At 39.7% G+C, this 57,671-nt stretch carries 57 protein-coding genes (2 of these 57 running past the window's edge); 24 read left to right on the top strand and 33 right to left on the bottom strand.

What is annotated here, in order from left to right; translation table 11 throughout:
• The 5 genes in view from ND6B_RS09660 to ND6B_RS09680 are tightly spaced (at most 37 nt apart) and all read right to left on the bottom strand, a layout consistent with a single transcriptional unit that may run on beyond the window.
• Positions 1 to 403: the start of an acetyl/propionyl/methylcrotonyl-CoA carboxylase subunit alpha gene (locus ND6B_RS09660; protein ID WP_033103472.1), read on the bottom strand. The gene continues 1,589 nt to the left of window position 1, outside the view; only the first 403 of its 1,992 coding nucleotides appear in the window; it begins with the start codon at positions 401 to 403; its stop codon lies off the left edge, out of view.
• 8 nt (positions 404 to 411) lie between these two features.
• Positions 412 to 1,182 (bottom strand): enoyl-CoA hydratase/isomerase family protein, encoded by a 771-nt coding sequence (locus ND6B_RS09665; protein ID WP_016899945.1) that lies wholly within the window; start codon positions 1,180 to 1,182, stop codon positions 412 to 414.
• A 12-nt stretch (positions 1,183 to 1,194) separates the two neighbouring features.
• Positions 1,195 to 2,802, bottom strand: a complete 1,608-nt coding sequence (locus ND6B_RS09670; protein ID WP_033103471.1) for a carboxyl transferase domain-containing protein — start codon at positions 2,800 to 2,802, stop codon at positions 1,195 to 1,197.
• Between the two features lie 10 nt (positions 2,803 to 2,812).
• Positions 2,813 to 3,988 (bottom strand): isovaleryl-CoA dehydrogenase, encoded by a 1,176-nt coding sequence (locus ND6B_RS09675; protein WP_013464901.1) that lies wholly within the window; start codon positions 3,986 to 3,988, stop codon positions 2,813 to 2,815.
• Between the two features lie 37 nt (positions 3,989 to 4,025).
• Positions 4,026 to 4,460, bottom strand: coding sequence for a MerR family transcriptional regulator (locus tag ND6B_RS09680; protein ID WP_008114692.1), 435 nt, complete (start codon positions 4,458 to 4,460; stop codon positions 4,026 to 4,028).
• 330 nt (positions 4,461 to 4,790) lie between these two features.
• Between ND6B_RS09680 and ND6B_RS09685 the strand changes: the two genes are divergently transcribed.
• From ND6B_RS09685 to ND6B_RS09715, 7 genes are all read left to right on the top strand, one after another.
• Positions 4,791 to 5,972 (top strand): thiolase family protein, encoded by a 1,182-nt coding sequence (locus tag ND6B_RS09685; RefSeq protein WP_033103470.1) that lies wholly within the window; start codon positions 4,791 to 4,793, stop codon positions 5,970 to 5,972.
• 72 nt (positions 5,973 to 6,044) lie between these two features.
• Positions 6,045 to 7,535 (top strand): CoA-acylating methylmalonate-semialdehyde dehydrogenase, encoded by a 1,491-nt coding sequence (locus tag ND6B_RS09690; RefSeq protein WP_033103469.1) that lies wholly within the window; start codon positions 6,045 to 6,047, stop codon positions 7,533 to 7,535.
• 120 nt (positions 7,536 to 7,655) lie between these two features.
• Entirely contained in the window at positions 7,656 to 8,813 is a 1,158-nt protein-coding gene (locus ND6B_RS09695; RefSeq protein WP_033103468.1) for an acyl-CoA dehydrogenase family protein, read from the top strand.
• 10 nt (positions 8,814 to 8,823) lie between these two features.
• Positions 8,824 to 9,603: an enoyl-CoA hydratase gene (locus ND6B_RS09700; protein ID WP_013464905.1), complete on the top strand. Its 780-nt coding sequence runs from the start codon at positions 8,824 to 8,826 to the stop codon at positions 9,601 to 9,603.
• Positions 9,603 to 10,760, top strand: a complete 1,158-nt coding sequence (locus ND6B_RS09705; protein ID WP_033103467.1) for an enoyl-CoA hydratase/isomerase family protein — start codon at positions 9,603 to 9,605, stop codon at positions 10,758 to 10,760. Before ND6B_RS09700 ends, ND6B_RS09705 begins: the two co-directional genes overlap by 1 nt.
• A gap of 4 nt (positions 10,761 to 10,764) precedes the next feature.
• Positions 10,765 to 11,664, top strand: coding sequence for a 3-hydroxyisobutyrate dehydrogenase (gene mmsB / locus ND6B_RS09710; protein ID WP_033103466.1), 900 nt, complete (start codon positions 10,765 to 10,767; stop codon positions 11,662 to 11,664).
• A 9-nt stretch (positions 11,665 to 11,673) separates the two neighbouring features.
• The gene (locus tag ND6B_RS09715; protein ID WP_016899950.1) at positions 11,674 to 12,444 is read left to right on the top strand and encodes an SDR family oxidoreductase; all 771 of its coding nucleotides are present in this window, start codon (positions 11,674 to 11,676) and stop codon (positions 12,442 to 12,444) included.
• A gap of 73 nt (positions 12,445 to 12,517) precedes the next feature.
• Here the strand turns inward: ND6B_RS09715 and ND6B_RS09720 are convergent, their stop codons facing one another.
• Positions 12,518 to 13,480, bottom strand: a complete 963-nt coding sequence (locus tag ND6B_RS09720; protein WP_033103465.1) for an integron integrase — start codon at positions 13,478 to 13,480, stop codon at positions 12,518 to 12,520.
• Positions 13,481 to 13,731: 251 nt separating this feature from the next.
• Between ND6B_RS09720 and ND6B_RS09725 the strand changes: the two genes are divergently transcribed.
• From ND6B_RS09725 to ND6B_RS09760, 8 genes are all read left to right on the top strand, one after another.
• Positions 13,732 to 14,013: a hypothetical protein gene (locus ND6B_RS09725; protein ID WP_033103464.1), complete on the top strand. Its 282-nt coding sequence runs from the start codon at positions 13,732 to 13,734 to the stop codon at positions 14,011 to 14,013.
• 134 nt (positions 14,014 to 14,147) lie between these two features.
• Positions 14,148 to 14,711 (top strand): dihydrofolate reductase family protein, encoded by a 564-nt coding sequence (locus tag ND6B_RS09730; protein WP_033103463.1) that lies wholly within the window; start codon positions 14,148 to 14,150, stop codon positions 14,709 to 14,711.
• Positions 14,712 to 14,881: 170 nt separating this feature from the next.
• Positions 14,882 to 15,319 (top strand): hypothetical protein, encoded by a 438-nt coding sequence (locus ND6B_RS09735; RefSeq protein WP_033103462.1) that lies wholly within the window; start codon positions 14,882 to 14,884, stop codon positions 15,317 to 15,319.
• Positions 15,320 to 15,425: 106 nt separating this feature from the next.
• Positions 15,426 to 15,938: a DUF2199 domain-containing protein gene (locus ND6B_RS09740; RefSeq protein ID WP_033103461.1), complete on the top strand. Its 513-nt coding sequence runs from the start codon at positions 15,426 to 15,428 to the stop codon at positions 15,936 to 15,938.
• Between the two features lie 132 nt (positions 15,939 to 16,070).
• Positions 16,071 to 16,376, top strand: a complete 306-nt coding sequence (locus ND6B_RS09745; RefSeq protein ID WP_033103460.1) for a hypothetical protein — start codon at positions 16,071 to 16,073, stop codon at positions 16,374 to 16,376.
• Positions 16,377 to 16,518: 142 nt separating this feature from the next.
• The gene (locus tag ND6B_RS09750; protein WP_016899952.1) at positions 16,519 to 16,749 is read left to right on the top strand and encodes a hypothetical protein; all 231 of its coding nucleotides are present in this window, start codon (positions 16,519 to 16,521) and stop codon (positions 16,747 to 16,749) included.
• 132 nt (positions 16,750 to 16,881) lie between these two features.
• Complete coding sequence (locus ND6B_RS09755) at positions 16,882 to 18,204, top strand: hypothetical protein (protein WP_016900335.1); 1,323 nt, start codon at positions 16,882 to 16,884, stop codon at positions 18,202 to 18,204.
• A 446-nt stretch (positions 18,205 to 18,650) separates the two neighbouring features.
• Positions 18,651 to 19,202: a cytochrome b gene (locus ND6B_RS09760; RefSeq protein ID WP_033103459.1), complete on the top strand. Its 552-nt coding sequence runs from the start codon at positions 18,651 to 18,653 to the stop codon at positions 19,200 to 19,202.
• 49 nt (positions 19,203 to 19,251) lie between these two features.
• On the opposite strand, the gene ND6B_RS09765 is transcribed toward ND6B_RS09760, so the two are convergent.
• Complete coding sequence (locus tag ND6B_RS09765; RefSeq protein ID WP_033103458.1) at positions 19,252 to 20,799, bottom strand: methyl-accepting chemotaxis protein; 1,548 nt, start codon at positions 20,797 to 20,799, stop codon at positions 19,252 to 19,254.
• Between the two features lie 183 nt (positions 20,800 to 20,982).
• On the bottom strand, positions 20,983 to 22,500 hold the full coding sequence (locus tag ND6B_RS09770; protein ID WP_033103457.1) for a leucyl aminopeptidase: 1,518 nt from the start codon (positions 22,498 to 22,500) through the stop codon (positions 20,983 to 20,985).
• 241 nt (positions 22,501 to 22,741) lie between these two features.
• Here ND6B_RS09770 and ND6B_RS09775 point away from each other — a divergent pair, with 241 nt between their 5' ends.
• Together ND6B_RS09775 and ND6B_RS09780 are read left to right on the top strand one after the other, a co-directional pair.
• Positions 22,742 to 24,559, top strand: a complete 1,818-nt coding sequence (locus ND6B_RS09775; RefSeq protein WP_016900339.1) for a protein kinase domain-containing protein — start codon at positions 22,742 to 22,744, stop codon at positions 24,557 to 24,559.
• A gap of 58 nt (positions 24,560 to 24,617) precedes the next feature.
• Positions 24,618 to 25,049, top strand: a complete 432-nt coding sequence (locus ND6B_RS09780) for a DUF3859 domain-containing protein (RefSeq protein WP_013464918.1) — start codon at positions 24,618 to 24,620, stop codon at positions 25,047 to 25,049.
• A 63-nt stretch (positions 25,050 to 25,112) separates the two neighbouring features.
• Here ND6B_RS09780 and ND6B_RS09785 read toward each other — a convergent pair whose 3' ends face one another.
• From ND6B_RS09785 to acuR, 3 genes are all read right to left on the bottom strand, one after another.
• Positions 25,113 to 25,529 carry a VF530 family DNA-binding protein gene (locus tag ND6B_RS09785; protein WP_008114664.1) on the bottom strand — a complete coding sequence of 139 codons (417 nt, stop codon included), beginning with the start codon at positions 25,527 to 25,529 and terminating at the stop codon, positions 25,113 to 25,115.
• A gap of 72 nt (positions 25,530 to 25,601) precedes the next feature.
• Positions 25,602 to 26,594: an acrylyl-CoA reductase (NADPH) gene (gene acuI, locus ND6B_RS09790; protein WP_033103456.1), complete on the bottom strand. Its 993-nt coding sequence runs from the start codon at positions 26,592 to 26,594 to the stop codon at positions 25,602 to 25,604.
• 49 nt (positions 26,595 to 26,643) lie between these two features.
• On the bottom strand, positions 26,644 to 27,279 hold the full coding sequence (gene acuR / locus ND6B_RS09795; RefSeq protein WP_016900341.1) for an acrylate utilization transcriptional regulator AcuR: 636 nt from the start codon (positions 27,277 to 27,279) through the stop codon (positions 26,644 to 26,646).
• Between the two features lie 364 nt (positions 27,280 to 27,643).
• On the opposite strand from acuR, the gene rmf reads away from it, so the two are divergent.
• Complete coding sequence (gene rmf / locus ND6B_RS09800) at positions 27,644 to 27,814, top strand: ribosome modulation factor (RefSeq protein ID WP_008114656.1); 171 nt, start codon at positions 27,644 to 27,646, stop codon at positions 27,812 to 27,814.
• Between the two features lie 63 nt (positions 27,815 to 27,877).
• Here the strand turns inward: rmf and fabA are convergent, their stop codons facing one another.
• Complete coding sequence (fabA, locus tag ND6B_RS09805; protein ID WP_008114654.1) at positions 27,878 to 28,393, bottom strand: bifunctional 3-hydroxydecanoyl-ACP dehydratase/trans-2-decenoyl-ACP isomerase; 516 nt, start codon at positions 28,391 to 28,393, stop codon at positions 27,878 to 27,880.
• A gap of 195 nt (positions 28,394 to 28,588) precedes the next feature.
• On the opposite strand from fabA, the gene ND6B_RS09810 reads away from it, so the two are divergent.
• Genes ND6B_RS09810 through ND6B_RS09820 form a run of 3 tightly spaced genes read left to right on the top strand, consistent with a single transcriptional unit; the run spans position 28,589 to position 30,697 of the window.
• Positions 28,589 to 29,446, top strand: a complete 858-nt coding sequence (locus ND6B_RS09810) for a 6-carboxytetrahydropterin synthase (protein WP_028835252.1) — start codon at positions 28,589 to 28,591, stop codon at positions 29,444 to 29,446.
• Positions 29,439 to 30,257, top strand: a complete 819-nt coding sequence (locus ND6B_RS09815; RefSeq protein WP_033103455.1) for a M23 family metallopeptidase — start codon at positions 29,439 to 29,441, stop codon at positions 30,255 to 30,257. The genes ND6B_RS09810 and ND6B_RS09815 overlap by 8 nt, the downstream gene beginning before the upstream one ends.
• 5 nt (positions 30,258 to 30,262) lie before the next feature.
• A complete protein-coding gene (locus ND6B_RS09820; protein ID WP_008114650.1) occupies positions 30,263 to 30,697 on the top strand; it encodes an acyl-CoA thioesterase in 435 nt (144 codons plus the stop codon).
• Between the two features lie 184 nt (positions 30,698 to 30,881).
• On the opposite strand, the gene ND6B_RS09825 is transcribed toward ND6B_RS09820, so the two are convergent.
• The 11 genes from ND6B_RS09825 to ND6B_RS09875 form a co-directional block, all read right to left on the bottom strand.
• Positions 30,882 to 32,204, bottom strand: coding sequence for a Na+/H+ antiporter family protein (locus ND6B_RS09825; protein ID WP_028835250.1), 1,323 nt, complete (start codon positions 32,202 to 32,204; stop codon positions 30,882 to 30,884).
• The gene (locus ND6B_RS09830) at positions 32,201 to 34,174 is read right to left on the bottom strand and encodes a transglutaminase TgpA family protein (protein WP_033103498.1); all 1,974 of its coding nucleotides are present in this window, start codon (positions 34,172 to 34,174) and stop codon (positions 32,201 to 32,203) included. The genes ND6B_RS09825 and ND6B_RS09830 overlap by 4 nt, the downstream gene beginning before the upstream one ends.
• Entirely contained in the window at positions 34,167 to 35,156 is a 990-nt protein-coding gene (locus ND6B_RS09835) for a DUF58 domain-containing protein (protein WP_033103454.1), read from the bottom strand. The genes ND6B_RS09830 and ND6B_RS09835 overlap by 8 nt, the downstream gene beginning before the upstream one ends.
• Before the next feature lie 4 nt (positions 35,157 to 35,160).
• Positions 35,161 to 36,066 carry an AAA family ATPase gene (locus tag ND6B_RS09840; protein ID WP_033103453.1) on the bottom strand — a complete coding sequence of 302 codons (906 nt, stop codon included), beginning with the start codon at positions 36,064 to 36,066 and terminating at the stop codon, positions 35,161 to 35,163.
• Positions 36,067 to 36,074: 8 nt separating this feature from the next.
• Positions 36,075 to 36,458, bottom strand: coding sequence for a response regulator (locus tag ND6B_RS09845; protein WP_013464929.1), 384 nt, complete (start codon positions 36,456 to 36,458; stop codon positions 36,075 to 36,077).
• Positions 36,459 to 36,814: 356 nt separating this feature from the next.
• A complete protein-coding gene (locus ND6B_RS09850; protein ID WP_024602506.1) occupies positions 36,815 to 37,240 on the bottom strand; it encodes a DUF1090 domain-containing protein in 426 nt (141 codons plus the stop codon).
• Between the two features lie 27 nt (positions 37,241 to 37,267).
• Positions 37,268 to 38,236, bottom strand: a complete 969-nt coding sequence (locus ND6B_RS09855; protein ID WP_033103452.1) for an ATP-dependent 6-phosphofructokinase — start codon at positions 38,234 to 38,236, stop codon at positions 37,268 to 37,270.
• Positions 38,237 to 38,427: 191 nt separating this feature from the next.
• The gene (locus tag ND6B_RS09860) at positions 38,428 to 39,000 is read right to left on the bottom strand and encodes a tRNA-(ms[2]io[6]A)-hydroxylase (protein ID WP_013464932.1); all 573 of its coding nucleotides are present in this window, start codon (positions 38,998 to 39,000) and stop codon (positions 38,428 to 38,430) included.
• A gap of 74 nt (positions 39,001 to 39,074) precedes the next feature.
• Positions 39,075 to 39,707, bottom strand: a complete 633-nt coding sequence (locus tag ND6B_RS09865) for a sulfotransferase (RefSeq protein WP_033103451.1) — start codon at positions 39,705 to 39,707, stop codon at positions 39,075 to 39,077.
• Between the two features lie 6 nt (positions 39,708 to 39,713).
• Positions 39,714 to 40,613, bottom strand: coding sequence for a substrate-binding periplasmic protein (locus tag ND6B_RS09870; protein WP_033103450.1), 900 nt, complete (start codon positions 40,611 to 40,613; stop codon positions 39,714 to 39,716).
• Between the two features lie 6 nt (positions 40,614 to 40,619).
• On the bottom strand, positions 40,620 to 40,988 hold the full coding sequence (locus ND6B_RS09875) for an MAPEG family protein (protein WP_033103449.1): 369 nt from the start codon (positions 40,986 to 40,988) through the stop codon (positions 40,620 to 40,622).
• A gap of 120 nt (positions 40,989 to 41,108) precedes the next feature.
• Between ND6B_RS09875 and ND6B_RS09880 the strand changes: the two genes are divergently transcribed.
• Complete coding sequence (locus ND6B_RS09880; protein ID WP_033103448.1) at positions 41,109 to 42,470, top strand: DUF2254 domain-containing protein; 1,362 nt, start codon at positions 41,109 to 41,111, stop codon at positions 42,468 to 42,470.
• Positions 42,471 to 42,555: 85 nt separating this feature from the next.
• Here ND6B_RS09880 and ND6B_RS09885 read toward each other — a convergent pair whose 3' ends face one another.
• From ND6B_RS09885 to ggt, 3 genes are all read right to left on the bottom strand, one after another.
• A complete protein-coding gene (locus ND6B_RS09885; protein ID WP_033103447.1) occupies positions 42,556 to 43,266 on the bottom strand; it encodes an SIMPL domain-containing protein in 711 nt (236 codons plus the stop codon).
• A 112-nt stretch (positions 43,267 to 43,378) separates the two neighbouring features.
• Entirely contained in the window at positions 43,379 to 45,073 is a 1,695-nt protein-coding gene (locus ND6B_RS09890; protein WP_033103446.1) for an NAD-dependent malic enzyme, read from the bottom strand.
• Positions 45,074 to 45,441: 368 nt separating this feature from the next.
• Positions 45,442 to 47,220: a gamma-glutamyltransferase gene (gene ggt, locus ND6B_RS09895; protein WP_033103445.1), complete on the bottom strand. Its 1,779-nt coding sequence runs from the start codon at positions 47,218 to 47,220 to the stop codon at positions 45,442 to 45,444.
• A gap of 97 nt (positions 47,221 to 47,317) precedes the next feature.
• On the opposite strand from ggt, the gene rrtA reads away from it, so the two are divergent.
• On the top strand, positions 47,318 to 47,911 hold the full coding sequence (gene rrtA, locus ND6B_RS09900) for a rhombosortase (protein WP_033103444.1): 594 nt from the start codon (positions 47,318 to 47,320) through the stop codon (positions 47,909 to 47,911).
• Positions 47,912 to 47,948: 37 nt separating this feature from the next.
• On the opposite strand, the gene ND6B_RS09905 is transcribed toward rrtA, so the two are convergent.
• The 7 genes from ND6B_RS09905 to ND6B_RS09935 form a co-directional block, all read right to left on the bottom strand.
• Entirely contained in the window at positions 47,949 to 50,450 is a 2,502-nt protein-coding gene (locus tag ND6B_RS09905; RefSeq protein ID WP_033103443.1) for a S9 family peptidase, read from the bottom strand.
• Between the two features lie 105 nt (positions 50,451 to 50,555).
• Complete coding sequence (locus ND6B_RS09910) at positions 50,556 to 51,725, bottom strand: endonuclease/exonuclease/phosphatase family protein (protein ID WP_033103442.1); 1,170 nt, start codon at positions 51,723 to 51,725, stop codon at positions 50,556 to 50,558.
• Entirely contained in the window at positions 51,725 to 52,654 is a 930-nt protein-coding gene (locus ND6B_RS09915) for a YeiH family protein (protein WP_033103441.1), read from the bottom strand. The genes ND6B_RS09910 and ND6B_RS09915 overlap by 1 nt, the downstream gene beginning before the upstream one ends.
• A 4-nt stretch (positions 52,655 to 52,658) precedes the next feature.
• Positions 52,659 to 52,883: a DUF2798 domain-containing protein gene (locus tag ND6B_RS09920; protein WP_013464944.1), complete on the bottom strand. Its 225-nt coding sequence runs from the start codon at positions 52,881 to 52,883 to the stop codon at positions 52,659 to 52,661.
• Between the two features lie 69 nt (positions 52,884 to 52,952).
• Positions 52,953 to 54,098, bottom strand: a complete 1,146-nt coding sequence (locus ND6B_RS09925) for a 5-(carboxyamino)imidazole ribonucleotide synthase (RefSeq protein ID WP_033103440.1) — start codon at positions 54,096 to 54,098, stop codon at positions 52,953 to 52,955.
• A 2-nt stretch (positions 54,099 to 54,100) separates the two neighbouring features.
• Entirely contained in the window at positions 54,101 to 54,583 is a 483-nt protein-coding gene (gene purE / locus ND6B_RS09930; protein ID WP_013464946.1) for a 5-(carboxyamino)imidazole ribonucleotide mutase, read from the bottom strand.
• Positions 54,584 to 54,736: 153 nt separating this feature from the next.
• Positions 54,737 to 56,323: an ABC-F family ATPase gene (locus ND6B_RS09935; protein WP_076916071.1), complete on the bottom strand. Its 1,587-nt coding sequence runs from the start codon at positions 56,321 to 56,323 to the stop codon at positions 54,737 to 54,739.
• 618 nt (positions 56,324 to 56,941) lie between these two features.
• Here ND6B_RS09935 and ND6B_RS09940 point away from each other — a divergent pair.
• On the top strand, positions 56,942 to 57,671 hold the 5' portion of the coding sequence (locus tag ND6B_RS09940; protein ID WP_033103439.1) for a porin. The gene runs 479 nt beyond the window's last position; the window shows 730 of its 1,209 coding nt (coding positions 1–730); its start codon is at positions 56,942 to 56,944; the stop codon falls past the right edge of the window.

Genomic DNA, 57,671 nt, shown 5'->3' with positions numbered 1-57,671 from the left:
CTAAAGGAACGTTTGCCGCGGCCATTATTTCTTTAGCACGGGTTTTTGAGCCCATTGCTTCAATACTCGTTGCTGGTGGGCCAATAAAAGCAATGTTATGGGCTTCACAGGCTTTAGCAAATTCACTGTTTTCTGATAAAAAGCCGTAGCCTGGATGAATGCAATCAGCGCCACTGGCTTTAGCAACCTGCAAAATTTTATCTGCGACTAGGTATGAATCTTTACTTGGCGCAGCACCAATATGGTAGGCTTCGTCGGCCATTTTTACATGTTGCGCGTTTTTATCTGCATCTGAATACACCGCAACCGTGGTTAAGCCCATTTGCTTTGCGGTGCGCATAATACGACAGGCAATTTCGCCACGGTTAGCAATCAGAATTTTTTGTAATTGTACTGTGTTCATAATGCGTCCTAGAGTTGCCATTGGGGAGGGCGTTTATCAAAAAAGGCGCTCAGTCCTTCTTGGCCTTCAGTTGATACACGAATTTTAGCTATACGCTCTGCAGTCAGTGCAATTAGCTCCTCGTTTATCTCTTTATTGGCAACATCGTTAATAAGTGCTTTTGCGGCTTTAACGGCAATAGGGCCGTTATCAATCAAGGTTTGCAGCAAATTATCGAGGGCTGTCTCTAAGTTCCCAGTAATTTGATGCACTAAACCCAGTTGCTTTGCTGTGTGGGCATCAAACACTTCTGCAGTTAAAAAATATCTGCGTGCAGCACGCTCACCAATGGCCTTAATCACATAAGGGCTGATCACGGCAGGTATTAGCCCAAGTTTAACTTCACTTAAACAAAATTGTGCATCGTCTTTACTAAGCGCAATATCACAGCAGGCAATTAAGCCTAATGCCCCACCAAAGGCGGCACCTTGTACCGCACAAATTGTAGGATGCGGGCTCTGTGCTAATACTTGCATAAGTTTAGCCAGTTGCATTGAATCAGCTAGGTTATCGTTATAGTTATTATCTGCCATCGATTTCATCCAGGCTAAGTCGGCACCGGCTGAAAAATGTTTACCTTCGGTTTTGAGTACTAAGGCACGAATATCGAGCGTATTAGCATGTTCAATACATTGAATAAGCTCATGGATAACGTCGCTATTAAACGCATTACGTTTTTCTGGGCGGCTTAAAACGAGTACAGCCACATTAGATTTTGTTATTTGTAGTGTTACTGACATTGTGCGCTCCGGTTACATTCTAAATACGCCAAACTTAGACTCACGCTGTGGTGCATTTTTAGCTGCAGTTAATGCAAGCCCCAACACATTACGTGTATCGACAGGGTCTATAATGCCATCGTCCCATAAGCGGGCACTGGCATAATAAGGATGACCTTGTTGTTCGTATTGACTAATAATTGGCTTTTTAAAATCGCTAACTTCTTGCTCGCTCATGCTTTCGCCTTTACGGGCTAATCCATCTTGTTTAACTTGTGCCATAACACCGGCAGCTTGCTCACCACCCATGACTGAAATACGGGCATTTGGCCACATCCACATCATGGTCGGTTCAAATGCACGGCCACACATTCCATAATTGCCGGCGCCATAAGAGCCACCAATAAGCACGGTGAATTTTGGTACATCAGCACACGACACCGCCATCACCATTTTAGCGCCATGTTTAGCAATGCCTTCGGCTTCGTATTTTTTACCGACCATAAAGCCAGTAATGTTTTGTAAAAATACCAATGGAATGTTGCGCTGAGCACACAGCTGAATAAAGTGCGCGCCTTTTTGCGCCGACTCACTAAATAAAATACCGTTATTAGCCACTATGCCCACAGGGTTGCCATAAATGCTGGCAAAGCCTGTCACCAGTGTTTCGCCAAAGTAACGTTTAAATTCATCAAAAGACGAGTCATCGACAGTACGGGCTATTACTTCACGCACATCAAATGGCTTTTTAAGATCAGTACCAACAATGCCGTAAAGCTCGTTAATATCATAACGGGGGGCTTTTACGTCAGCTAATAATGGGGCGGTAGGGCGTGTGTAATTAATTCGCTCTATACATTGGCGTGCAATTGATAATGCATGCGCATCATTTTCAGCGTAATGATCGGCCACACCCGATGTTTTACAATGAACATCGGCGCCGCCAAGTTCTTCCGCGGTAACTTCTTCACCGGTTGCCGCTTTTACAAGTGGTGGGCCTGCTAAAAATATAGTGCCTTGCTCTTTTACGATGATGCTTTCATCGGCCATAGCGGGTACATACGCACCGCCTGCGGTACATAAGCCCATAACCACTGCAATTTGTGGAATGCCTTTACCCGACATACGTGCTTGATTGTAAAAAATACGCCCAAAATGCAGTTTGTCTGGAAATACATCGTCTTGCTCTGGCAGGTTGGCACCGCCAGAATCAACTAAGTAAATACACGGTAAGTGGCAACGCTCTGCAATATCTTGTGCGCGTAAATGCTTTTTAACAGTAAGCGGGAAATAGGTGCCACCTTTAACTGTCGCGTCGTTTGCAATCACCATACATTCAACGCCTTTTACGCGACCAATACCTGCAACCACACCGGCACAAGGTATCTCTTGTTCATACACACCAAATGCAGCAAATTGCGATATTTCTAAAAAGGGTGAGCCTTCATCTAATAAAGTACTGATACGGTCACGAACAAACAGCTTTCCTCTGCTTTCATGGCGCTCTTTAAGTGCAGCGCCACCACCTAAGCTAATATTGGCAACTTTATCGCGTAAATCATCCACCAGCGCCGACATATTTTTGTGGTTTTGCACAAAACTAGGATCGTGGGGATTAACGCTCGATTTTAAAATCGTCATAAATTAATCCTTAACGGCTTTCAGTAAATAATTCACGGCCAATCAACATGCGGCGTATTTCTGAAGTGCCTGCGCCAATTTCGTAGAGTTTAGCATCACGCAGTAAGCGACCTGTTGCGTATTCGTTTATGTAGCCATTGCCGCCTAAAATTTGGATTGCATCAAGGGCCATTTTAGTTGCAAGCTCTGCAGCGTATAAAATTGCGCCAGCTGCGTCTTTACGGGTGGTTTCGCCGCGATCACAGGCTTTTGCTACTGTGTACACATAAGAGCGGGCTGCATTCATTTGTGTATACATATCGGCAATTTTGCCTTGAATTAACTGAAATTGACCAATAGGACTGTCAAACTGCTTACGCTCATGAATGTAAGGCACCACAATGTCCATACATGCTTGCATAATTCCTAACGGGCCTGCAGCTAAAACAACTCGCTCGTAATCAAGGCCGCTCATAAGTACCTTAACGCCTTCGTTTAAGTTACCTAAAATGTTTTCTTCGGGTACTTCGCAGTTATCAAAGACCAGTTCACAGGTGTTTGATCCGCGCATACCGAGTTTGTCGAGTTTTTGTGCGGTAGAAAACCCCGGGAATGTTTTCTCAACAATAAAGGCGGTAATACCTTTCGCACCGGCATTTAAATCTGTTTTTGCGTAAATAACCAGAGTATCAGCGTCAGGGCCATTGGTGATCCACATTTTATTGCCGTTTAAAATGTACTTATCGCCTTTTTTCTCGGCTTTAAGTTTCATTGATACAACATCAGAGCCTGCGTTAGGCTCACTCATGGCCAAGGCACCAATGTGTTCACCGCTAATAAGTTTAGGTAAATATTTTTCTTTTTGTGCTTGTGAGCCATTACGGTTTATTTGATTAACACACAGGTTTGAATGCGCACCGTAGCTTAAGCCAATAGAGGCACTTGCACGGCTAATTTCTTCCATGGCAATAACGTGCTCTAAATAACCTAAACCCGCACCACCAAATTCTTCATCAACGGTCATGCCTAAAACGCCCATTTCACCCATTTGCGGCCAAAGTTGATTGGGAAACGCATTATCAAGGTCTGTTTTTTCAGCTAGTGGGGCAATTTCTTGACTTGCGAAGCTATTAACATGACTGCGGATCATGTCCGCTGTTTCGCCAAGACCAAAATTCATTTCTTTATATAGTGAAATAGTGCTCATGATTCATTCCTGTGTGTTTGATGATGTTTATTATATTTTATTCATCTATTTTGCTAAGCGTGTCGCGACAACGACGTTCTGCGGTAACCAACTCCATTAGTACAACTTTAATGTCGTCCATTTGTTGAGATAGGTCGGCCTTTTTTTCACTGATGAGGTCAAGCATAGTAACTAACTGTTTAGCGCTTGATTTGTCTGCATCATAAAGTTCAAACAAACGACCGGTTTCAGCCAAGGTAAACCCTAAACGTTTACCACGAAGTATTAACTTAAGGCGTACTTTATCGCGCTTTGAGTAAATACGAGTTTGGCCGTTGCGCTCTGGTGATATAAGCCCTTGGTCTTCGTAAAAGCGAATAGAGCGAGTGGTAATATCAAATTCTTTCGCTAATTCGCTGATACTAAAAGTCTGTTCGTTCTTAGCCGGCTCATTGGCTGAATTTGCAAAGTTTGTTTGATTATCTGATTTCATTGTAATGTTTACCTCATTCGAATATCACCAATATAAGTGAAGTTTACGTAAAGGTAAAGTGCGATCTGGTTGTTATACTTTAGACGTACAAAATAAATGCGGATTTACACTAGAAGTTGAGTGTTTATAAACGTTATAAGCCATTTGAGGAGGTTGTAATACATTTTTAGCAAGCTTGCTTTACAGTTTTTACACTAATTAGAAAGTTGATTTTAGATTTACGTTGGCGTAAACGTAAATTTTATGTATGCTCGTATTTATCAGATTAGTTTAAACATTAAGCTAAACATAATAAAACATGTTTGCGGTAATTGAAAATGGAGCCTTTTTATGTCTTTTGAAAGCGTTGTAATTGTAGCAGCAAAACGCACCCCAATGGGTGGATTTATGGGCGCACTAAGTGATGCGCAGTCTACCGAGCTTGGTGCTACGGCAATCGCAGGTGCACTTGCTCAAACGGGTTTAAGCAATGATGCAATTGATGAAGTGATTATGGGCTGTGTATTACCAGCCGGTTTAGGCCAAGCGCCTGCACGTCAGGCTATGCTTAAAGCGGGGCTTGCACTTAGCACCGGTGCTACCACTATTAATAAAGTATGTGGCTCGGGTTTAAAAGCAGCGATGTTAGCGAATGATTTAATTAAGGCGGGTTCTATTGAATCAGCAATCGCTGGTGGTATGGAAAGCATGACCAATGCGCCTTACTTTATTCCTAAAGCCCGTAGCGGTATGCGTATGGGACATGGTGAAATAAAAGATCATATGATGAGCGATGGCCTTGAAGATGCTTACGACAATAAAGCAATGGGTTGTTTTGCTCAAGACACAGCCGATGAATACGGTATTGGTCGTGAGCAAATGGATAATTTTGCATTAAGCTCACTGACTAAAGCAAAAGCTGCAATTGAAAATGGTAGCTTTGAGAACGAGATTACTCCGCACACTATAAAAACGCGTAAGGGTGACATCACCGTTTCAATCGATGAGCAACCTGGCAACGCACGACCTGAAAAAATTCCAAGCTTAAGAGCTGCATTTAAAAAAGACGGCACCATTACTGCGGCAAACTCATCGTCTATTTCAGATGGTGGCGCAGCACTGATTTTAATGAGCGAATCAAAAGCAAAAGCAGAGGGTTTAACACCACTGTGCAAAATTGTTGCTCACAGCACGCATTCTCAAAAACCCAGTGAATTTACCGTAGCGCCTGTTGGTGCAATGAACAGCGTACTTGAAAAAGCAGGGTGGACAACCGCAGATGTTGACCTATGGGAAATTAACGAAGCGTTTGCCATGGTTACCATGCTAGCTATTAACGAGTTAAAGCTTGACGAGAACAAAGTAAATGTGAATGGTGGAGCGTGTGCTTTAGGCCACCCAATTGGTGCCAGCGGTGCGCGTATTTTAGTAACACTTATTCATGCGCTTAAAAATCGTGGACTTAAAAAGGGTGTTGCTTCTTTATGTATTGGTGGCGGTGAAGCCGTTGCTATGGCCATAGAAGCACTTTAACGAATAACAAAGCCGCAGTAACTATAAAAATCAAAGCGCTGCGGCACTTAAATTGACTCAATAGGATTTATTATGCACCAAGTACCCTTACTTATTAACGGCGAGTTCGTTCAATCAACGTCAAATAAATTGATAGATGTTGTAAACCCAGCTAATCAAGAAGTGTTAGCGCAAGTACCTTGTGCTACAGACGCTGAAATGGACGCGGCTATTGCCTCTGCCAGCGAAACGTTTAAAACGTGGAAAGACGTACCAATTACAGAACGTGCGCGCATTATGATGAAATACGCGGCGCTGTTAAAAGAAAACCATGACGAACTAGCCACTATTATTTGTCATGAATTAGGTAAAACATTTGAAGATGCAAAAGGCGATGTGTGGCGTGGTATTGAAGTAGTCGAGCAAGCTGCTAATGCACCATCATTAATGATGGGCGAGACGATGGAAAACGTAGCGCGTAAAATCGATACCTATTCATATATGCAGCCACTGGGTGTATGTGCAGGTATTACCCCATTTAATTTTCCGGCCATGATCCCACTTTGGATGTTCCCACTGGCAATTGTGTGTGGTAACACCTTTATTTTAAAACCGTCTGAGCAAGACCCACTTACGCCTATGCGCTTAGCTGAGCTATTTATTGAAGCCGGTGCACCTAAAGGCGTGTTACAAGTTGTGCACGGTACAAAACCACAAGTAGACCGCTTATTAGAAGACAAAGCGGTTCGCGCTATTTCGTTTGTTGGCTCGTGTGGTGTGGGTGCATACATTTATTCTAAAGGCACACAACATCTAAAACGTGTGCAAGCCTGCGTGGGCGCTAAAAACCACATGGTAATTATGCCTGATGCAAGCAAGTCTCACGTAGTTAATAACTTAGTAGGCGCATCGGTTGGTGCGGCAGGCCAGCGTTGTATGGGTATTTCAGTGGCGGTATTTGTTGGCCAAGCAAAAGACTGGGTTGATGAAATTAAAGCTGGCTTTGAAGGTGTACGCCCAGGTGTATGGGATGATGCAGACGCTGCATATGGTCCGCAAACATCACCAGCTGCAAAAGCGCGTATTTTATCATTGATTGCCGATGGTAAAGCGCAAGGCGCAACCTGTTTAATTGATGGCTCTGATTTTACTGTTGAAGGGTTTGAGCAAGGTAACTGGGTAGGCCCAACGTTATTTACTGATGTAACCAAAGAGATGAACTTGTACAAAGAAGAGATTTTTGGCCCAGTACTGGCGTGTATGTTTGTAGATACGCTTGAAGAAGCCATCGCCCTTATTAACGAAAGCCCTTACGGTAACGGTACCTCATTATTTACCTCAAGTGGTGCAGCTGCGCGTAAATTCCAACACGAAATTGAAGTAGGTCAAGTGGGTATTAATGTGCCTATTCCTGTGCCACTGCCATTTTTCTCGTTCACGGGTTGGAAAGGCTCATTCTACGGCGATACTCACACCTATGGTAAACAAGGTATTCGTTTTTACACAGAAACTAAAACGATTACCTCTCGTTGGTTTGAGGATGACATTGCCTCAGGTCCAAACATGAGTATTAATCTTAAATAATATTGCACTGAATAATTAATAAAAAAGAGGGGCACAACACACAGTGTTGTCGCTCCTCACTAATTACTCCCGTTATGGGATGCTTTGACAACAAACAAAACACACTTAAAGAGGTCTACCATGGACTTTAACTTATCTGAAGATCAACAAGCCTTTGCGCAAACCGCTCGCCAATTTGCAGAGTCTGAACTAGCACCACACGCTGCCAAGTGGGATCGCGAACATATTTTTCCTAAAGACACAATTAAAGCCGCTGGTGAGCTAGGTTTTTGTGGTTTATACACCCCAGAAGAAGCCGGTGGCTTAGGTTTATCTCGCTTAGATTCAAGCATTATTTTTGAACAGCTGGCGATGGGCTGTACGGCAACAACGGCCATGTTAACTATTCATAATATGGCAACCTGGATGATCGCAAGCTTTGGTACCGATGCAGTAAAAGACAAATACGTTGAGCAATTGGTAATGGGTGAATTACTTGCATCGTACTGTTTAACTGAGCCTGGTTCGGGTTCTGATGCTGCTTCATTAAAAACTAAAGCAGTGCGTGACGGTGATGAGTATGTTATTAACGGCTCAAAAATGTTTATTTCAGGCGCTGGTGAAACCGAAATATTAGTGGTAATGGCGCGTACGGGAGCCGACGGCCCTGGTGGTATTTCGGCTTTTGTTGTACCTGCAGATGCACAAGGCGTTGAATACGGTAAAGCAGAAGAAAAAATGGGGTGGAATGCACAGCCCACACGTTTAATTAGCTTTGAAGATGTGCGTATTCCAGCCGCAAACTTATTAGGCCAAGAAGGTGAAGGCTTTAAATTTGCAATGCAAGGTTTAGACGGCGGCCGTATTAATATTGCCACTTGCTCTATTGGTACAGCACAAGCGGCACTTAATACCGCACGTGAGTATTTAAAAGAGCGTACCCAATTTGGTAAGCCATTGGCTGCGTTTCAAGCGCTACAGTTTAAAATTGCCGATATGAATACCGAGCTTGTAGCAGCACGCCAAATGGTGCGCTTAGCGGCGTTTAAACTCGATACTAACGACAGTGAAAAAACCACTTATTGTGCTATGGCTAAACGCTTTGCAACCGATGTAGGTTTTACTGTTTGTAATGACGCGCTGCAAATTCACGGTGGCTACGGTTACATAAAAGAATACCCGCTTGAGCGCCATGTTAGAGATGTACGTGTTCATCAAATTCTTGAGGGCACTAACGAAATTATGCGTGTGATTATTGCGCGTCGTATTTTAGCCGAATCAGCCAGCGAAGTTTTATAAGGAGATTAGTATGTCAAATCCTAGCATTGAATTAACTATTGAAGGTCATGTTGCTATTTTAACCATGTCGAATCCGCCAGCGAATACCTGGACGAAAGACACCTTAGTGGCGCTTAAAGACACGGTTAACCAATTAAATACCAATAAAAATATTTATGCGTTAGTACTGACTGGTGAAGGCGAGAAGTTTTTTAGCGCCGGTGCCGACCTCAATGTATTTGCCAGTGGCGATAAAGGTGTAGCTGCAGATATGTCACGTGTATTTGGTGAAGCGTTTGAAGCGCTAACTAATTTTAGAGGTGTGTCGGTTGCAGCCATTAATGGCTATGCAATGGGTGGCGGCCTTGAAGTAGCGCTTGCTTGCGACATTCGTATTGCAGAAGAGCAAGCACAAATGGCGTTACCTGAAGCAAAAGTGGGTTTATTACCGTGTGCTGGTGGAACGCAAAACTTAGCATGGCTCGTAGGTGAAGGCTGGGCAAAACGCATGATTTTATGCGGTGAGCGCTTAAAAGCCGATAAAGCCCTGCAAATTGGTTTAGTAGAAGAAGTGGTTGCACAGGGTGAAAGCTTTGCCGCAGCATTAAAACTGGCAAACCAAGTAGCAGAGCAAAGTCCATCGTCGGTTGCTGCATGTAAAACCTTGATTCAAAAAGGGCGTCATCAACCAATGGCGAATACATTGCCACTGGAGCGTGAACTGTTTGTTGGTTTATTTGATACCGAAGATCAGCAAGAGGGCGTGAACGCCTTTTTAGAAAAACGTAAAGCTATTTGGGTGAATGGCTAATGACCGAACTTACTCGTTTAAATTCAGCTGATGCTGCCGTGGTATTTGAAACGGCAACCACAGACAATGGCCGACTCATTGGTTTTGCAACCTTAAATGCGCCTAAATCGTTAAATGCCCTTAATTTTGAAATGATCAGCTTACTCGAGCCGCAACTACAGCAATGGGACAAAGACGATAACATTGCATTAGTGGTTCTTAAAGGCGCTGGTGAAAAAGCATTTTGTGCTGGTGGCGATGTAGTGAGCTTACACAAAGCAATGAGTGAGGGAAAACCGAGCTCACTGGTTGAAGAATTTTTTACTCAAGAGTATCAGCTCGATTACCTAATTCACTGTTACAACAAACCCATTTTAGTGTGGGGTAACGGGATTGTAATGGGCGGCGGTTTGGGTTTAATGGCCGGTGCTAGCCACCGTGTGGTTACGGAAACATCACGCATTGCTATGCCTGAGCAAACTATTGGTTTATACCCAGATGTAGGCGGCAGTTATTTTTTACATAAAATGCCCGCCCATGTTGGTTTGTTTTTAGGATTAACATCGGCTTCAATTAATTGTGAAGATGCCAAGCTTGTATCGCTTGCCGATCACTTTGTTAATGCCGATAAGTACCCAGAGCTTGTTGAAGCATTACTCAATACTAAATGGGGTAAAACAGCAAGTTTAAATCACGACAAGCTAAGTACCTTGCTTATTGAGTTAGATAACAACTCTAGCCGTATGCCAAAAGGCAATTTAAAAGCAAACTTAAGCTTGATTCAAAAGCTAGGCGAGTTTGACACGTTACAGCAGCATGTAGATTACATTTTAAATCTAAACACTGATGATAAATGGCTACAACGCGCACAAAAATCGTTGGCGCATGGTTGCCCATTAAGTTGTGCCTTAGTAAGTGAGCAGCTCAAACATAGCAAAGGTAAAAACTTAGCTGAGTGTTTTAAAATGGAATTGGGCATGTCGGTTCGTGCCGGTGAAGTGGGCGAGTTTCAAGAAGGTGTTCGTGCATTACTAATCGATAAAGACGGTACGCCACAGTGGCAGTTTAAATCGTTAGCTGATGTACCAAAAGAAGTGGTAGAGAGCTTTTTTGCAAACCGCTTTGGCGAGCAACATCCGCTAGAGCCGTACTTTTCACAACTAAATTTACAAGGGTAAAGCGATGAGTAAACTTAATATAGGATTTATTGGTTTAGGAAACATGGGCGGCCCAATGGCAGCAAACTTAGTTAAAGCAGGCCACAGTGTGCGCGTGTTTGACTTAAGTGCAGAGGCCGTTAAAGAGCTTGTGAATCATGGGGCTAGTGCGGCGCAAAGCGCCAGTGACTGTGCTCACGAGGCTGATGTGCTAATTAGCATGCTACCGGCAAGCAAACATGTTAAATCACTTTATTTAGGCACAGACGAGCAATCGGGTTTAATTAAAGTACTGAGTAAAAGTACCTTAGTGATTGATTGTTCAACTATAGATGCACAATCAGCACGTGACGTTGGCCATGCCCTAAGTGAGCAAGGTATTGCGTTTGTTGATGCCCCGGTATCGGGTGGTGTAGCAGGTGCAACAGCAGGAACGCTTACGTTTATCGTTGGTGGTGAGCAAGCTGCATTCGATAAAGCCAATTCTGTATTAGTCGATATGGGTAAAAACATATTCCATGCTGGTGATATTGGTGCAGGGCAAGTTGCCAAAATATGTAACAATATGCTGTTGAGTATTTTAATGGCAGGCACCAGTGAAGCCATTCAAATGGGCATTAATAACGGCCTCGACGCAAAAGTACTCAGCGACATAATGAGCGCAAGCTCGGGTCGAAACTGGACGTTAGAACTTTATAACCCCTGCCCAGGCGTTATGGAAACCGCACCAGCTAGTAATAATTATAAACCTGGCTTTATGGTCGATTTAATGGCTAAAGACTTAGGCCTTGCTATGGAAGCAGCGCAACAAAGTAATTCACTGACTCCAATGGGCTCAATGGCTAAAAATTTATACACTATGATGCAGCATCAAGGTGCAGGCAGTGATGATTTTAGTGCCATTTTTAAATTGTTTTCGAAGTAGGAAAGTATCGTGGAAATAAAAAATAATACCGTAGTTATTACCGGTGGCGCACAAGGCTTAGGTTTTGCAATGGCGCAAAAGTTTGCCTTAATGGGCGCTAATATTGCCTTAATTGATATGGCGCAAGCCCAGTTAAATGAAGCAACCGAGCAGCTATCTGCATTAGCTGGCGTAACAGGCACTATTAAAGGCTACAGCGCCAATGTAACCGTTGAGAGCGAAATTGAAGACGTTTTTAATACCATTAACAGTGACTTTGGTCACATTGGGGTATTAATTAATAACGCCGGCATTTTACGCGATGGTATGTTTATAAAAGCCAAAGACGGCAAAGTGGTTAAAAAAATGTCGCTTGATCAATTTCAATCAGTGATTGACGTTAACCTAACAGGCGTATTTTTAGCAGGGCGCGAAGCGGCTAGCCACATGATTGAATCAGGCAAAGGCGGCGTAATTGTAAATATGTCGAGCGTAGCGCGTGCGGGTAATATTGGCCAAACTAACTATGCTGCTTCAAAAGCCGGTGTTGTGGCACTAACCACTACATGGGCTAAAGAGCTTGGCCGTTTTGGTATACGCGTTGGTGCCATTGCCCCAGGTGTTATTAGCACCGCAATGACCGATGTAATGAAGCCCGAAGCAAAACAACGCATGCTTGCTGTAACGCCCGTAGGGCGCTTAGGTGAAACCGCTGAAATAGCCCATACTGCTCAGTATATTATCGAAAACGACTTTTTTACTGGTCGAGTAGTAGAGATAGACGGCGGCATACGTTTATAACTTTGTTAGATCTAATTTAATTATTGAAAGCACAGCTCTTTGAGCTGTGCTTTTTTGTTTTAAATCGGAGAGTTTATAATCTTGAAAAAGGGCTGATAACACCGTTTGCACCTTGTTGCAAAACATGGGTATATATTTGTGTGGTACGCACGTCACAGTGGCCTAGTTGTGTTTGAACTGTGCGGATATCAGCGCCGCTTTGCAGTAGATGCGTAGCGAAAGAGTGGCGCAAAGTATGTGGGGTAACGTGTTTGTTAATGTTTGCATCGAAAGCAGCTTTTTTAACCGCGCGTTGTACTTGCTTTTCATCAATATGATGGCGCCTTAATTGCTTACTCTCAGGATCAATACTTAATTTATAAGATGAAAATAAATATTGCCAGCCCAGCTGCTTATTATGGTTTGGGTATTTTTTACGTAACAAATGCGGCATGTACGCACCGCTATACAAAGGGTTTCTAAGATCTAATTGTAGGTAACTATAAACTAATTGTATTTGAGAACGTAATTGCGGTATGAGTTCTACGGCAAGCGTTACAACACGGTTTTTGCCTCCTTTACCATCCCAAATTCGAATGCAGTTATAGTCAAAGTCAATATCGTGTACCCTTAGACGCAGTACTTCCATTAATCGCATACCACTACCATAAAGAAGTGCACATGCTAAATAATGCTTTGCAATACAGTGTTTAAATAGCGCTGAAACCTCTTTCTGAGTAAGCACAACGGGTAATTTTCTTGGGCGTTCACTTTTTACAAAATTTAAAGATAATGAGAGGGGGCTCTTAATTATTTCTTTACATAAGAAACTTAACGCATTTAATGCCTGAGCTTGGGTGCCTTGCGCTACATTTTGCGAATTTACTAAATGGTTTAAATATAATTCCACTTGGGTGTCTCCCATAGAGCTTGGGTGTTGCATATTATTAAAGCGGATATAGCCAGCTATCCAAAAAAGATAAGCTTCAATAGTGCTCTTTGCATACCGTTTGCTATACATTTGGTCTTTAATCATGGTTAGAAACAGAGATTTCATAAACGATATTTAACTTAAAAAAGAATACTGTATATATAGACAGTTAATGGTGTTTTGTCCAATAACATTATTAAAAGTCGTTTTGGTGTATTTTAAAAACGATAATTTTATAACTTGCGTAATAACTTGTTTACATTGAAGTTATTTAGTGGAATTATTGAGCCATGTAATATACGCCGTTTTGGGGTTTTATAACCCCCCAAAGTGGTGTTCAATAAGCTGTTATATTTATTTCAAATTAGGAAGTTGTCGTGAGTGGTAATTTAAAGTTAGATATTTTTATTGTTGGTTTAATGCTTATACCAATAATTATTCAATTCGTACCTGTAGTTTCAGGTTTATTCATTAACTCAGAAAAAAAAACTCATTTCTCAGTTATTTCATTTCCACCGTCTATTTATATTATTTTTCTGTCAGGCTTAGGTAACAATTTGCTGGGTCAAGTTATTGTAGGTTTAGCTTTTATAGTGTTTTTTGGCAGCTACGCTGCAGCATTGTCTTATTTAGTTCGAGCTAATAAAGTGGCTAAATAATAAATATAACAAGTTGCTTAAACGGACAAAAAACAGTTGGCTTTTGCTCGTTCCTCGCTATTTTAGCCAACAATTTTTAGCCGCTTAGCAAAGCGTTATAAGTAATTGTCAGTTTCGGAGCTAGGAACTAAAAGATGAAGTGTTCAGTGTTTATTGCAGCCAGTACAGACGGTTACATCGCAGATGTAAATGGCGGTTTGGATTGGCTTCATGTATCAGGCAACCAAGGTGCTGATATGAGTGAAAATCCAGATATGGGCTTTGCTGATTATGTAAGCTCGGTTGATTGTATGGTCATGGGGCGAAAATGTATGGAAACGATCTCTAGTTTTAATCTTACCTCTGAACAGTGGCCTTATGGTGATATAAAAATTTATGTCTTGAGTAATACACTTAAAGCAGCGCCTGAAAACCTTTCAGGTAAAGTTGAAATGTACTCTGGAGGCCTATCTGATTTAGTGCGTAAACTTGATCAAGATGGTTATAAGCACGCTTATATTGATGGTGGCTCTACAATTACCTCATTTTTAAATCAACAACTGATCAATGAAGTCACAATAACAAGAGTTCCTGTGATCCTAGGTGGAGGTATTCCACTTTTTGGTAAATTGGAAAAAGCTATTCAGTTGCGAGAAGCTTCAACAACAGTGTTTCCTAATGATTACATTCAAACAAAGTATTCCGTAAATTACTTATAACAAACGGCTCAAGAGGGATTGCCAACGCGTGGCGACTTTAGTGCAAAATTGAAGTTCAGTGTTTACAGTGTTTACAGTGTTTTTTTTAAGTTCAGCGGTGCGTTGTCAACCCCTTAGCCGGGCGTTATATTGCTACATAGACCCAGTCTACTTTCAGCTCTGGAGAATAAATGAAAAAAGGATTTTCGGATATATTTGAAACTGACTCAGTACTTAAGACTCTCGTTTTATGTGTGCTAACTATAGGCTCGTATTTAATTTATAAGCTATATCGTTTTACAAGCCAAATCAATCAACATACCGAACTTAAAATATCTAACTTATTTATTACAACAACCATTGTTTTATTCGTTATTTCATTAGGTAGTTTAATTTATGGTTTAGCTAATTATCATGATCTTACGATTCTAAAAAGCTCAATTGGTATTCATGCTATATCTAGTGCTTTCGATGTAACTTGGATTGTCATGGTTCGTAATCGTATTAATATAATAGCGGGCTCTAATAAAGGTGACAACCTTTGGTTAAATCCTTTTATTACATCAATTTTTCATGTTATTTATATGCAACATAAAATCAACCAAGGCTTGGCTAAAAAAGCAATATAACAAGCAAATAAAAAAGGGACAAATAACAGTTGGTTTTGCTCCTGCGTCGCTTATTCTAACCAACTATTATTTGCCCGTTATTAGGGCGTTATGTGTGCGGAGAACTATGAGCGAATTTGAATTTAAATGCTCTTGTTGTGGAGAAACTCATAAGGGCATTCCGACATTTGGGGCGAATTATCCGATAACTGTATTGCAAATTCCCGAAGAGGAACGCGATGAAAGAGTTGATCTCGGGTCGGATGACTGCGTTATAGATGGCAAGGATTTTTATGTTCGTGGCTGTATAGAAATTCCAGTCCAAGGATATGATGATCCTTTTGTTTGGGGTACATGGGTATCACTGAGCGAGGAAAGTTTTCTTAAATTCATTGAATATTTCAGTCAAGAAAAACGCTCACATATTGGCCCATTCTTTGGCTGGCACTGCGGCGACTTCAAGGTTTACGATGTGTCCTGTGTAAATTTAAAAACTAAAGTGCATTTGCGAGACAATGGGATTCGACCGTATATCGAATTAGAGCCAACTGATCATCCTCTTTCCGTCGACCAGCGCGAAGGTATCACTAAAGAAAGGCTTGTCGAAATATACGAGGCTATGATGCATGGCTCGCAGTAAGCACATAACAATTTGCTGTACTCGGACCCAACTACGCGTCGCAAGCTTGTGGTTTGCTGCGCAAACTTTACCACAAGCTTGCTCTGCTCCGTTGGGCCGGTAAGCAAGGCGTTATATGCCAAGGAAAGTATCGTGACAAACGAGAAGCAAGTTGACTGTTGTGAACACGGAAAACAGCAGGCGACATTTGTTTGTAATCACATTGTTGAGTCACTTCACGACGTAACTCCTCGTGGTTTTTGGTGGGCAAATGATTCTGAAAATCCAAGACCAGATGCATGGTGTTCTGAATGCGAAGAAAGGTTAAAAGTAAATGGCGGCGATTGGAGTGAGGAAATCGAAGAACTAGCTCATATTCGTTTGCTTTGCGGCATGTGTTATGACAACGCAAAAAATTTAAATTTTGCTTCACAACAGAAGTGGTGGAAGTTTTTGTAAAGGCATATAACAAGTTGCCTAAGTTCGCCGCAAAAAGCGCGGCTGGGACAAATACTCACTGGGCTTCGCCCAACAACGTTCGCATTTGCCCCTTGGCAAAGCGTTAGCTTTACGACAATTCAAGCTTGGAGGCAAATTCAGAATGAAAAGGGATAGCAAATTATTTTTAGTTGTGGCTGTAACTCTCAGTATTATCAACATTATTGATTTCATTTTTTACGGTCAGAAAATTGGATATCTAGCATTAGCTATAGGGTTTTCATTAATGGCATTTGGTACTTATAGAGATAGCAATAAAGCATCGTTATTCGGTTCAGTAATTGTTGTTTGTGGATTCACAGCCAAGTGGTTTCTTGAGTATGATTTATTCTAAAACTGTTGCTTTTAATGTACTCGGCATACTTTAAGGCAGCTAACAAGCGCCTTAAACATCGCGGCCTGCGGCCGCTGGACTCGCAACAAGTTGCTCGCCGTTTAGGCGTGCGTTAAATGCCCAAGGAAGCTCGTGGATATTCTAAATAATCGAGAAATTGCAATTGCGTTATGGCTTCTGGCAATTTCGATTTACATTTTTTCTTCTTCGAAAATGGCAGAGGTCAGAAACGCCTTAAAAGGCGTCATGGCAGCTTTATTTGTTCGACAAATAATGTCCGTCCTTTGTTTGATGGTTGCTTACATGGCAATTGTCATTTACTGGCTTTCTGATTTGGGGCTATGGAATTTTGAACAGCTAAAAAATACTGTTTTTTGGTGCGTTTCTGTTGGTTTCATCTCGCTATTTAAGCTTGAAAAAATCAAAAAGGATAAGCATTTTTTCAAGCATTCAGTTATAGATAACTTGAAACTACTAGCGATTCTTCAATTTGTCGTTGGTGTATATACTTTCACTCTTTGGGTCGAGGTTCTTCTAGTTCCTGTTTTAGCATTATTGGGAGCCATGCTTGCTATTGCTGAAACCGACAGAAGACATCATCAGGTAAAGGTGTTTCTAGAATATTGCCTATCTTCTTTCGGGGTAGTCTTAATCGTTTACACTTTGTACATGTTAATAACTAATTTTGGTGAATTTGGGAAAGAGAAAACTGCGTACGACTTCTTTGTTTCACCATTGCTGACTCTCTGTTACTTACCATTCGTTTTCTTTATGTTGGTTTATTCAACATATGAGCAGGTCTTTGTTCGTCTAAGGTATTCAATACAAAGCCGGTTCCATAGATATGCAGCTAAACTCTATGCATTTATATTGTTTAATGTTCGGCTCAGTCTGCTTGAGCGATGGTCATTTCAAGTCGCCAAAGCAAACATAGAGTCACACTCGGATCTGATTGATACCTTTAAATATATATTTAAAGTGAGATATTCTGAGAAAAATCCAAAGGAAGTGCCAAAAGAGCAAGGTTGGAGCCCTTACAAAGCTAAAGAATTTCTCGTAAACGAAGGGCTGAGCACCGGATTCTATAATAAATCTTTCGAAGAAGAATGGCTTGCATCATCCTCAATGGAAGAATTTAGCGATGGTATTATCCCGGACAATATCGCTTATTATGTTGAAGGTTCTGAAGACGTTGCAAAAGTACTGAAGCTTAAAGTAAACGTGAATGATGCTTCCAGAACCCATCAGGCATGCGAAAAGTTAGAGGCTATGGCAGAAGCTTTGAGTATCTCTAGCTTAAACCTACCTTTATCCGATGGTATGAAAAGTGCTATTTCAGGTTGTAATTCATATTCTGAGAAAGTTGAGGATAAGACAATTGCCTTGGTTGTAGAGCATTGGCCAAATCATAAGTTTAATGGGTTTGATCTCAAACTCCTGATATCAAGCATTTAACAAAGCGCTGCTGTCGGACAAATTTTCCGCAGAGCGCGGCGTTATGTTGCAAGGAAGATTCCTAGTTTGGTGAAATTTCAATAAAAACCAATGGGGTCAAATCTTGACTTTAGACATCATAAGAGCCAATTCTTCAAGCTTTGGCTAGTCTAAATCACTCGTTGTTCTCGATACTCTTTCATTTGCTGCCGTTTGTTATTTTTAAAACACGTTAATTGTTTAAAACGGTAACGTAAAGTTGCCGTTTTTTGCCTACTATTTAAGTTTATTTTAAGTTTGCACAGTTATTGTAATTAAAACCTTTAAACCATTCATCTGAGTTAATAACTAATTTCATGTTTCAGATCATTAAAGTGTGAGTGAGTAAAGGTTAACGTGTAAACATGTAGTCATAACGCATAAAGTGAGCACATTACTCAATGCGTTTCTTCACTAAAAGAGGCCTTATGAATTTTAAAAACACAACGACTCATTACAGTACACTCTCTATAGCCTTACACTGGCTTATGTTTATTTTAATTGTCACTGTTTACGGCAGTATAGAGTTACGTGAATTATTTGATAAAGGCACTGAAACCCGTGATGCCTTTAAAATGTGGCACTTTATGTTGGGTTTATCGGTTTTAGCTTTAGTAAGCGTGAGGGTAGTTGCGCGTGTAGTGGGTGGTGCAGCACCTGCTATACAACCTGAGCCTGTAAAATGGCAAGATAAGTTAGCTAAATTTGTACACCTTGCGCTGTATGTGTTTATGTTTGCTATGCCAATTGCGGGTTGGTTAATATTAAGTATGGCAGGTAAACCTGTGCCATTTTTTGGTTTAGAGCTGCCTCCATTGGTAAGTGAAAACAAAGAGCTGGGTAAAACCATTAAAGAAATACACGAAACAGCGGGCGAAGTTGGTTATTACGTAATAGGCTTACATGCGGCGGCTGCATTATTTCATCATTACATTTTGGCTGATAACACCTTTAAACGTATGCTGTTTTCTAAAAAATAAACACATCACATATAAAAAGGGAGACCATGTGTCTCCCTTTTTATATTAATTAATGATGTGTACTTTTAAACCCAATTCTAAACCCGCCCCAATGTTTACCGTTTACATAAATTGGCACCGAGAGGTCATGCAGTATTTCACCGGTATCACGTTTATAGGTTTGTAATAAAAAGCTTTCGGTGTGGCTACCACAGCGAATTCCTGTCGGGTCATTAAAAATACGTTTAGTACGGTTGTTTACTAAATCTTTTTCAAAGTTACCGGTTAGGGCTTGGCTATAGCGTTTGTTATGAGTAGGAAAGTAGCCCTTAGTATCAACGGCTCCTGCAAAAATTATGTCTTTATTTTCCAGTATTGGTTCTTGAATAGCCGGCAGTGATTGATCTGTAAGTTTATCGTAATCGGTTGTGTACTTGGTTGGATTGGTATTTTCGATGGGTTTATAGTTTTGCGAAAAAAGTTGTTGCTGGGTTATTTTTCCGCTTTGGATCCAAGTCTCAAAACATTCGCCAATTGCTTTACTGGCGTGTTTAGCTGATGTCAGAATTGGTTTAAAGAATGCGTCATACTCTATGTTTTCAAGCTCTCTAAATATTGATTCTGATCCCAGCGATAAAGAAGACGCTTGCTGAGAAATTGTACTGCCTTTTTTAGTAACTTCGCCCAATAAACTACTAATACTAGTGACTGAGCTATTTATTTGTGTGGTTGCATGCTGAAATGCAGAAACAGACTGATGCATACTATCAAGCGCGGTAGATGAGGCACCAATATCTTGGTTAATCGTTAAAAAGGATTGCGTCACGTTTTCTAGCTCTGATTTTACAGAAATACTTTGCTGTGAAACCTGCTTCATATCTTCATTGGTTTTTATACTGTTGGCGTTAATGTCTGTGAGCATGTCTGCAATTTGTTTGGTTGCTTCATTGGTTTTATTTGCAAGGTTACGCACTTCGTCGGCAACAACCGCAAAACCACGACCTTGCTCACCTGCACGAGCGGCCTCTATGGCTGCATTTAAAGCAAGTAGATTGGTTTGCTCTGCAATATTTTGAATAACTTGGGTAATGCTTTGTATATCACTGGCACTTTTTAATAATAAATCTAATTGCTGGGCCACTTTATCTATAGAGCCTGATAACGAATCAATTTGGCTGGTGGCCGTTTGTAAGCGGCTATCGGCAGAGCTTGAGGCTTGCGCTGTTTGTACCATTGCTTGATTAATAGTGGTCATGCTGTCACTGAGTTCAGTACTATTTTGTGAAAGCTCGTGTGTGGCACGCCCGACAGTTTCACTCTCGTTATAACAAGCGTCTATTTCTTTAGATAAGCTATCAACATAAAATGACACTTCAGCTGCGCCTATGGCATTTTTTGAGGTGGCTTTGGTAATGTTTTGTGCAATTTTGTTATTGAACGACTGCACGGCACCTAGTGACGAATTTTTATTTGCTGATTCAGATTTTGCTGGTTTTATATAAAAAATTGCAGATAAAAGCACTATAATTGCTGCAGCAATGGTGGAGAGCTGTTCAAAATAGAAAAGAAAACAAATGCTTAAATAAAAAATGCTGTAGAGCAGGTAGGTTATTTTCATTCCTTTGACCTCGTTATTAATTGTTCCTTCTATCTTTGACTATAAATCAAACAAAATCAAATAATAAACACACTTTTAAGGATTTATTAATAGTGATGTATTGAGCTCTATAAAACTGTTTTCGTACAAAATGCGCCAAAGTAGTAAACCTACTTTGGCGCATTTATTAGTATTAATAAACAATTAGTTAGCTAATAACCATTCGCTTAATAAGCGAACACCAAACCCCGTTCCCCCTGGTGAAAGCTCATCTTTACCTTTTTTCACTAAGGCATTACCTGCAATATCGATATGCACCCAACGGGTATCGCCAGCAAAATGCTCTAAGAAAGTGGCAGCAGTGGTTGCACCTGGGCCACCTGAACCCACATTTGTTAAATCAGCTATGTCAGACTCCAACATATCTTTATACCCTAAAGGTAGGCGCCATAGGTTTTCGTTTACTTGTTTACCGGCTACCGTTAGTTGAGATACTAGCGTATCGTCATCTGAGAACACTGCCGCGTATTCATTGCCTACAGCACGGATTTTTGAACCGGTGAGTGTTGCAACATCAATCATAATTTCTGGTTTGTAGTGCTCACGTGCATACCACATAGCATCACTTAATACTAAGCGTCCTTCGGCGTCGGTATTTAAAATTTCAACACTTAAGCCCTCAGCGGTGCGAACAACATCACCTGGGGCTACAGCGAACTGCGATACCATATTCGCAGCCATGCCCATAACGGCTACTACGTTTTTGTCAGCTTTAGCTAACGCCATTGCTTTAACTGTACCAAGAACTGCAGCAGCACCGGCCATGTCTGACTTCATACGTGCAATAGATGCACCGGTTTTAATGCTGTAACCACCTGAGTCAAACGTAATGCCTTTACCAACAAGGGCAATAGGGGCATCGTCAGACCCTTTATAATGGGCAACCACTAAACGGGCACCTTGCTGGCTACCTCGACCAACAGCTTCTAATGCACCCATACCCAGTTCTTTTATTTCTTTAGGCTCCAATACTTTGATGGTTACGCCCAAAGATGCTAATTCTTTTGCCGCATTAGCAAAGTCAACAGGTGTCATTTCGGTAGCGACTTCAGAGGTTAAATCGCGGGCTAAAAAAACACCGGCTTGAATACTTTCTAATTGGGTGTAAAGCTTGCGAGTTTGCTTAGTGTTATCAACATCAAATGTGTAGCTAACTGTTTCAGTGTTTGGTTCTTTTTTATAGTTTTCAAAACGATGATCGCGTAAGTTTGCACCATGGGCAAAGTTAGCAGCAAGTAATGCATTGTCACTTACACCGGTTACATCTTCAAATACAACGCTGGCAGTGCCTACTTTGGCTTTAACTAGTTGAGCGTGAATATTACCGCCTAACTTAGCTGCTTTTGCTTTATCAAGCTCGCTAGTTTTACCAGTACCTACGACTAAAACGCGGCTGTAGTTACTTTTACTTGGCGCAACAAGTTGTGCCACTTTAGCGTAATCGCCGGTAAAATTTTCTATATCAATAACGCGTTGCAATTGGCCATCGAACTGCTTGTCGAGCGCTTTAAATTGGCTGTTATTTCCATCTTGGCTATAAAATACAACCAGCGTATTTGCATCGCTGTTCACTTTTGAAGAAAAATTAAAGTCTGCGGCTTGGGCATTCATGCACATACTCAGAGCAAGCGCGATTGAAGAGGCTTTTATAATACGTTTCATTTTTTTTAACCTAAGAATAATATAAAGGTGTGTTTTACCCTATTTACGATGCTGTGGTTAAGTAGGATACGGCGAAATAGCAAATAACAGCGATATACGTCTAAATCATGACTAAATACCATGACATAACAGCTTGATAAACATATTGTGATGCTTAAAGGTTTAATTAACACAATGCTCGCGTTACTATCAAATATAAAGGTAACACTGCGCTTTTAACAACTAACCTAGAGAACCCGCATTGAAAGCTAAAGAAATTCGCAATTTTTATATCAACGAAGAGCAATCGGTTTATTTGCTGTCACACCGTGATGCAAAAAAACATCGTCAGTGGCTTAATATTTGTATTAAACAGCTCACTTTGCTTGGGTATAAAAAGGTAGAAATGATTGGCTCAGGGGCATTTGGGTTTGTATTTGCAGGGGATGATGAACATGGCCTGCCTTGGGTGTTTAAGTTTTCTAGAATTACGCTCGCGCAAAGTGTACGTGATCGCCTTGAAGATGAAGCGTATATGCTTTCGCAAATCAAAAATCCCTTAGTACCAACATTTTATGGCTTTGAGCGAATAAAAAAACAAGGCATCTTGATGATGGCGCGCGCTATTGGTGAAGACCTTGAAAAAGTATCACTAAAGCAAGGGCGCTTACCGGCCGCCAAAATAATGAGCTTAGCGGTTAAATTAAGAAATGTGTTGCTTGATTTACGTCGTCATAAAAATGGTTTAAGCCCGCAGCCTATTGTACATGGTGATATTAAACCCTCTAACTTGGTGTGGGATGAAAATGAAAAGCAGCTTTCATTGGTTGACTGGGGGAGTTCGGTATATGCCCAAGTAGATGAACAAGGAAACCCAATTGCCAGTAATTTTATGGATTTAATGTCGGGTGACTTAAGTACTACCAATGCCCGTATGGGCGATGTGTATTTTATAGGTGATGCGCAAATGTCGGGTGAAAAGTCATCCCCTCGTTTTGATGAGCAGGGGGTTGCATCAACCCTATATGCACTTGCCTCGGCGCAGTCTTGCCGATTTGGTGCTCAGGCTATACCGGCCAGTAGTTTAATGTTACCTAAGGAGCTGGCGAATGTAATTGATGGCATGCTTTCAAAAGAACGATTAGTCAGAGACAAAGCGGGTGACTATTTTATGCGTAACATAGAAACCATGGCAAAAGCATATTTACCACAACTACCAAAAACTGAAACTAAAGCGGCAATTCCGTTTTGGTTTAGCCAAGACCCCGAACCCGAAACCGTAGTTTATAGCTCTAGAAAACAATTTTTACGTCAAGCCGATCATAAACAACAACTTTTAGATGTAAACGATGCTCAGCTTGATAGGTATTATAAAGAGTTTTTATTTGATACTGGGGATACTGAAAAAGCGTTTTTAGCCTCTATTAGCCGTCTAGCTAAATATCCTGTAGTAGGAGGGCTCAGCTTTCATTGGAAAGATGAATCTTTGTATGTTGAATCGTCACTCATTATGCATGACGAAACACTCGCAACCGCATTCACCGATGCAGTAAACAACACAGTAATGTTAGCCCAGGCTATTAGCCAAAAAGGCTTATTTAAGTGTTGTTTATTTGATGCCCGCAAAACAATTCAGTTAGAACGTGATGGGACTGGCGCGTTTAAATTTAACCAGTTACCTGAGCTTGATTATGAAGTGGTTAATGTAAAAGCCAGCGATGTAACCCGCCCGCATTCATATTTTGAAGATGGTAAAGACCCCGATGAGCAACTGCAACTGCCTAAAAAAGTGATTAAATGTGTATTTGAGCTAAACCAGATACATCATACCGGCTGTATTATTTTTGAAGCGCTGCCAGATAGGATGAAAATTCATCATTACTACAGATTACTTGATGCCAGCAAAGAAGTAGAATTTAAACGTTTACTAAATAAGCTTATGCAATACGCGGTAAATATTACCGACGTGGGGGTGGCTGGCTTTATGAAGTTACCGTATAAAAACACTCGTGAGTTTGGTTTATGTGAACAACAACCCAGCAATTATTACCCTAAAAATCCAAAGCAACTACTTAATTAATAAACCGCTCGCTTAAGCTGGTGGTTTAAAAATTGAAAGTACAAAAATAGAAAGTTCAATGGCAAAATCTAAACCACAAATTACATTACAAAGTTTCGGCATATATAGTCACTGGGACAAAGACAGTAAATCGCTACCGCAAATTACTCAATTCACTACGCAAGTCAAAGCAGAACTTGATGTAGAATTTGGTCTGATAGTTAATATTAAAAAAGCTAAAGGTGAAAAACTACATTTTTGTATTTACCACCCAGGTATTATAGATACCAATGGCGAAGTGATGCTGCCTTTTGAGGGCACTGTATATGTTAAAGACAACGACTGGTCGTTTTATTTAGGCGATACGGTATGGGAGCCTATTGAGGATAAAATAGGTGACTGGCGTATGACCCTATCTTTAGCGGGGAAAGTCATTGCGGATAAAACATTTAATCTTATTAATGAAAAAACTAAAACTGAAGACGACTTTTGGAAATACCGCGGTTATTAATGACTTCAGTTTGCAGTAACGCAAGAGCTAACGTTTATTGTTAACTCTTGCCTAAAATACGTATTAGTTACCCCACGGGTTACTTGAATTTGAACGTTGCTTACGGGTACGCGCACGTTGTTTTGCTGCTTTTTTTTCTTGAATACGTTTTGCATCAGAAAAGCTTAACTCGCAAGGCTCACCTGGTTTATCGCCTTCAGGAATAATGCGGTCGCGTGGAGGCAGTTCGTATTGTACGTCATCTGGGCGAGGTAAGTTTTTAAGGCGGTACAAATAGAAATTATCTACTTTTTGTTGTGCCCACTCGGTTTTACGCAAAAATTTAACTGCAGATTTAATGTCAGGGTTATTTTTAAAGCAGTTAAGTTGTAAGTAGGCATGCAGGAGTTCCCACCCATATTGCTCAACCAGTTCTTCAACCACTTGCTCTAATTTAACGCCTTGCAGTGGGTTATTACTGAAAAGTTCTTGGTTGCTCATAGGTGTTCTCTCGTTATTAAAAAATCAGCGAACATTATAAATTTAATAACGAGAGTTTAGTAGCAAAAATGCTTAACTTTGACAATTAACCACTACACGACCACGAATTTGGCCTTGCATTAGTTGCTCGGCGCTTTCAATGACTTGATCAAGATTTATTTCAGTTGAAATTTTATCCAAGTAATCGGCATTAACTAATGAAGCTAAACGATCCCATGCTTCAACACGATCCGCTTTAGGGCGCATAACGCTATCAATACCCATTAATGAAACCCCACGTAAAATAAATGGTGCAACCGAGGCCGGTAAGTCCATACCTTGAGCAAGCCCGCAAGCAGTAACAACCCCCCCATATTTAAGTGATGCACAAATATTTGCAAGTGTATGGCTACCCACAGAATCAATAGCTGCAGCAAAGCGTTCTTTTTGCAGAGGTTTACCAGGGTTAGAAAACTCATTTCTATCAATTACATTAGTTGCTCCTAATGATTTTAAATAGTCTGCTTGCTCCATACGACCTGTTGCAGCGGTGACTTGATAACCTAGCTGGCTTAGTAAATAAATAGCAAAACTGCCTACGCCACCATTAGCACCGGTCACTAAAATTTCACCTGACTCGGGAGTAACGCCATGCTTTTCTAGTGCAATAACACTGAGCATTGCCGTATAACCGGCAGTACCAATTTGCATAGCTTGTTTAGGTGATAAGTTAGCGGGTAGGGGAATTAACCAATCACTGCTCAGTGCCGCTTTTTGAGATAAGCCACCCCAGTGTTTTTCGCCAACACCAAAACCATTTAAAATAACGTGGTCGCCACTTTTAAATTCAGCACTGTCGCTGCTAGTCACTGTACCCACTAAATCAATCCCCGGCACCATAGGAAAGCTACGTACAACAGGGCCTTTACCCGTGATGGCTAAGCCATCTTTATAATTTAAGGTACTGTAAAGCACATCAATTAATACATTTTCGTTTGGCAGATCGTCACTGTTTATGGTGCTTAGGGCTGCAGTGTAGTTGTCGTCTTGCTTATCTATAACAATAGCTTTGATAGAATTGCTCATTAGATTTCCTTTTAGACCGATCGTCTTTAAATTAATAATAAAAAATGCATTAACTGAGTAATGCGCGTAAAAACATTTCTGTGTATAAAGTAAGTGGCTTACTTGATTGGGTTAGTTTAGCTCGCATTACTGCGCCTTCCCAACCCACCCAAAAATATTCACTCATTTGTTCGGTATTAATGTGTGGATTAATAGTTTGTTGCTGCTGGGCTAAATCTAAACATCGTTTTAATTGTTGTTGCCAAGCGATGTAGCTTTGCATTAAACGGGTTTTAAAGTCGTCACTTAAATGATTAAGCTCTTGATTTAAGTTACCCACCAAGCACCCGCGTTTGTAATCATACTTTTGCATTCCAGCAATTGCGCTTTGTGTGAAATTAACAATGCGCTCAAGTGCGGGGACTTCAGATTGCTCTAGGTAAAATTTAAGTTTATTTATAAAAAAATCGTCGTAGGCATCAACAAGAGCCAAGCCATAGGCTTCTTTACTTTTAAAGTAATGATAAAAAGAGCCTTTTGGTACTTTTGCTTTTTTTAATATGGTATCGAGCCCGGTAGCACTAAAGCCAAACTCAGTTAAGGTTTCTAAGCCCACACGAATGAGCAGCGCTTTTGTATCGGCACTGTCTCTGGCTATTTTGGGTGGGCGGCCACGCCTAGTTGCAACTGCTGGTGTTTTGTTCATGCTTCATATTAGACCGATCGGTTTTAAATAATCAAGCCTTTTATTTGGAATGTTTTTAAAACAGCTCTGACGTTCATTTTTTGATTACAAATTAATTGGGAACTTAAGGGTATATTGTTAGTCACAAATATGACACTTATGTGTTTTGAACCGATGTACCGGAACATTTTAATAAAGTTAAATTGGTTAAAGTTGATCAATAAAATTATTTTTAAATTAATTTATCATTGCATCAGCAGCTTAGTTAAAGTCAAACAAATTAATTGTATTTTGTGTTTGAATTTAACATTTTTGTTGGCTATTTATTAAATGTAGATGAATTTAATGCTACAAAAATATAAATATAAAGGTGAGGATTTTACCGATGAAGAGACAGAAAAGAGATCGTTTAGAAAGAGCTCATTCTCAAGGTTTTAAAGCTGGTTTAGCTGGTCGCTCAAAAGAGCACTGCCCTTATCAACAAGTTGATCCTAAGTCTGAGTGGCTTGGTGGTTGGCGCGAGGCAATAGAAAATCGCAATATGTATAAAACATAAACTCACAACGAATTTAAGCAAAAAAGCCTCTAGTTAGAGGCTTTTTTGTTGCGTGCGTTAAAATTAAAACGCGCTAGTGTCTTGGAATAAGCCCACTTTTAAATCTTTTGCTTCGTATATAACGCGGCCGTCTACTTCAACAGTGCCATCAGCCATGCCCATAAACAACTTACGTTTAATAACGCGTTTCATATCGAGACGGTAAGTTACTTTTTTTGCCGTTGGTAGAATTTGGCCAGTAAATTTCACTTCGCCTACACCTAATGCGCGGCCAAGACCAGGGCCACCAGACCAGCCTAAGAAAAACCCAACCAGTTGCCACATTGCATCTAAGCCTAAACAACCCGGCATTACAGGGTCGCCTTTAAAGTGGCAGTCAAAAAACCATAGGCTAGGGTCAATATCTAGCTCAGCAATAATTTGGCCTTTACCGTGCTCACCACCATCATCGGTGATAGAGATGATACGATCCATCATTAACATGTTGTCACTTGGTAAACGACAATTTCCTTCACCAAACATTTCACCTTGACCACAAAGGATCAAATCTTCTTTTGTATAGCTATTTTTAGGTTCCATAACACTTTATCTTTGCTTAGAAATTGCCCCGTACTTTAGCGTACACTTGTACGCTAAACAACTCGGAGCAGTTAAAAAATGGTTTAAATATAGCCAATCAGTCAATGCAACTGATTTTAGTATGATTAAACCGCGCAATTACTAACAGAAATCATTATAATTAGGGCTGACTTTTAATCAGTTTAAAGGAAATTTATGACCCTTTTTGTTAACTCACTCACTGTGATTGATTTTTCTTACTTATGCAATAAACGCGGTGCAGTTGGCGAAAGTTGGATTGTTGATTTGACTTTACATGGCAAACTAAATGAAGAGTCTATGGTTTTAGACTTTGGCTTAGTTAAAAAGCAAATAAAAGGCATTATTGATGAGTGTATTGATCACCGTTTAGCTGTTCCAAATAACATAAACGGTAGCATTAATGAATTTGCTGATCATAAAACATTAGATTGTACATTTGGTGAGAATAAGCACCTTGCAATGAGTGCGCCTCATCAAGCTTTTTGCCTGATAGATACCGATAAGATAACCATTGAGTCGGTTACAGAGTATTTAGTTGCCACAATACTGCCACAGCTTCCTGATAATATTGAAAAAATTGAACTGGTATTAAAGCCTGAGCACAACCAAAGTTTTTACTACCACTACAGCCATGGCCTTAAAAAGCATGATGGTAATTGCCAGCGCATTATTCATGGCCATCGTTCACAAATAGGGATCAGCTTAGGTGGTATCTCTATGCCTCGTTTACAAAAACAGTGGGCTGATAAATGGCAAGATATTTACTTAGCTACCAGCGAAGATCAAATCAGCGCCTCTGAATTAAAACACATTATCGCCAAAGAAGATGACGTGTGTTTTGCATATACAGCCGCGCAAGGTTATTTTGAAATGGCTATTAGCGAATCGCGTTGCGACATTTTACCAATAGATACCACAGTAGAATGTATTGCTGAGTATATTGCCGGCCAAGTAAAACTGCAGCATCCAGAAAAAGACGTAAAAATTACCGCTTATGAAGGCGTTGGCAAAGGGTCAATTAGTTATGCTTAAATCCTTATTAGTGTCAGCGTTAATTGCATCATTTAGTTTTAGTGCTTTGGCAGTTGAACTAAAAGGGCATTTAACTCAAGGCGGCTTGGTTACAGGGCAATTAAATAACGTAAAATCGGTTAGTTTAAATGGTAAGCCATTAAAGCTATCTGATACTGGCTTATTTGTATTTGGTTTTGGTCGTGATGCAAAACCAAACCACACTTTATCATGGGTTGATAAAAGTGGAAAAAACCACAGCCAAGATTTAGTTATAACCCTTCGTGACTACAACATCGATAAAATAACCGGTGTTGCAAAAAAATATGTATCGCCACCAAAAGCGGTCAGTGAACGTATTAGCCGTGAAGCGGTCGCGGTAAGAAAAGCGCGCGCTGTTAACTCTGACCTAGAGTACTTTTTACAGCCTGTGCTTAGGCCTGCCGAGGGCCGTATTTCAGGTGTTTATGGAAGCCAGCGTTACTTTAATGGTGAACCACGCAGACCACACTTTGGTTTAGACATAGCAAATAAAACAGGCTCTCCTGTGTATGCGCCGATCAGCGGTACCGTGGTATTTGCTGAACCAGATTTATATTACTCAGGTGGCACATTAATTTTAGATCATGGTCACGGTGTTACCTCGACTTATATTCATTTAAGCAAGCTAGATGTAAAAGTGGGGGATAAAATTACACAAGGTATGAAAGTGGCTGAAATAGGGGCGACAGGGCGAGTAACTGGCCCACATTTAGATTGGCGATTTAATTGGCAAGATGAACGCCTTGACCCTGCATTATTGATGCAAGACACATTAGCAAACAAAAAGTAGAGATTATGACTCAAGTAGAGCGCGAAGCAATTATTGCGCAGCGTATAAAAGATTCGACCACATCGGTTACAAAAGCGGTATTTCCTGGGCGTACTAATCACCACAATACGCTATTTGGTGGTGATGCATTAGCGTGGATGGATGAGGTTGCTTTTATAGCAGCTACCCGTTTTTGCCGTAAGCCATTAGTGACTATTTCATCTGATAGGGTAGATTTTAAAGAGGCTATTCCGGCAGGTTCATTTGCTGAATTAATCTCAAAAGTGTCGCATGTAGGGAATACCAGCCTAAAGGTAGATGTTGAAATATTCCTAGAAACTATGCACAAAGATAATAAGCATTCTGCTATTACGGGTAGTTTTACCTTTGTTGCCGTGGATGATAACCACAGACCAACACCGGTAGTATGCGATAAAATGCTACATGGCTTTGAGTTATAACGCGATATAGTAAATTAATATAAGCACCTAGTTTGGTGCTTATATTAAAACTCATTAAGAACACATCATACTATATTTCTTAATGCTGCAAACTTAGCATTAATGTTTGTTTGAGATAATGAGTAAAAAAGGAGGGTGTAAATTTCAAAATAAAAAGGCGTGCACAAAGCACACCTTTTAAAAATTAAAGTACCATAGCGGCTATCCAGCCGAATACCAATAGCGGTAAATTAAAGTGAATGAAGGTTGGTACCACTGAATCCCAAATATGATCGTGCTGACCATCAGCATTAAGGCCGGAAGTTGGCCCTAATGTAGAATCAGATGCAGGGGAGCCGGCATCACCTAATGCGCCAGCAGTACCAACAAGTGCAGCGGTTGCCATAACGGAAAAGTTTAGCTCTAAACATAAAGGAACAAATAAGGTGGCAATAATAGGCACCGTTGAAAACGAGCTGCCAATTCCCATCGTTATAAATAAGCCGACTAATAAAATTACAGCCGCAGCCATCGGCTTATTACCATCAAAAATGGCGGCGCTACTGTGAACTAAGCTGGCTACGTGTCCGGTTTCTTTCATGACCGCGGCAAAACCTTGTGCTGAGATCATAATAAAGCCAATCATTGCCATCATTGCCACGCCTTTACTAAATACGTCGCCGTTTTCTTCCCACTTAACCACACCAAATACACTAAATATAACCACGCCAACTAGGCCGCCTAATATCATAGAGCCACTGGCATTTTGAGCAATTAACGACGCAACAACAGCAAATAAACCAACCATCATTACTTTTTTGGGGTTATCAATTTCTGTTTGTTTACTCTCAACGGTAAGGGCGGTATTTGTATATTCTCGGCGTTTTCTATAAGTAATAAACAGCGCAATTAACAACCCCACGAACATGCCAATAGCAGGAATAATCATTGCCAAAGGTACGCTGGTATTGACTATTTCAAGGCCATTATCCACTAGGTTTTTATGTAATATAGAGTATAAATAAATTCCACCAAACCCATAAGGGAGTACCATATACGAGGTGGCTAAACCAAAGGTTAAAATACAAGCAATAGCGCGTCTGTCTAATCGCAATTTGTTAAACACCACTAATAACGGCGGAATTAGAATAGGAATAAACGCAATATGAACAGGGACTAAATTTTGTGATGAAATAGCACAAATCAAAATAATAAACAGGATAAAATAGCTGAGCAGGCTTTCGCTTGAGCCAGTTTGTGCGTTAACTTTTGCCAATAACTTCGCGGCTAAAATACGTGTTAGGCCTGACTTAGAAATTGCCACGGCAAATGCGCCCAACATAGCATAACTTAAAGCAATCTCGGCACCTGACGATAATCCTGAATTAAATGCATCGATGCTTTCTTTCAATCCCATGCCAGCGGTTAATCCGGCAACCAGTGCACTTATCGTCATTGCAACAATCACATTTACACGGACTAAAGTGAGTCCAAGCATTAAAATAACGCCGATAATAACTGCGTTCATAGATTTCTCTGTTTTGTAGATTTAATTAATTTTATCAGATCTTTAGCCTGATTTTTACGTTCTTTAGTAAATGGATGCCTTGCATAGCGCACTTGCTTAAATAACTCACAAAAAGCGGTTATTTGTTGCTCTGCATGGGGCGCTTGATTGCTAATGTGTTCTAAAGTTTGGGTTGGCGTGGCATTTTCAGGATAGCTAATCGCGTGTTTATTAGCCCAACGAATAATTTCATAAAATTCACTTACCAGTGGCGGTTGCTTTGTTGAGGCTTTAGGTCTGTTTAAATAAATAAAGTAAGCCGTAAAACTCAAAATTAAAATAATAATAACCCCAAATGGCACCAGCCAAATAAACTTATTACCAAATAAGGTAGCAAATAAATCTTGTTGCTTGTCTTTATCAAACCCAAGCACCCAACTAGACCATTGATAATCTAAGTTTTCTAATTCAAGTCTAAGCCAATTAATGGCGGCATAGTTACTTAAACTAACGAGTCCAAAGCTAATATTATTTTTAAATTCGTCATTAAGGGTGGTACTTTGTGACAAGGAGCCGTTTAACCGTTCGGGTGCGACAACCGCTGTGGCATCAAATACTTTCCAACCGGCACCGGTATATACTTCAACCCAGGCATGCGCATCGTATTGACGAATAGTCATATAATCACTGTTTTTATTTAGCTCGCCTCCTAAATAGCCACTGACAACACGCGCAGGAATACCTGCACTTCTAAAAATAAAGGCGGCGGCACTGGCATAATGCCCGCAAAAACCGCGTTTATTATCAAACATAAACTGATCGAGCGTATTTTCGCCGCGCATGGGGGTGGGTGTAAGTGTATAGCTAAATTCATTTTTTGAAAAATAGCTTAAAAGTCGATTAAAAAATTCATCGGCATTGGCGCTATTATTTTTTAATTGTTGCGCTAACTGCTGAGATTTTTGATTATTACTAACAGTTAATTGGCTATAAAACCGCTGTTGGGACTTATTAAGCGATGTACTAGATAACGGTTCACTATTAACTGCATATTGTAAAACCTTGGATTTATATTGTTGTTTTCGTAATAAACCTAAAGTATTGGCAATAACATTGGGGCTTTCACTGCTTGAAAAACCAAGCCCATATAGCCAATCTGAAATAGCAGGCTCAGCTATAACCGTATACTGAGCCTCATTTTCACTCGTGCTTTTTTTAGCGGGTAATATCAACGCTTGCTTTAAAAAGGAGGATGTTTTCCACGCTGCACCATCAAATTCATCATGTACAATAGCGCGCCAATAATAGGGCGTAGGGGGTGGTGTACCATTAAATTTTGCTCTAAATACCAGTTCATCAGAATTTGATAACTTAGCTATATCAAACGGATCGACTTGCTCAGATAATCCTGTTTGTGCCATTTTTGGACCAGGTAGTTGCCAAAATGCCGGAAGTTTAGGTAAAAATAATAAAAGTATTACGGCTAAAGGAAAAGCCAGTAGCATAATTTTAGCACTTTGTTTTGAAGAGAGTTTTAAGCTATGACTAGACTCTAATAACCCTAGCACCGCAAAGTTTAAAATATAGAAGGTGCTTATAACTAAGGTAGTAAAAATGGTTTGGCTAAACAGATACACCGCTGAGAGTGAAAAGAACGTAAGGGTAATGATCAATTGGTAATGCTGTTTTGATTTTGCCTGCAATAATTTAAAAACACACGACAATAACAGCATGGCTACAAACAATACGACGGTATCTTTAAAGCCTATGCTGCTTAGCATAATAATTAATGCAATGGCGGCCAATCCATTAGCAAACCACGCGTTGGGTTTCTGCTTTTGTTTAACTGTTAAATAAACATTCCAGCCACATAACACGCTAAGCATTGCAATAAAGGGCAGGGGTAAGTGCTCTGTAAAAAAACTGACTAGCCCTAAATAAATAAACGATAGAGCAAAGTTAATAACGCGATGGTTTTTAATCTCATTCATTATCATTACCGACTTGGCTTAACGCTTGTAAACAGCGCTGATGATGCAGCTTGCCTGAATTGGTGGTGATTAATTTATTAGGAAGTTTTAGAGAATAATTAATATCACTTTCAAATGCTTGGCAAACTAAAAAACAGAGTTGCCCTAAACGCTGTTCGGTATCGCCCGTGACTAAGTTAAAATCGAATTGTGCATCCGCTGATTTAAAATCACTAAATTGTTTTACAAGTAATTGCTGTGTTTTTGCATAGTGCTTCCATGATATTCGCTGTAACCCCATTTCTGGCAAATGAGTAATTAAACTTTCAAATTCATCATCACCTTTATGTTTTTCAGTGCCTTCATCGGTATTATTTGCAACTAAGTTTTGGTGTTTTTGATTTGTTGTTTTAATTATTGACGGATAAACATACACTGCTTTATTCGGTTGTATATAACTCCACACACTGACTAAACCAAAGGGGTAATTACTGGCAATTTTTATTGGCTTTAACTTGTAACAGCCTCGCTTGGTGTAAGGTAATGATAATTGGCATTTTATTACTTCATTTTTAACGCGCGTAATGTAACACGCATTTTTTAAATCCTTGGGGTAACTCAATGTAATTGATTGGCAAGGATCATCGGCTTCTATTTGCCAAACTAGCTGTGGTGTCTGAGGCGCAAAACTGTCAATGGCGTATTTAAAGCTGACAGTTAAACCTCTGGCATTACTGTAGCCCAATAACAATGCAAAAATTATAATCACAAACATTAAATAAGCCATAAACAGAATTAAATTATTTTGATAATTAATCCCCATTACAAAATTTAATGATGCAACAACGCTAAAGTAAACGCCAAGCGTGGATGGTAAAACATAAATAGTATTATGTTTTAAGGTGATGCTATTTTTTTTGTGCTTATTTTTTAATAAGGCCGTTAAAATCGCGCTTTTTATATCGTGAATAAAAGTAGGGCGCTTAAATTTATAAATACGTATTTACCTAAACGGGCACTAAAACATGTTTTAAAATGGCCGCTATTTGTGTATAGCCCGCATCACTATGTAAACCTAATCGATGCTGACACACACTTGAAAATACAGCCTGTACATCTTCGGGTAATACGTAGTCACGGCCTTCAATATAGGCCCACGCTTTGGCCGATTTAGCCAACGCCATACTGGCTCTTGGGGAAAGCGAAGTCGTTAATGTTTGAGACTCACGAGTATAAGTCACTAACTCAATTATATAATCAACCACTGGCGAACTTAGCGTGATATTTGATATTGCATCTTGAATTTGCTTAAGTTGATGTTGTTCAATTCGCTGCGGTAACTGCGAATAATCACGTTTTTGATTATTTAACAGTAACCGTTTTTCTGCATCTTTAGGTGGAAATCCTAAACTAATTCGCATTAAAAAACGATCTAGTTGTGATTCTGGTAACGGGTATGTACCTGCCTGATATAATGGATTTTGAGTCGCTATTACAAAAAATGGAGTAGGGAGCGGGTACTTGTCTCCATCTAGTGTTACCTGATGTTCTTCCATCGCCTCCAATAAAGCACTTTGTGTTTTAGGACCTGCGCGATTTATTTCATCAGCGAGCACCACTTGGCTGAAAATCGGGCCTTTATGAAATGAAAAACTATGTTCATTATTATTAAATATATTGGTGCCAATAATATCAGCGGGCAATAAATCGCTGGTAAATTGTATACGCTGATAAGATAACCCCAGTACTGCAGCTAATGCATGCGACAAAGTGGTTTTTCCCATGCCGGGTAAGTCTTCAATTAGTAAATGGCCTTCACTAAATAAACAGGCTAACGCTAATTTTATTTGTTGTTGTTTACCAAATATAACGGTAGATAGGTCATCAATTATTGTCGTAACAATGTGCTGCATAATTTCCTTTAATCTATGAGTTCTAAACGTTTCATTACCGCATCAACTTTTTGCGCGTTAAAGGGCTTGGCTATAAATTCTTTTGCGCCTAGCTCCCAGGTATTTTGCACTGTTTCAAAGCTATTGTGGCCTGAACACATAACAACATGTGCATGAGGGTGTTCGTTGTTAATCGACTCTAAAATTTCAATGCTTTCAGAATCAGGTAAATCAACATCTAAGAATATAACGTTGGGTGATTTTTCAATAAGCAGAGGTTTAGCACAATTAAAATTATCGCACTCAATAATGTCATCAAAACCTAAACCGGCTAATACTTGGCTTAAATCAGCGCGGATCTGTTTAACATCATCAATAATTAAAATTGGTTCGAGTGGGCGTACAAATTCCATATGAATACTTCAATGTTTTTTACGGCTTGTGCTTTAATATTAAGCTAAGCATTAAGGAACCTCAAGGTGATAACTATGAATAACTATAATAGTTGTTTAAAGCCACTTAATGTCCGATACCGTCTAGTATTGGACTTAGTAAGCTTGAAGCTTTTAAAATAGAGCGCTGCTTATGCATAGGTATATTACTGCCTATAATTTATATTATGTTAAATAGCATATATATGTACTTAAGCAAACTAACTATCGGCAATTACGTCACTTATAAACATGGTATTTTAGCCCTTTTATCGCATATTATTTATATTTAGTAATATGCTCTACTTTATTAAATATAAAAACGCTGTAATGACATTTTAATTAATCAAACTATTTAGCTCATCAATTAATTGCTTAAGCTGTTTAGTTTCGTCGTTTAGCTTTTGCTGATACTTTTCAACTTTGTCATGCTTACCTTGGCGCTTAGCTTTTTTAAGATCGGTTTTATATTCTTCAATTTCGCTATTGGTATCATCTATTTTTTGTTGTAACTCTGCTTTTAATCCATCCTGGGTGCAGTATTCGTTTATATTATTGAGTGCTTTATTAAGACCTGCAGCTTGGTGTGAATTACCTTGGCGTTTTGCAGTTAATAACTGGTGGTTAACTTCACAGGCTTTTTTCGCACACCCCGTTAAATCTGCACAATCATCTTTGGCCAATACGACTGTTGAACCGGCAAATAAAAAACTTATTGTAATACCTTTAATAATCGTCATTTTAGAGTTTTTATTATCTCGCATTGGTCATTATTCCTCTTTAATTCATTGTTAGCGGCAAAATACAGATAACAGCCCTTGCAGCTCTTCATTTATAACATGTTGTTTTACAACATCTTGCATAGGAGTATTTGATACTTTGTTATTTAAAATACCCACCATTTTAGCGCTTTCTCCAGCACATAAAGCCTTAACACTGTGTACGCCTAATCTTATTGCTAACATACGATCCGCTGCAGATGGATTACCGCCGCGTTGTAAGTGCCCTAGCTTAGTTACGCGCAAATCTATACTGGGATTAACGGTACTTATTTTCTCACATATATGCTCAACGCCAATTTCATCACCTTCAGATACCACCACAATAAAAGCATGCTCACTGTGATAATCACTAATTTTATTCACTAAATAAGTTATGTCTTCATCACTTTCAGGTATTAATATCGAATCGGCGCCAGAGGTTAAACCGGCATAAGTGCCAATATAACCAGAATCACGTCCCATTACTTCAATAACAAACACCCTATTATGTGATTCTGCAGTATCTCTAATATTATCAATACATTGCATTGATGTGTTTACTGCTGTATCAAACCCTAAGGTGTAATCTGTACCCGCAATATCATTATCAATAGTGCCTGGAATGCCTATATACGGTATGTTAGTAATTTGTGATAACCATAAACACCCTCTAAATGAGCCATCTCCACCTATCACAATTAAAGCGTCAATATTATTATGTTCAATTGTAGCTAGTGCTAGATTTCTACCGGCGTCACCTCTAAATCTTTCACTACGCGCTGTTTTTAACACAGTACCACCTAAGTGCATGGTTTGTTGTAGGCTTTTGCAATCAAGTGTCACTAAATCATTATCAATTAAACCCTCAAACCCTTTTCGAACGCCCGACACTTTTATTCCATGTTGTTGAGCGGTTTTTACTATGGCAAATAATGCGGTGTTCATCCCAGGCGCATCGCCCCCTGAGGTTAAAACGGCAATGTGTTTAATTGGTTGCATCGGTTCACATCCTTCGACAAGCTAAACTTTAATAATTCATAATAGCTGTTTATGAGTAGGCTGTGTAAAGTAAGCGCAGTAAAGTTGATCTACTTAGGGTTTATTTGATTGTTTAATTAGTATGAAGGGAGCAGTTATAAATTGAAAAGTTGGTATGTTACTTTTGCTTTTAAAACAACATACCGTAATTTTTAATGAAGAGCCGCTGTAAAAGGAATGTTTTTACAAATTTCGGCTTCTATTGTTAGTAGCTCGTCTAAGCGTTCGTCAACTTCTTGCTTATCAAAGTATTCGTAGGCGAGTTCCACAAATAAATTTTTATGTTTTTCTTCTGATTTAGCAATTGCGACATAAAAATCTTTTTCTTTTCCTTCAGGTAGTGCCTCGGCAACTAAAGAAAAACGTTCATGTCCCCTCGCCTCAATTACCCCACCTACTAATAGTCTGTCCATTAAAAAACCGTCACGACCATGCCTAAAGTGTGCACGAATTTGTTTAATGTATGGATCTTTTTTATCATCACCCAAATTAGTATCGCGTTCAATTAATAGTTTAAGCACTTGTTTAAAATGAATTAACTCTTCAAGAGCTAAGTCAGTCATGGCTTTAACTAATTTACGCTTATCCGGATAATGTGAAAGCATTGACATAGCCATGCCAGATGCTTTTTTCTCAGCAGCAGCGTGGTCTTGTAAAAAGGTTTCGAAGTCAGCTAAAACAACTTCGGTCCATTCAAATGGCGTGTGGTATTTTAATTCAAACATAGGGATACAACTTATAAAATAATGCGTGGATTTTAGCGTATTTAAAAATAAAAATCTTTGATCGCGATTTAAATTTAACTTTCATAAGGCAAAAACTTATCAATCCGCCCTTTCGACGTTGACTCAATTTTTAATGGGTGCTTTATATCATTCCATGCAGTGACTTTACCGCCCATGTTCATTTTTTCAAAGCCAGCTAAGCTGCTGGTAATATTTAAAAACTCACATAGCTTATTAAAACTCTCGGGATTTGCTATATCAATGGCTAAAAAATCATTAGGCCGGTCAGCAAAGTAAGCATTAGCACTATTAAAGTGAGTGTTATAACAATTAGTTAAATATTCACCCTGATTAATGTTTTCGAGTGAAAAATCACTAAACGTATTTAAGTAACAGCGCTTTAAATGAATATTAAAGCCCCCATCAGCACGCGTTAAATTAGTATGCATACGCACTAAAAGCTGTTTGATTGAAGGCAGCCACGCGCTAAGTTCTCGCTTTAAATATACAAATTTAGAACCTGGGTAATATTTATCTAATGTTTGATAATCGTTAAATACAGGTGTGTCTGCGATAGCCACCGCATTTTCAAAACAAGCGTTAGTGTAAGCAGTATGGGCAGTAGGTATACCAAAATCTAAAAATGCATTACATACGCTAGTCGTCCCAGTGCGTGGTAAACCAATAATAAATATTTTTTGTGTCATGGCGTTTTAAATGTCTTTTTCTGAAAACCAAAGTGATGCATCATTAAGGGGTGTTAATGCGGGTAACTGATTGTTTTTTAATTTAATGATAATTTTATTTTTTATATCTGCATGCTCAATCGCACTGCGATGATAAGCCTTAAACAAACGATCAAACTCACCGTTTTTACGCATAATAGCTAAGCCTTTCTCAACCGCTTGCGCTATTTCGGGTTTTTCTTTACTAAAAAAGAAGTAGATTGCACTTGGGTATTGCAACAATAAGTGTGGCACTATTGTGAGGTTAGCACCGGCTTCATCTTTAAAGGTATTGAGCTCAGTTTCAACCTCTAACACAGAACGAGGAAATACATCACCTCGGCCTTTTATCAACATATTAAATAACGAACTATATTCGATTGATGTCGATACAGTTAAACCGTTGTCCTGCAGTATTTGTGTGTCAGGCCAATCATGCCCTTGAATAAAGTGTATGCTTTTAAAGTCGCTAAGGGTATTGATGTTTAATAAGGTATTCACTTTATCCTGTGTAGTTACCAAAACACGCCACCCATATAACCCCTTAAATATAGGCACTCTAACGGGTAGTAATTGTTGCTCACGCTGTTTAGAGGTCATGGTCCAAGCTACGTTTATTTCATCATTATGAAGAATTTGCTTTAACGCGCGGCTCTGTGGCATCGAAATAGTTGAGGGTTGTAATGTAAAATTTTCTCCGCTGAATTGCAGAGCTGTTCTTAATAGTACTAACGGATATAATATTTCATCTTCACCACTGCGCATTGTTTTGGGGTATACAACATGCAAACTAGAAACGGTGTTTTTGCTATTATTTTCTATTGCCCATGCAAATGATGTCAGCGAACTGAAAAAATAAACACATGTAAAAACAATAGCTAACTGCATAATCGTTTATCTACTCAAAAGTAATAACACCGCGCTTATTATCACAATAGCAAAGGTGATCATCATGCTCAATCCACGTGCCTTTAAATTATTGTTAATAATGGCAGAACCATGAACAACACGGCTGATAAATAATAAACCACCTAGTGCATGCACATAATGACTAGCTAACCCTTGATACTCCAATAAAAAAACTAAAATTAAGCTAATGGGCACGTACTCAATAAAATTACCATGCGCTCGGGTTGCACGTTCAAGCGCGGTATTACTGCCATTACCTAACGAAATCCCTTCGGCTTTACGTATTTTTATAACATTAACACTCAAATAAATATAATAAAGGGCCAATAAGGCCGCATAGCTAGATATGATCACAGTATAGTCCATTTAATTTTTCAGCAATAATAACACATAAGTTAAGCGGTAAATCAGAAGTTTTATCATGAACTATGCTAGAGTAATTTATACATTGGAATAGTAATAAGTAAGGATAATATGTATTTAAGAACAAAAATCACCAATCACTATCGTGAAATAATAAACAGTATTGGCTTTTATCCCTCACTCCTGTCTGTTGCGTTTTTAATTTTTGCTGTACTCACTATGTCTGTTGAATATTTAGCCCCTATTAAGCAATTTAAATCATTAATCTCATTTGTATTAGTAGACAGTGCAGAAAACGCACGAACCATATTAAGCACCTTAGCTGGCAGTATTATTTCGTTAACCGTATTTAGTTTTTCTATGGTGATGGTGGTTTTAAATTCAGCCAGCGCTAGCTTGTCACCCAGAGTCGTTCCTGGGCTTATTACCCGTAAATCGCATCAAATGGTATTAGGGTTTTATTTAGGCAGTATTATTTATTCTATTATAATGCTCATTAATATTAATAAGTTAGATAACGGAAATACGGCAATACCCTCATTAGGGGTACTCTTTGCGTTAATTTTTGGTTTGATTTCTTTGGGCTTGTTCGTTTTTTTTATTCACTCTATTTCAAAAGCAATTCAGGTTGATAACGTATTAAATGGTTTATTTAGACAAACCAAACAAGAGATCCAAGACATCATCAACAAACAAGGCGATAACCCCGTTGATAACTTTCCTGAATTTTCAAATTGGCATTCAATAAAAAGTACTACTGAGGGTTACTACAAAGGGGTTCACACAAATAAGCTGTGTGCTATTTTGGCTGAAGAAAAAATAGAACTTTTTATTACCGTTAAGCAAGGTTACTTTACCGTTAAAGGCTACCCGTTCTTCAAGTGTAATAAAGACATTTGTGAAAACGAAGAGTTAATAGAGAAAATTTTAGACTGCTTTATTTTTTATATAGAAGAATACATTAGCGATCATTACCGTTATGGATTAACCCAAATTTCTGAAATTGCTGTAAAAGCAATGAGCCCAGGGATTAACGATCCGGGCACAGCGGTTAAAGCTATTGATATGCTGAGTATTTTATTGATTGCTCGCCTAAAGATTAATGCGATTAACTACGCGTGTTATCAACCAGAAGAAGCCCCTTTACTCTATTTTCATGAAACCAGTTTTGATGAATTACTGCACGATAACTTCACTCCTTTGCGCAATTATGCCAAAGCAGATGCCTATGTAATGACCAATGTTATTGAAGCATTTAAAAATATTTTGTTTATTGCCAACGAGGATGTTGAAGCTCGAAACAGTGTGTTTAATTATTTAGGTGCCATTGTTGATGATATTAATCAGCACATTTGTAATGAGTATGACCGACGAGAAATTAGAAATATGCTACAAGCAATAGTGCGAATTAGTGAGTTACAAGGTAAGCAGTTGGTGGCACGTTTTGAGCAGCACCGACCTATTAGCGAGTAAGCTCTGTAGAGCTATTTATTCTGCCGAGGGACTAAGAGTTATCGCCCTCGGCAGCGCCTATTTGGCATTGAAAGATCATCAAACCCTAATCTATATAATAAATTGCATAGCTTGACGCGCTAATTGTAATTTCACCCGCATGATAGGCATCAGGGACATAATTACCAGGTGCACTGTCTGCCATCATTACTTTTTCACTGCGCATGTACGGTGTAGATGGCATATCAAGCGGGGTTAACGACGCGCTATATAAGCCTTTTAACTCTACATCAAAGTCGTCACTTAGCTCTTTTGCCGCGACTATGGCTTGTTTAATTGCCATTTTTTGTGCTTTTTTATGCAGCTCATCGTAGTTGCTAGCTAAAAATTGCGTTTGTCTAATTTCATTAATGCCATTATTAACTAAGCTCTGTAATAATTCAGGGTATTTATTAATTGCAGAAAGTTTAATGGTGAGCGTTCTTGATACCTTAAAGCCTGTAAACTCTTGTTTACCTGTTTCACGATTATATTGGTTATCACGGTATATAGAAATTTGACCGGCATTAATATCCGCATCATCTACCCCTAGTTTTTTTACTAAACTTATTGCACTGGCCATAGTGGTATCGGTTTGTTTTTTTGCTGCAATTAAGTCTTTATCTATTTCAGTAATGCCCACCGTTAATAAAACATGATCCGGCATCGTCGTTAGTGAAGCTTCACCTTTAACATAAATATGCGGCTCTTCTGGGGCGTTGCTCGCATAAGCTGATGTACTGAGTAATGCGGCGGTTAAAATCGAAAGCGTTTTCATAAGTCTATCCTTTTAAATTTGATTGCCTCAGTTAACACCTTATGCGGTTAATTAAAGATGAACAAGCATAAAAAAACAGGCAAAAGCCTGTTTTTTTTAATCTCTACTGTAATTAAATGCTGCAACGTTTGTAGTTACGATATTTTGGTAACCAGTAGTTTTTGTCGATGGCTGCCCACAGCGCATCGTCTGAAATTTCAAGGGCTACGCCCTCTTCAATTGCCTTTTTAGCCACTGCAAACGCAATACGTTTACTAAGCGTTTCAATTTCAGTCAGTGGCGGTAGTAAGCTGCCTTTACCTGTATTAGCTAAAGGTGACGACTCAGCCAACATTTCGCTCGACATAATTAGCATCGCATCGGTAATACTCGTTGCTTTGGCGGCAATAACACCTAAACCAATACCTGGGAAAATATAGCTGTTGTTACATTGAGGAATTGGGTAAGTCACGCCGTTATAAACAACTGGGTCGAATGGGCTGCCAGTTGCAACAATTGCTTTGCCATCGGTCCATTTAATTACATCTTCTGGGTAGGCTTCTACTTGTTTAGATGGGTTACTTAACGGGAAAATAATTGGCGATTCACATTTAGCATGCATAGCGCGAATGACTTGCTCGGTAAATAAACCAGGTTGGCCAGATACACCAATTAAAATATCTGGTTCAGCACAGTGCATTACATCTAATAATGACGCGTATTCGCCGCTGTAAGTCCAATCTGCTAGGCAGCTCGTTGGTTGCGCTAACATTTGTTGGAAGTCGCGTAAGCCTTGCATACCATCTGTTAATAAGCCAAAACGGTCAACCATAAATACTTGGCTGCGTGCCTGTGCTTCACTGATGCCCTCAGCAACCATAGTGCTAACAATTTGTTCAGCAATACCACAGCCTGCAGAGCCTGCGCCTACAAAAACAACTTTTTGAGTTGATAATTTAGCACCTTTAACACGACATGCTGCTAATAAAGACCCCACAGTGACCGACGCAGTACCTTGAATGTCATCATTAAAGCTACAAATTTCATTACGGTAACGCTTTAATAATGGCATTGCATTAGGCTGAGCAAAATCTTCAAACTGCAGTAACACATTTGGCCAGCGACGTTTAACTGCTTTAATGAATAAGTCTAAAAACTCATCGTATTCGTCTTGTGCAATACGTTTATGGCGAGCACCCATGTACATTGGGTCGTTTAATAATTTTTCGTTATTGGTTCCCACATCGAGCATAACCGGTAACGTATAAGCTGGGCTAATACCGCCACACGCGGTATACAAAGAAAGTTTACCAATTGGAATCCCCATGCCACCAATACCTTGGTCTCCAAGGCCTAAAATACGCTCACCGTCGGTAACAACAATCACTTTTACTTTGCCTTTTGTGGCATTACGTAAAATATCGTCAATGTGAAAGCGATCTTCATAGGAAATAAATAAACCACGGGCACTGCGATAAATATCAGAAAACTTTTCACAGGCATCACCCACTGTTGGGGTGTAGATAATAGGCATCATTTCTTCGATATGATCGCGCACTAAACGGTAATAAAGCGTTTCGTTATTATCTTGAATGGCGCGTAAATAAATGTGCTTATTTAAGTTGTCGTTAAAACTTGAGTATTGTTGGTAACAACGCTCAACTTGCTCTTCTATTGTTTCGTAACGAGGAGGAAGTAAACCAGCAAGATTAAAGTGTTCACGTTCTTTTTGGCTAAAAGCACTTCCTTTATTCAATAGTGGGGTTTCAATTAGGCCTGGGCCAGAATAAGGAATATAAAGATAATTTGGATCGGTATTTGTAGTCATATTTCCAAGCTTTACTGAATCTTAAGTAATGATCTGCCATTATCATTGTTAAAGGCTAAATTGCAATGACATTTAAGCTTGTCAGACCATTGAAAATTTACAAATACAAGCGCTACTTTAGTATAAAGCCACTCATATTTGGTGAATATGTTAGCTGGCTGTTGTGAGTTTATAAAAATTAAAACGGGCATTAGACCAGCGTTTGCTGTGTGCAATGATTACAACAGTGTCAGTTATTTTTAGATTTGCTAATTTTTTACGTTAGTTAACATACTATTTTCAATCAAATAATCATTAACTATTAAGCTGTTACATAAATAACAGCAGGTAATACATTAGCTGCAAACCTGCTGATGATTATACATGTTTTAGAATTTAAATGAGGCTTTATTATTACTTAAATCCGATAATGCCATCCCTTCCCTGCGAGGATCGGCGGCGCCATACAAACGGTTGTTTTTAACTTCTACCGCATGCAGCCCAGAGTTTAAGTCAATCACGCGCACATCATGGCCGCGCTTTTTAAGCTTTGGTACTACCGCTTCAAGTGCAGTGCCTTTCTCTACGCTGGTGTAGTCGTTGCGATTAGTGGTTCGCGGTAAATTAATGGCTTGTTGCGCATTTAAATCCCAATCTAAAACGCCAATAACAACTTGCGCTACATAATCAATAATGCGACTACCACCAGGAGAGCCGACCACTAAACGTAAGCTCCCATCTTGATTAAATACCATCACGGGTGACATTGAGCTGCGCGGACGTTTATGGGCTTCTACTCTGTTAGCCACTAACTTGCCATTTTTACGCGGCGAGAGTGAAAAATCAGTCAGCTGATTATTTAAAATATAACCATTAACCATCACTGTTGATCCAAACGCCATTTCAATAGAGCTGGTCATTGAAACAGCATTGCCTTTGCTATCCACAATTGATACATGCGAGGTAGAGGGCAATTCAAAAGAATCATCATTTGCATAGCTTAAGTGCTCAACAGGGTTGCCTGGCAATGCTTTTTGATCTTTTTCAGTAATTAATTTTGCGCGGGTGGCAATATAGTCTTTATTTAATAACTCTTGAGTAGGTACTTGGGTAAAGTCAGGATCGCCTATGTATTTATTACGATCGGCAAACGCAATACGTGACGCTTGGCTAAAGTAATGAATTGCCTCGGCACTATTGGCTTTAATGTTTGCCATGTCTTTGTGTTCAAGCAAGCCTAAAATTTGTAGTACTGAGATACCGCCACTACTTGGCGGCGCCATCGAGCAGACATTATAAACTCGGTATTTTATACAAACGGGTGCACGCTCTTTACTGCTGTAATTAGCAAGATCTTGCTCAGATAATTTACCAGGCGCAATTTTTGACTGTTGTACTGCTTTTACCATGGCTTTTGCATTATCACCTTTATAAAAAGCATCAATCCCTTGTGAGGCAATGTCTTTGTATAAATTAGCAAGCGGCTGATTTTTTTTAATACTGCCTACTTTGATCACTTCACCATTGGGAAAAAAATACTCATTTATGACCGGCATACTCATAACACCCGGGTTTAACTGCCTAACGAGTAAGCCATGTAATCGTGGAGATACTTCAAACCCTTGTTCAGCAAGCGCAATAGCTGGCTTAAATAAAGTTGCCCATGGCAAATTACCATATTGTTTATGGGCACTGGCAAACGCATGTAAAATACCTGGTACACCTACAGAGCGACCACCTACAACTGCTTCAATCCATTTAACAGCTTTGCCATGTTCATTTAAAAACAGGTTTTCATCGGCATTACTTGGGGCTGTTTCGCGACCATCAAAACTGGTGAGTTTATTGTTAGCTTTGTTGTAATACATCATAAACGTACCACCACCAATGCCTGATGATTGCGGCTCAACTAATGTAAGCACTAATTGAGTGGCAATTGCGGCATCAACGGCGCTTCCGCCTTGGGCTAAAATGGCCTTTCCCGCTTGTGAGGCATAAGGATTTGCAGCCGCAACCATGTATTTATCGCCTGGTACTAATTGCTTTTGTACTACCCCTGTGGCGGCTTCTGGTTCACGGGTTTCAATTTGGCTTGCTTGCTGTGCAAATAAAGGTAAAGACAGTGCACTTAAAGAGAGAGCAAATAAAGAGTTGAGCTTAAAATTCATAATTACTGATTAAACTTAAATTACATGGAAGATAATTGGCATCTTAAAGTTAAACAGGCACAATATGCAAAAATAAATATAAAAAAATGATCATTGAATGCTTAATTTACCCCTTCAGCCGCGATATGTTTTACCTCCTTTGTGTTTAATTGTATTGAGTACGCTCTTAGCATGGCTTGGTATGAACAATGAGCTTGAGTTTAATCGCCCATTAATTGAACAAGGCCAACTGTGGCGTTTATTTACCAGCCAATTTGTACATGCCAACTGGGTACACCTAGGTTTAAATTGTGCTGGTATCGCGCTTATTTGGTTATTACATGGTGAATACACTACACCTAAGCAATACAGCTTTAATATTGCACTCCTTGCGCTTTGGTGTGGCTTGGGGGTTTATTGGTTTTGTCCAACAATCACTATTTATACAGGGCTGAGTGCGCTATTGCATGGCGTGATCGTGTGGGGGGCCATAAAAGATGTCACTGTTGGGTTAAAATCAGGTTATATCTTGTTTATTGGCGTATGGATAAAACTTATTCTTGAGCAAGTTAATGGTCCAAGCGCAGAAATTGGTCAACTTATTCAATCAACGGTGGCCGTTGATGCGCATTTAATTGGCGCAATTGGTGGGGTTTTATTAGCTGTGCCGCTGGTTGTAAAACACATCAAAAACGATAATAAACACAGTTAAAAAACGCCACATAAGTGGCGTTTTTATTTTTAGTCGATTAAAGCGTTTCTTTAAACAGTTTATAAATTCGACGGTATTCATCTAACCAGCTCGAAGGCTGAACAAAACCATGGGGTTCTACTGGGAAGATTGCTGTTTCAAAGTTTTCTTTTTCAAGTTCTATTAAACGCTGTACTAAACGCACTGAATCTTGAAAGAACACATTATCATCAACCATAGGCGCATTTATTAATAAATGCTTTTTAAGCCCTTCTGCATAATAAATAGGTGAACTACGCTCATAGGCAATCGGGTCAACATCAGGGTGATTCAAAATGTTAGCCGTATAACCTGTGTTGTAATGAGCCCAATCAGTCACTGGACGAAGCGCTGCGCCTGATTGAAACAACTCTGGTGCGGTAAATAACGCCATGAAGGTCATAAACCCACCATAAGAGCCACCGTAAGTCCCTACCGCTTGGGTATTAACATTGGCATTATCCGCCATCCATTTTACGCCATCGGCTAGATCTTGTGTTTCAGGTGTTCCCATTTGGCGATAAATAGCCGTTCGCCAATCACGACCATAGCCTTTAGATGCGCGGTAATCCATATCCATTACTACATAACCTTCATCTGCTAGTAATGAATGGAACATAAATTCACGGAAGTAGCCAGACCACCCCATATGTGAATTTTGCAAGTACCCTGCACCGTGGTTAAAAATAACCGCTTTGCGGGTTTTGCCTGTTTCACCCTCTTGGTAATCAGCGGGGTAATAGACTTTGGCGTATATGGGCTGTTCTGTATGACTAGATGGCACAGCAACAATTTTAGGCGCTGTGAGTTTTTTAGCTAAAAACGCATCAGATACCGTATTGGTTAAACGAGTCGCGGTTGTGTTTGCTTTAGCCTCTGCCACATAAAGTTCAGTCGGCATAGTGATTTTAGAATGTCTAAGTAATAACTTAGATTGATCAGGGCTTAAGGTGTAATCCGTCATACCGTTTAAGTCGGTTACTTGCTCACTAACACCTGTTTGTGGATTAACACGGTATATTTCGTAAAGACCCGGATGCTCAATATTCGCTTTATAGTAAATAGCACTATTGTCATCAGTAAGGGTTAAGTCAGACACTTCAAACTGACCTTGTGTTAAAGCCGTAGCCTTGCCATTTAAAGGTTTTTTATAAAGCTGACTGTACCCCGACTCTTCCGATAAATAATACAGCGTGGTTGAGTCATTTAACCAACCAAAGTCGTTAAACGCATACGCAATCCACGCATCGTCATGTAAACGGTGTTGAGATACGAGTTTGTTATTTTCAAAATCAACAGTGGCCAACCAACGATCTTTGTTATCCCATGCTTCAAGCATAATCGCCACTTGGCTGCCATCATCGTTCCAGCTGATAGGCGATTGATCCCATCCCCAGTCTGAAATTACATTAATACCACGCGGTTGTTTCTTAGACTTATACGTTTTGCCTTCGCGGGCATAGTTTTCTTTTTTAACCTCAGCGAGTACATCTTCATCAAAACCAGGCAAGGTATTAAGCCCTAAAGTAGTTTGGCTTTGATCTGCAAGGTTAATATAAACAATTTCAGAAGTTTGCTCTTTAGCGTCAGCTACACGACGGCGAACTTTTTTAGGCTCTATAGTCGCATCATCAGTGATGTAGTTAGGCATAATGTCGCCTTCACCACGCCATGAACTTTTTTCTTGAACAACCACAATTAACGCGTCGCCATTTGGAGAAAGCTGGGCTTCATCAACCGTGTTGCCATCGCCTAAATAGTAATACGTGTTGGCAATTGAGCTATTTTGGGTTTTAACTTGCTCATTTCGCGCATACTTATCTTGTTTGTTTTTATGCTGCAGTGCAATGTAATCAATCAGCTTATGTTGCTCTTTGGCAATATAAGTTGTTGGCTCTTTTATACCTTGTGGTTTGTCAGCCAGCTTTAAATTAGCAATTTCACGGGTTAAACCTGTGGTTAAATCTACTTTAAAAAAGATATTACCTTGGCGATACGCTAAATTACCATCGTTTAAAAATTGTGGTTTTGATTCGGTCGCAGAGCTTTGCGTAATTTGCTTAATTACGCCTGACTGTACGTTTTTAATAAATATGTTGCCTTCAAACACATAAGCTTGAAGTGATTTATCGTTAGAAAAAACAGCTTTACTTGAGCCTACGCTGTGAAGCTGATTTAAAGCCACTTGCTCTGCTGTTTGAGCGTTTACAGCTTGAGTGAATAAATCTCTTAGCTCACTACCTTGTTGTTTACGCGCGTAAATAACGGTACTTGAGTCAGCACTCCAAAATGCACTTTGCGGTTGGCGTCCAATCCAATCAGGGTGAGCCATCGCTTGTTCAAGCGTAATTTTTGAGACACCCATGCCTGCAGGTGTGTTAACAACACTTGCAACCTTGGTATTTGTTTGAATAGCTGAGTCATTAGAAGTTGTGGCGGTTGCTGTACAGCCCGCTAACATAACACTTGACGCAACAGCCATTGCAACAAGTGTTTTAGAAGATGAAAATTTAAAAATCATAGTGCTTCTTGACGGTTATTATAATTAACCGTATTTAAGCAGAAGCATCTTTATAATTGCAATTATTTAAGATAAACAACGCTGATATCGGGGTGAGTAACCCGTTTATTCAACCGTTAAATCAAGCCATACCATACGGTGGTCACTTGATGCGTTTCTATCTTTGATTAAACGGTACAATTCGCTTTGTTTTTTCGGCCAAAATACGCCACCATCTTTAATGGTTAGCCCATAATTTGAAGGCAGAACGTAATCAACGCGTGCCTGCCAATTAGCAGTATAATTTTTAGCATAAGCTTGTGGGTATTGCTCTTTAGCGCCCTCACTGGTTGGAATAAAACCGGCATTAATCATCGGGCTTTTAAGTAACTGATCTGTTGTATTTGTGCGCTTTTTATCGCCCTCAGGGGCGGCATTTAGGTCACCTAAAATCACAAAGCGTGATTTTGCTGCAAGGCCGCCCTTTTTACCGTTATCGTCATACAGGTAACTTTCGTTATTAACGTAATCAGCAATTAATCTAATTTCATCATGATTACGAATGCCGTTTCTGTCTTCATCACCATCAAACACAGGCGGCGTAGGATGCGAGGCTAACATATGAACGACTTTATCATTTACTTTTACCGGTATATCCCAAAACGATTTAGAGCTTAAACGTAAAGCATTCCATTCTTCTTCGTTATACCAATTTGTATTGGTTTTTGGATCTACCGGCATTTTCACATTCGGTAAATCTTTGTGCTTAAACGTTTGCAGGGTTCTGATGTTGTCAAAATCAATGGGGTAACGAGACAAAAACGCCATTGCGTAGTGGCCTTCAAAAAATCCAAAACCTTGCGCATCGCCCATCACACCATTTTTTTTGCCATCGTTGTCTAAATCAAACTCTGTGGCTAAGCCTGTGTTAACTGGTGCAATGTAAACATAAGGGTAATCGATAGCCGCTTGATCATTTTGCCCTACATTTAAGTAATGGGTTTTAAAGTATTCTATCCCTTGTGATTTAGGGACGTAGTCAAATTCATTTAAAAGCACCACATCTGGACGAACGCGTTGAATTATTTCAGCAATATTTTTAATTTGCTGGTGGTCAGAGCGCAGCGCGTTAACTAAGGCATCGCTTTTTACTTTTTCATTTTTAGCGGTGTAATTGGTTGCATCCATACTGACATTAAACGTTGCGACCCGTAATGACTCTGCGTGAACATAGCTTGCTGAAACCAGTGACAATAAAAAGCCACCAATAATTTTAATACCGAGATCATGTCTCATTATATGAATCCATCTATAATTAATAATAAAATAACACTGCTAACCACGATCCAAAGAATCACAGCCATTAAAAACGGTTTAATTCCCGCTTGCTTTAGTACCGATAACGACAAACCACTGCCAATTAAAAACAGTGTCATCACTAGTATTTGCTTCGCTGCAATGTTTATCAACTCCCAATAAGATGAAAGCGACGGCACATAGGTATTAATTAATGCGGCTAATAAAAAGCCTACAATAAATAATGGAATACTCGCCTTTTCATCTGAGCGCATAAACACACCTGCAAGCGTAGTGTATGGAATAATCCACATAGCACGAGTAAGTTTCACTGTTGTTGCTATGCTCAGTGCCACTGCACCGTAGGTAGCCGACGCCCCAACCACACTACTGGTATCATGAATTGCAAGAGCTGCCCATAACCCAAACTGTTCTTGGGTTAGTTCAAAATAGTGTCCAATTGCAGGGAATAATAATAATCCCACGCCGTTGAGTAAAAATACAATACCTAGCGCAACAGCCACTTCATGATCTTTGGCTTTTATAACCGGTGCCATGGCCGCAATAGCGCTACCACCACAAATAGCGGTTCCAAAGGAAATTAACACGCCTGTGTTACGATTAAGTTTAAACACTTGAGTTAAAATTTCGCCAAGCCCAATTATGGCAGTAATACTGACAATTGTTAACACTAAAGAGCTGCGACCAACCTCAATTACCTGATTAAAATCAACAGCAAACCCCAACCCCACAACCGCCAACTTTAGCATCCATTTACTGGCCTTTTGTGATAACTCAGCAAACGGGTTACCCAAGGTAATCGCAAATAACGCCCCCATAACCAAGGCACTACCAGCGCCAAGAAATGGAGTGATGCACAAAGCCAGTAATATTATAAATACAGGTTTATGTAATTTAGCGATAATCATAGCTTTAAGCGCGAATGAGTTTATTAGTCAGTTTGTGGACAACGGGGGCAACAAAAATAACCGTTGGAAAGGCAATACAAAAGGCAAATAACCACGCTTTAAGCCAGATAGATACGATGTTATCGACCATACCAACATTAAATAAAGAAATAACTAACGACATAAAACCTGACATGAAAAGTGCCATAAAAAAGGCAAACACAATAGTACGAAACTTTGGATGGATCATTGAAAAGAACCTTTAGAAGGTAAAGCGATATATTGAAGTTAAGTTCAATTTATCGCTTTGTTTTTTAACTTATAATAGCGATTTGCTGGTAGCTAATACACCGGGGTAATCTTGCTCTGGCAAACACATTGCGAGTTCACCAAGGCGTTCACCTAATTGCTGTAAATTATCAGCAGATACATTAATGTGGCCCATTTTGCGACCAGGTTTTACACTTTTACCGTACCAATGGCTGGTTACATCTGCTGTTTTTAACACATCAGTAGGGATTTGTGCTTGGCCTAATACATTTATCATAGCAGTAGGCTGCTTAATTTGCGTACTACCTAAAGGTAGGCCGGCAACAGCGCGCATATGGTTTTCAAATTGCGAGCAATGTGCACCTTGTTGCGTCCAATGGCCTGAGTTATGAACTCGCGGCGCAATTTCATTAACCAGTAATGTACCTTGCACATCAAAAAACTCAATGGCGAGTACACCAACATAATTAAGCTCATTAGCAATTCGGGTAAATGCCGTTATTGCTTGTTGCTCTAGTTGGCTATTATTGTTTTTACCTGCAACCGAAAGCGTTAACACACCCTCGGTGTGCTCATTTTCAGTTAATGGATAAATAGCAACATGGCCGTGTTTATCGCGTGCACCAATAATAGAGACTTCACGGTCAAAAGGGATCATTTTTTCTGCAATTATGGTGTGCGGAGCGTGCTCAGTGCCTGATGCAATAAAATCAGCCATTTCAGCCCAAATTTGCTCAATTTGATCGTCTGATTTTAAACGCCATTGGCCTTTACCATCGTAACCCGCTTGGCATGTTTTAATGACTAATGGCTTACCAAGTGTTTGAACCGCGAGTTCAAGATGCGCTTTTTCTGTAATTAATTGATATGGCGCGCATGCAACAGCGGTTTTATCTAGGAGCGCTTTTTCAAGCGCACGGTCGCCACCGGTTTTAATGGCTTGTTTGCCCGGATAAAACTTATTGCTATTACAACACTGTGTAAGTACATCATCTGGAATATGTTCAAACTCGGCCGTAATAGCATCAGCGTTTTCTATCGCCTGTTCGAGCGTTGTTGGGTACACTTCATTGGTAAGCGGATGTACAATCTTTTTGCTGCCTACATCATAAGCAACCACATTTAAATTAAGCGGTGCACCAGCTAAGCTCATCATTCGTGCTAGCTGCCCTGCCCCTAAAATTAAAATATTCATGATCACTCTGCAGGATTTGGGTTAGCTAAAACAGTCTCAGTTTGTTCTTTACGGAACGCTTCGATTTTTGCGAAGATTTCTGGATTTTGACATCCTAAAATTTGTGCCGCTAATAAACCTGCGTTTGCAGCACCGGGCTCACCAATAGCAAGAGTACCTACCGCAACACCTTTTGGCATTTGGCAAATAGATAACAGAGAGTCTACACCGTTTAGCGCTTTAGATTTAACGGGTACGCCTAAAACTGGCAGAGATGTAAACGCTGCCGCCATTCCCGGTAAGTGCGCCGCGCCACCTGCGCCTGCAATAATAACTTTAATACCGCGTTCTGCGGCTGAACTTGCGTAATCGGCAAGTAATTGAGGAGTGCGGTGGGCAGAAACCACTTTAGTTTCATACTCAATGCCAAATTTTTCTAGCATAAGGGCGGCGTGTTCCATGGTTGGCCAATCTGATTTAGAACCCATAATAATGCCAACAGTCATAAATACTCCTCAGTAATGTATTTTAAAAATAGCGGACTTATGTCCGGTTTTATGGCGGGTATTATATACTTAAATGCTGCACTAATGCGACCAGCAGGCAATAAAAAAGCCATGTTAAACATGGCTTTTTTTAAACAGCGAAACAATCAGCAATTAAGCTTCTTTACTCGCTAAATATTCTGAGTAGTTACCTCTAAAGTCGATAACTTTACCGTCTTTAATTTCCCAAATACGGGTGGCAACTGATGATACAAACTGACGGTCGTGTGACACAAACATCAAGGTACCTTCATACGCTTCAAGTGCTAAGTTAAGCGCTTCAATTGATTCCATATCCATGTGGTTGGTTGGCTCATCCATTAATAAGATATTTGGTTTATGCATCATGATTTTACCAAACAGCATACGACCTTGCTCACCACCAGATATTACTTTTACAGATTTTTTGATATCGTTTTGTGAAAACAACATACGACCCAAGAAGCTACGCACTACTTGCTCATCGTCGCCCTCTTGTTGCCATTGCTCCATCCACTCAAACAAATTCATGTCTTTTTCAAACTCATCGGCATGATCTTGTGCATAGTAGCCAATGTTTGCATTTTCAGACCATTTAAACTCACCGCTTTTAGGCGCTAAACGTCCTGCTAAAGTGTTTAATAATGTTGTTTTACCCACACCATTTTCACCAATAATAGCAATGCGTTCACCTACTTCAACTAGGCCTTCTAATCCTGAGAATAAAGTTTCTTCAAAACCTTGAGATAAGCTGGTCATTTCAAGTGCGTTACGAAATAACTGCTTTTCTTGTTCAAAACGAATAAACGGTGTTTGACGTGACGACGCTTTTACTTCGTCTAATTGAATTTTATCAATTCGTTTTGCACGTGAAGTGGCTTGCTTTGCCTTTGATGCGTTGGCAGAAAAGCGCGATACAAATTGTTGAAGCTCTGCTATTTGGCTTTTCTTTTTGGCGTTTTCACTTAATAAACGTTCGCGTGCTTGAGTAGCTGCAAACATGTATTCATCGTAGTTACCCGGGTAAATACGTAGTTCACCGTAGTCAATATCGGCCATGTGCGTACATACCGAATTTAAAAAGTGACGGTCATGCGAGATGATGATCATGGTACAGTCACGTTGATTCAATACATCTTCAAGCCACTTAATTGTATAAATGTCCAAGTTATTGGTAGGCTCATCGAGCAGCATGATATCAGGGTCTGAAAACAAAACTTGAGCTAGAAGCACACGAAGTTTAAAACCTGGTGCAATTTCTGACATAGGTCCGTAGTGCTGCTCTGTAGCAATACCCACACCTAATAGTAACTCACCCGCTTTAGATTCAGCCGAGTAACCGTCCATTTCAGCAAATTCCGTTTCAAGATCGGCTACTTTCATGCCGTCTTCTTCACTCATTTCAGGTAGGCTATATATACGGTCACGTTCTTGTTTGATATCCCACAATTCTTTATGACCCATAATCACGGTATCAATAACAGAATATTCTTCGTAGGCGAATTGATCTTGGTTTAGTTTAGCAACGCGCTCATTTGGATCAGTACTTACGTTACCCGAAGATGGTTCTAATTCACCACTAAGGATTTTCATAAAGGTCGACTTACCACAACCATTAGCACCAATTAAACCATAACGGTTTGATTCGCCAAATTTAGCTGAGATATTTTCAAATAACGGTTTAGCACCAAATTGCATGGTGATGTTAGCTGTACTAATAATAGCGCTACCCTCCAAGGGAGACTGAAGTATTTAAATTGCGCGCAGTTTAAACCAAATCACCGTTTTTTTCTATGAAAGTTTATAGCACCAAACTCAAAGTAAACGGTGGCTGTTTATTAACTATAAAAGCAATTAAATAGCCAAAGTACTGGGCGAGTAAATGTGCTAAAAAGGTGAGTAAAACTCATTATTGTACTGTTGATGCAGTAAAAAAATGTTTAATAAAAAAACAACTAGCATAAAACCCTTTATAAATTATTTAATCGCGTTTACAGGCGACTTGGTCGCATTTTACTTTTATTAACAATTAATACGGCTATATTAACGTTTTTTATAGTATTAGAGTTTTAGCTCTACCCATGCCGACAAGCGTAACTATGAAAAAAATTCAACACTCCCTCTCCTGCATTTAAGCCTAATGTCTTATTCCAAAATTAAATGGCAGTTTATGCGGCTACAAAATAAAAACAGCATTAACTTAAAATGAACAAGCTGCGTGTTTTGTGCTAATTGTCATTGATAATTTTTCACTTTTGAGCCTTTTATTGCTTTGCTAGTCTGCACGACTTCGAATTTAGTAATTATAAAAACGTCTTTAATTTAGGCAAGGCACACACAATGAAAAGAAAATTAGTATCGCTAGCAATTGCGGGTATTTTAGCTGCTCCAAGTGTTTCAGCAGTAGAAGTGTTTAAGGATGAAAAAAATACAATCGCAGTAGGCGGATATATTGATGCGCGAGTGATAAATACTCAAGGTCAAAACGAAATCGTCAATGGTGCCTCACGAATTAATTTTGATTTTAAACGCCAACTAAAAAACGGCTGGGAAGCAATGGCTTTAGTTGAATGGGGTGTCAACCCTGTTGGCAGTAGCGATATTGTATACAACAACCGTTTTGAATCTATTCAGGATGAGTTTTTATATAATCGTTTAGGTTATGCAGGACTTAAACACGATAAATACGGCCAAATTACGATTGGTAAACAATGGGGTGCGTGGTTTGATGTTGTGTATGCAACAAACTACAGCTATGTATGGGATGGTAACGCTGCCGGTGTTTACACTTACAACAAAGACGATGGTGCAGTAAATGGTACTGGTCGTGGTGATAAAACACTGCAATACCGTAATAGCTACAACGACTTTGACTTTAGTGTTCAAACTCAGTTAAAAAACAGCGCTTTTTATACTTGTGATGTAAGTAATATTACAGAATCACAATGCCAAGCAAATTTTGAGTCTGGAGATGCTGCTGCACAACAAGTTGAATTTAACTATACGTTTGGCGGTGCAGTAACCTATAACTTGACTGATAAGCTAAAACTGACCGCGGGTATTAACCGCG

It is taken from the genome of Pseudoalteromonas sp. ND6B (assembly GCF_000764215.1).
GTDB lineage: Bacteria > Pseudomonadota > Gammaproteobacteria > Enterobacterales > Alteromonadaceae > Pseudoalteromonas > Pseudoalteromonas tetraodonis.
The sequence above is the reverse complement of the archived record's forward strand: the minus strand, read 5'-3'. Positions and strand labels throughout refer to the sequence as shown.

Excerpts from the sequence above, each read along its gene's own strand:
- ND6B_RS09665 (WP_016899945.1), bottom strand. The coding sequence starts at position 1,182 with ATGTCAGTAACACTACAAATAACAAAATCTAATGTGGCTGTACTCGTT.
- ND6B_RS09670 (WP_033103471.1), bottom strand. The coding sequence starts at position 2,802 with ATGACGATTTTAAAATCGAGCGTTAATCCCCACGATCCTAGTTTTGTG.
- ND6B_RS09675 (WP_013464901.1), bottom strand. The coding sequence starts at position 3,988 with ATGAGCACTATTTCACTATATAAAGAAATGAATTTTGGTCTTGGCGAA.
- ND6B_RS09680 (WP_008114692.1), bottom strand. The coding sequence starts at position 4,460 with ATGAAATCAGATAATCAAACAAACTTTGCAAATTCAGCCAATGAGCCG.
- ND6B_RS09685 (WP_033103470.1), top strand. The coding sequence starts at position 4,791 with ATGTCTTTTGAAAGCGTTGTAATTGTAGCAGCAAAACGCACCCCAATG.
- ND6B_RS09690 (WP_033103469.1), top strand. The coding sequence starts at position 6,045 with ATGCACCAAGTACCCTTACTTATTAACGGCGAGTTCGTTCAATCAACG.
- ND6B_RS09695 (WP_033103468.1), top strand. The coding sequence starts at position 7,656 with ATGGACTTTAACTTATCTGAAGATCAACAAGCCTTTGCGCAAACCGCT.
- ND6B_RS09700 (WP_013464905.1), top strand. The coding sequence starts at position 8,824 with ATGTCAAATCCTAGCATTGAATTAACTATTGAAGGTCATGTTGCTATT.
- ND6B_RS09705 (WP_033103467.1), top strand. The coding sequence starts at position 9,603 with ATGACCGAACTTACTCGTTTAAATTCAGCTGATGCTGCCGTGGTATTT.
- mmsB (WP_033103466.1), top strand. The coding sequence starts at position 10,765 with ATGAGTAAACTTAATATAGGATTTATTGGTTTAGGAAACATGGGCGGC.
- ND6B_RS09720 (WP_033103465.1), bottom strand. The coding sequence starts at position 13,480 with ATGAAATCTCTGTTTCTAACCATGATTAAAGACCAAATGTATAGCAAA.
- ND6B_RS09730 (WP_033103463.1), top strand. The coding sequence starts at position 14,148 with ATGAAGTGTTCAGTGTTTATTGCAGCCAGTACAGACGGTTACATCGCA.
- ND6B_RS09735 (WP_033103462.1), top strand. The coding sequence starts at position 14,882 with ATGAAAAAAGGATTTTCGGATATATTTGAAACTGACTCAGTACTTAAG.
- ND6B_RS09740 (WP_033103461.1), top strand. The coding sequence starts at position 15,426 with ATGAGCGAATTTGAATTTAAATGCTCTTGTTGTGGAGAAACTCATAAG.
- ND6B_RS09750 (WP_016899952.1), top strand. The coding sequence starts at position 16,519 with ATGAAAAGGGATAGCAAATTATTTTTAGTTGTGGCTGTAACTCTCAGT.
- ND6B_RS09760 (WP_033103459.1), top strand. The coding sequence starts at position 18,651 with ATGAATTTTAAAAACACAACGACTCATTACAGTACACTCTCTATAGCC.
- ND6B_RS09765 (WP_033103458.1), bottom strand. The coding sequence starts at position 20,799 with ATGAAAATAACCTACCTGCTCTACAGCATTTTTTATTTAAGCATTTGT.
- ND6B_RS09770 (WP_033103457.1), bottom strand. The coding sequence starts at position 22,500 with ATGAAACGTATTATAAAAGCCTCTTCAATCGCGCTTGCTCTGAGTATG.
- ND6B_RS09780 (WP_013464918.1), top strand. The coding sequence starts at position 24,618 with ATGGCAAAATCTAAACCACAAATTACATTACAAAGTTTCGGCATATAT.
- ND6B_RS09785 (WP_008114664.1), bottom strand. The coding sequence starts at position 25,529 with ATGAGCAACCAAGAACTTTTCAGTAATAACCCACTGCAAGGCGTTAAA.
- acuI (WP_033103456.1), bottom strand. The coding sequence starts at position 26,594 with ATGAGCAATTCTATCAAAGCTATTGTTATAGATAAGCAAGACGACAAC.
- acuR (WP_016900341.1), bottom strand. The coding sequence starts at position 27,279 with ATGAACAAAACACCAGCAGTTGCAACTAGGCGTGGCCGCCCACCCAAA.
- rmf (WP_008114656.1), top strand. The coding sequence starts at position 27,644 with ATGAAGAGACAGAAAAGAGATCGTTTAGAAAGAGCTCATTCTCAAGGT.
- fabA (WP_008114654.1), bottom strand. The coding sequence starts at position 28,393 with ATGGAACCTAAAAATAGCTATACAAAAGAAGATTTGATCCTTTGTGGT.
- ND6B_RS09810 (WP_028835252.1), top strand. The coding sequence starts at position 28,589 with ATGACCCTTTTTGTTAACTCACTCACTGTGATTGATTTTTCTTACTTA.
- ND6B_RS09815 (WP_033103455.1), top strand. The coding sequence starts at position 29,439 with ATGCTTAAATCCTTATTAGTGTCAGCGTTAATTGCATCATTTAGTTTT.
- ND6B_RS09820 (WP_008114650.1), top strand. The coding sequence starts at position 30,263 with ATGACTCAAGTAGAGCGCGAAGCAATTATTGCGCAGCGTATAAAAGAT.
- ND6B_RS09825 (WP_028835250.1), bottom strand. The coding sequence starts at position 32,204 with ATGAACGCAGTTATTATCGGCGTTATTTTAATGCTTGGACTCACTTTA.
- ND6B_RS09830 (WP_033103498.1), bottom strand. The coding sequence starts at position 34,174 with ATGAATGAGATTAAAAACCATCGCGTTATTAACTTTGCTCTATCGTTT.
- ND6B_RS09840 (WP_033103453.1), bottom strand. The coding sequence starts at position 36,066 with ATGCAGCACATTGTTACGACAATAATTGATGACCTATCTACCGTTATA.
- ND6B_RS09845 (WP_013464929.1), bottom strand. The coding sequence starts at position 36,458 with ATGGAATTTGTACGCCCACTCGAACCAATTTTAATTATTGATGATGTT.
- ND6B_RS09850 (WP_024602506.1), bottom strand. The coding sequence starts at position 37,240 with ATGCGAGATAATAAAAACTCTAAAATGACGATTATTAAAGGTATTACA.
- ND6B_RS09855 (WP_033103452.1), bottom strand. The coding sequence starts at position 38,236 with ATGCAACCAATTAAACACATTGCCGTTTTAACCTCAGGGGGCGATGCG.
- ND6B_RS09860 (WP_013464932.1), bottom strand. The coding sequence starts at position 39,000 with ATGTTTGAATTAAAATACCACACGCCATTTGAATGGACCGAAGTTGTT.
- ND6B_RS09865 (WP_033103451.1), bottom strand. The coding sequence starts at position 39,707 with ATGACACAAAAAATATTTATTATTGGTTTACCACGCACTGGGACGACT.
- ND6B_RS09870 (WP_033103450.1), bottom strand. The coding sequence starts at position 40,613 with ATGCAGTTAGCTATTGTTTTTACATGTGTTTATTTTTTCAGTTCGCTG.
- ND6B_RS09880 (WP_033103448.1), top strand. The coding sequence starts at position 41,109 with ATGTATTTAAGAACAAAAATCACCAATCACTATCGTGAAATAATAAAC.
- ND6B_RS09885 (WP_033103447.1), bottom strand. The coding sequence starts at position 43,266 with ATGAAAACGCTTTCGATTTTAACCGCCGCATTACTCAGTACATCAGCT.
- ND6B_RS09890 (WP_033103446.1), bottom strand. The coding sequence starts at position 45,073 with ATGACTACAAATACCGATCCAAATTATCTTTATATTCCTTATTCTGGC.
- ggt (WP_033103445.1), bottom strand. The coding sequence starts at position 47,220 with ATGAATTTTAAGCTCAACTCTTTATTTGCTCTCTCTTTAAGTGCACTG.
- rrtA (WP_033103444.1), top strand. The coding sequence starts at position 47,318 with ATGCTTAATTTACCCCTTCAGCCGCGATATGTTTTACCTCCTTTGTGT.
- ND6B_RS09905 (WP_033103443.1), bottom strand. The coding sequence starts at position 50,450 with ATGATTTTTAAATTTTCATCTTCTAAAACACTTGTTGCAATGGCTGTT.
- ND6B_RS09910 (WP_033103442.1), bottom strand. The coding sequence starts at position 51,725 with ATGAGACATGATCTCGGTATTAAAATTATTGGTGGCTTTTTATTGTCA.
- ND6B_RS09915 (WP_033103441.1), bottom strand. The coding sequence starts at position 52,654 with ATGATTATCGCTAAATTACATAAACCTGTATTTATAATATTACTGGCT.
- ND6B_RS09920 (WP_013464944.1), bottom strand. The coding sequence starts at position 52,883 with ATGATCCATCCAAAGTTTCGTACTATTGTGTTTGCCTTTTTTATGGCA.
- ND6B_RS09925 (WP_033103440.1), bottom strand. The coding sequence starts at position 54,098 with ATGAATATTTTAATTTTAGGGGCAGGGCAGCTAGCACGAATGATGAGC.
- purE (WP_013464946.1), bottom strand. The coding sequence starts at position 54,583 with ATGACTGTTGGCATTATTATGGGTTCTAAATCAGATTGGCCAACCATG.